The sequence below is a fragment of the Nitrosomonas europaea genome (assembly GCF_900167395.1).
Lineage (GTDB): Bacteria > Pseudomonadota > Gammaproteobacteria > Burkholderiales > Nitrosomonadaceae > Nitrosomonas > Nitrosomonas europaea.
In genome coordinates, this window is record NZ_FUWK01000026.1 from 1 (window position 1) to 42,203 (window position 42,203).

Consider the following 42,203-nt stretch of genomic DNA (forward strand, 5'->3'; position numbering starts at 1 on the left):
GCCACCAGAAGCATGGTAATCATGCCAAATTTGTAAAATTTGGAGTCATACCACAGTGACATGTCATAGCCTCTCGACGAGACTGATGAGGCACTGCTCGTTCCTAACGTAGTTGCCATCTCTTTATCCTCCTATTCACCACATTTTGTTAAAACCAGTGATGAAAACTAAACTTTTCATCACTCACTATCGCAAAGAAACCACAATAACATCATGGTCTCCGCTTGATTTTCGACTCCGTATTTCTCGTTTTGTTCCGGCAAAGCTCCAATACCTCCGCCAGATACATCTGAAAGGCTAGTCACCTTGACCTTTTTAGTCAAGCCCTTTTTTATCCAAACAACCAGCAGCATCAGTAGAATATCAAAAAATCAATCAGTTAAAATAATCAACCCATCCCACAACCATCACAAAAATTACTCACACCACTCAAGAGAAATTAACCATCTCGGGATTATGGATATAGGTTATTATATTTATCTTTAATAACAATTTACTGTTTGGAAGTGGAACCGACAGCTGCCGAAAGAAATTGCAAGACACCATACAAACTAAAACGATGGCAGCGACAAAAAAGACCGGGATTGAAATCAGAATGAAAATAAGTGTGTTCTGAAAGCACGCGAGAAAGGTGAAAGCAGGAGTAACGAGCCGGGTAGTAAATTACCCAAGATCATGTCTACTATTCCAAGTAACTTTAAGCAAGTCCCTTTGATTATCGTACCGCTATAATTGCCATCGGGAGAGATGAATGTCATCCGGAACCGCTGGATTGCTTTACTAAACTGATTACTCTCCTACCTAAAGGAGTAATACTGACCAAAATCAAGGACTGCAGACTTGGGATCCGAGCCAAGGCATTTCTCGTTTAGTTAGATACTTAGAGATACATACCCGGAGTTGGCGAAGTAGCTGCGGTATTCTAGAGGCATCAAAGGATCGTTCAACAGCTTTACGCAGGAGGATCTTGATTTTGGAAAAGGCCTGCTCAATGGGATTGAAGTCAGAAGAATAGGGCGGTAGATAAAAGATTTTTGCGCCTTTGTCCTTGATCGAACGCCGGCGACCTTGTAGCTGCCCAATTGTTGCAGACGACGATATCACCTGACTTGAGGGCAGGACAGAGCTGGGTTCCCACACAAGCCAGGAAAGCTGCGCCGTTCATGAGAGCATCCAGACACTACGGCGCAAGCAGGCCACCAAATCCACATTTTCCAAATTTTCGTCAGTTCTCCTTAAGAATCGCACAAACCACCGGAGTATGGAGACTGTTGATCTGTCTCACATAATCTGGGGCACATAACCGTACCGCATCTGTAACAACAGGAATAATGAGATTAAAGACATGGAATTTGCAATCAAACCCACTTGCGTTGCCTTTTCTCAACCCAGACTCCGGGCTTGAAATCAAAAATGACTCAGCCCTCAACAAGCCTGACAGATTGCTAATATCAGTAAGTATGTCGCACCAATATCGGTTCTGGAGATCCGGCTGTAGTAATGATATTTGCTGTTCGATTAGCAGCCTCCAAGTCATGAAACGGCCCTACGAATATCTTATGCAGTCCATTTGCCTGATTGATATGAGTTTGCTGAGTAATCGAAGGAAACTCTGACTTTAGTTGCATCAGATAAGACTGCGCATTATGTGCCGATCCGAATGCAGCAAGCTGCAAATAAAATTTCCCATTATCCCCACTGGAAGCTACTTTTGGCTCCCCACTCGTCTGTTTCCGTGTCATAGCAGGAGGATCAGCACTGCCGAAACGGCCGGGAATGATACTTTCAACCTCTACCCGAGCACTACCGTTTGCCAGGACACCAAGTTTATAGGCCGCCACATAAGATAGATCAATGAGACGATTTTCCAGAAATGGACCTCTGTCATTGATACGAACGACCGCAGAGTTTCCATTCTGCAAATTTGTAACACGCACATAACTTGGTATAGGCAAGGTCGGGTGAGCCGCAGTCATGGAATACATATCATAAATTTCTCCGGAGGCTGTACGTTTACCATGATAGCGCTTACCGTACCATGAAGCGTGACCACGAGCCTTATAAGGCTTGAGCGCAGTCATGGGTGTGTAGGTTTTACCCAACGCAACATAGGGACGCATCGTAGTAGTTTTCAGGGGTTCGATACGAGGAACTGCATCAGGAACAGAATCAAGGTTTGAAGGAGGATTCTGTTCCGGGCCATCATCAAGATAATACCCCCCTCCCGCTCTGGTATGTGAATGTGTGGATGATTGACCCAATCGCGGAGTGTTGCTGCAGGCAGAAACTATGAGCACCACCATGACAGCAAGAAGAACAAACAGCGTATTTTTATGCGTGATTGCAAAACAGAAATCAAAATTTATTTTCATATTTTTACGTTTTAACAAGTTTTGGATGGGTATGAATGCTCATGAGAATTCCAAATCCCAGCAATATAGTAACCATGGAAGTCCCACCGTAACTGATGAGCGGCAGTGGTATTCCAACAACGGGCAAAATACCACTTACCATACCCATATTGACGAACACGTAAGTGAAAAAAGTTAAGGTAATCGATCCGGCAACCAGCCTTGTAAACCGTGTTGGCGCTCTTGCCGTAATCACCAGGCAACGTCCGATTACTATCAGGTAAAGCGACAGTAACAAACTGTTACCAATCAGCCCGAATTCTTCCGAAAATACTGAAAAGATGAAATCTGTACTGGGTTCGGGCAGAAAGTCAAGCTGGGATTGGGTGCCTTTCAGCCACCCTTTACCTGAGATTCCTCCTGACCCAATAGCAATGCTGGATTGTATCGTATGATAACCGGCACCCAAAGCATCTTGTGAAGGATCAAGCATGGTCATGACCCGTTTACGCTGATAATCGTGCATACCGAAAGTCCAGAGTAAAGGCAGACTCACCGCTACCGCAACTGCCAGACCGACTATAATCCGCCACGATAAGCCCGCCAGAAAAATCACATAAAAACCACTGATCAAGATAAGTAGGGCAGTGCCCAGATCAGGTTGGCGCGCAATCAATAAAACTGGCAACAGTAAAATCAGCACTGCCACAACATAATCACGCCAGCGCAATGTGATGTGAGCCTTGTCGAAATACCACGACATCATGAGTGGTGCTGCAATTTTGAGCAGTTCCGAGGGCTGAATATTAATAAACCCAAGATTCAACCAGCGACGCGCTCCATTCTGCACCTCGCCAAACAACGCTACGGCAACCAGCAGAATGATACCCATTACATAAATTGGAAAAGCGAGCCGCATAATCCTCTGGAGCGGAATATTGGCTACCGTCCACATCACCACAAATGCAACAATCATGTTAATCAGTTGGCTGATTACCCGGGTAAGATTCCCGCCGGTAGCACTATACAGCACGATTAATCCGGTCAGCATGAGCAGAAAAATTCCGGCAAGCAGAAAATTATCGATATAGCGAGTGAAGTAGTACCATATCTTTTTGATATCCAGAGTGATCATATTGTGACCAGAATCCTGAAATTCACAGCTAATCAGCAAAATTTACGGCAATCATGAAATTGCTTTCTCCATTGCCGAAATCGAATCGCTGCGAGAGTGGTATATATTCTTTATCCCGCCTTTTCTGCCGGTTCAGGCATTTTGCCCAGAAAAAAATAATCCAGTACCTTACGTGCAATGGGTGCTGCGGTTGATCCACCTGAACCACCGTTCTCAACCAACACCGTCAGAACGATTTTCGGATCTTCAGCAGGCGCGAAAGCTGTAAACAAGGCATGATCGCGATGCCGCTCATTGATTCTGCTGGCATTGTAACGCTCCCCTTGTTTGATATTGATTACCTGGGAAGTACCGGTTTTGCCAGCAAAAGTGTAGGCTGCATTGGCACCCGCCCGGGAAGCCGTACCACCAGGGCGTGTCACATCTGTTAGCGCCTGTTTGACATAATCCAGGTACTCCTGCTTCAAATTGAGCCGGTACATTTCTTCTACAAAATTATCCTCAACAAGATGTTTGTTGTGATCTACCTGCTGTTTAACGAAATGAGGCTTGTAAGCCCTGCCATCATTGGCCAGCAGCATCATTGCAAAGGTCAGCTGAAATGGAGTGGATAAATTGAATCCCTGACCGATACCCACCGAAATCGTATCGCCCGGCAACCAGTTCTGTTTGAATCGCTTCTTCTTCCATTCCGGCGAAGGCAACAGTCCACGGACTTCTCCAGGAATATCGATACCGATCTCCCTGCCAAAACCAAATTGTCCGATGAAATTATGAATATTGGTAATACCCAGATCATGGGCAAGCATGTAGTAATAGGTATCACATGAAATCACCAGAGATTTACGCAAATCAACCCAGCCATGCCCTCCGGGTTTCCAGTCACGAAAACGGTGCGAGCTACCGGGCAAACTGAAGAAGCCTGGATCATTGAATGCGTAACGAATAGAACGTTTACCCAGCTCCAGTCCGGCCAGTGCCATAAATGGCTTGAAAGTGGAACCGGGAGGGTACACACCGCGCAATGCGCGGTTGTTCAACGGTCTGTCAATGGATTCATTGAGCAAACGCCAGTTGGCATGATCGATGCCATCAACGAACAGATTGGGATCAAAACCCGGTTTGCTGACAAAAGCAAGGATTTCCCCATTGGATGGATCCAGTGCAACCAGAGCACCGCGATAATCCCCAAAGGCCTGTACGGCTGCCTGCTGCAGGCCAATATCGAGAGAAAGTGTAAGATCGTTCCCGGCAACCGGCGCAACTCGGGATAAGGTACGTACAGGGCGGCCAACGGCATCCGTCTCAACCTGTTCAAAACCCGTCTGCCCATGTAAAGCATTTTCATAGCTCTTCTCGATACCAATACGCCCGGTGTGCGTAGAACCACGGTAATTCTTGAGCCGTTTATCAGCTTCAAACTGTTCCAGATCCTTATCATTGATACGGCCAATATAGCCAATCACATGAGAAACCAACTCTCCCCTCGGGTAATGTCTGAGTGGATGTGCCTTGATATCCATTCCGGGAAAACGATATTGATTTTCCGCAAACCGGGCCACTTCGATGTCTGTCAGGCGGGAACGTATGGGCAGACTCTTAAATCGCGTACTTTCCCGCTTCAGCTTGTTGAAGCGCCTGCGATCTTCGGGTGTGATTTCGACTACAGTTGCCAGCTCATCAATAGCTGACTCGAGATTTTTAACCTGATCGGGAACTATTTCCAGAGTGTAGGCCGTGTAATTCTGAGCCAGAATTTCTCCGTTGCGATCAAATATCAGCCCCCGGTTAGGCGTCAGTGGCTGAATAGTAATACGATTTGCTTCTGCAAGTGTCGTATAGTGTTCACCCTGTGATACTTGCAAATAGAAAAAACGGCTAAATAACAAACCGAACAAAATGATGACGATGACTGCACAGATAGCCAGTCTGATACGAAAAAGCCGAATCTCTCGTGTATGGTCACGCAGTTCTACGGTATTGTTCATATTTCATCAGGTTCGATTCGCTGTTTTCGAAAACTCCCCAACAAAAATACGAACAGGGGCCAGCATAGTGCTCCAGTTACACTGCCAAGAAAAAAATACCATTCGGGAATATAAGTACCCGCCAGAATTCCAGTCAGGAATATCATCGCCTGACCGAGTAACAGTATCCATAAAACGGCAGGAATCTGCCGGAAAGCACTGAACAGCCGCAAGCGCCGATGCAAAATCAGGGCAAAAAATGTCATTAGACAATAAGCAATTGCGTGCTGTCCCATAATACTGGTATCGACGACATCCATTACCAGCCCGCACAAGAAAGCAATACCCATACCTGCCTGCTGCGGCTGGTGAATATTCCAGTAAAGCAGTGTCAAAGCCACGAAATCCGGGCGCAAAACCAGTATCACCTTATCAAATGGCATCAGGTTGACTAACACTGCCATTATCAGATTCAGATAAACCAGCGATCTTCTTGCAGGAAGAGAAAATTCCTGGGCAACGTAATCATGTTCCGTGATTCTTGGTTTGCCGGTTTTTCTGGGGCGCATAGGATTCAGGGTTATCTGAAATTTCCGGAGTGGGCACAGAGCCGATCAGGACGAGCACCTGCCTGTGACGATCCACACCCGCTACGGGGACACATATGATACGCGCAAACTTATGTGAACGATCATATTCGATATGAGCCACCCGCCCCACAGGCAGACCAGGCGGGTAAACACCACCGATCCCCGAGGTGGCCAACAAATCACCTTCCCGGATATCTGTATTGATCGATAAAAAACGCAGCTCCAGTTCACTGTTTTTGCCAGCCCCGGAGATCACCGTTCTCAAACCATTACGATCGATCTGCACAGGAACCATGTGATTCTTATCTGTGATCAACGTCACTTCTGATGTCCAGGGAAAAACCCGTGTTACCTGGCCGATCACACCGAGATCGTCGATAACGACCTGCCCCGGTTTGACCCCATTCGAGCTTCCTTTACCCAATGTTATCTTACGACTGAAAGGATCACGCGGTGTATAAAGTATCTCCGCCAGAACTGTCTGAATTTCTGTTTGCCTGGCAGCCCCAAGCAGTGCGCGCAAATGCTCATTCTCACTCGCCAATGCCTGTAACCGGAAGAAATCATGCCGGCTGGTCAGGTATTCACGCCTGAGATGATCAATCTCCTCGATGAGCTTGAAGTCCGAAATATACTGATCCACCTTCTCCTGCAGGGAAAAAGGCAGATACGCCAGTTTCTGCAACGGAGAAATAGCGACCCCAATCACACGCCTTGCTTCAGCAATAAAATCTGATCGGGAATCAGCGATCATTATGAAGACAGATAACAATACAAAGAAAAACATCCGTGTCAGCGGGCTCGGACCTACCTTGAAGAACTGCGGGGGAGTGTGCATGTAGCCTCTCAGCATTTGTTCCTGTACCCAAATCGATAAACTGGGCCTGATGTCTGTAAACAGGATCGCCGACAACCAGGAAGCTTAAATAAATGGCATATAATACATCAGTATACCAAAGCTCCCGAGATACAACGCCACACGGTAACATTGCTGAAAAAGAACTGGAACTCGAAACGATCAACCTGTTTCACCAAACTCACCATTTCGGCAAATCGGTCATCAAGGTTTGCAAAGGAATGTTTTTCAATCTGATACGAGCAGATTGCAGTAGCGGCATCAGATTCGAAGTACCCAATAACTCACGCTATAAAAAACTTTTATCGTAAAAGAAGATAAGCATATCTGTAACCAGGCACGCTTACCTCGAAGAGGTATCAATAGTCTCTGGCAAAAATCCCAACTGAATGATCAATACTCTCCAGAGCGATTCCCGCACCCCGCACAACACAGGTAAGTGGGTCATCGGCAATAATGACGGACAATCCTGTCTCCTCCATCAGCAGACGATCGATATCGTGCAGCAATGCACCGCCCCCCGTCATCACCATCCCCATTTCCGCAATATCGGAACCAAGTTCAGGAGGCGTTTGCTCCAAAGCGGTTTTAACCGCACTGACAATACTGTTCAGCGGTTCAGCCAATGCCTCCAGAATTTCATTACTGGAAATCGTGAAACTGCGCGGAATACCCTCGGCCAGATTACGCCCTTTCACCTCTATTTCACGGACCTCCGAACCTGGATAAGCAGAACCGATTTCTGATTTGATGATTTCTGCCGTGACTTCACCGATCATAATTCCGTAATTACGGCGAATGTAATTGATGATTGCCTCATCGAATCTGTCCCCCCCCACTCGCACCGAATTGGAGTAGACAACCCCGCCCAGTGAAATCACGGCGACTTCGGTCGTACCCCCCCCAATATCGACTACCATACAGCCGGTTGGCGTTTCGACAGGTAAATCAGCCCCCAGCGCAGCAGCCATGGGTTCCTCGATCAATTCGACTTTGCGTGCGCCCGCTCCGTAAGCAGCCTCTCGGATAGCACGCCGCTCCACCTGCGTCGAACCACAGGGCACCGAAATGACAATTCGCGGATTTGCAGAAAACAAACGAGGAGGATGAGCTTTTCTGATGAATTGCTTGAGCATCTGTTCGGTCACGGTAAAGTCAGCAATGACACCGTCCTTCATCGGCCGGATTGCCGTAATGTTTCCCGGGGTCCGGCCCAGCATTTGTTTTGCTGCCAGCCCTACCTGCTGAATCATGCGTTTGCCGCCCAGGCCACCTTCATGACGTATAGCAACTACCGAAGGTTCATTCAGCACGATACCATGGCCACGAACGTAGATCAGTGTATTGGCTGTGCCAAGATCAACCGCCATGTCCGTCGAAAAATAGTTACCCAGAAAATTGTTGTTCAGGAAGTTAAGCATGACGATTCCAGTATGACAGGTCCGGTATGTTTATTGCTCAGCAGGAATTTTGTAAGTCTGGCCTTGGAACAAGCGCCACAGACACATAAAAATATACGTTTGACAGGTGTGCATGATACTCTATTAGCTGTCTTGGTATAAATAGAAAGCTTCAAAATATGACCTTGTCACTGAACGATATCAAACGTGTTGCAAAGCTCGCCCGCATTGAAATCAGCGAAACGGATGCTCAGCAGAATCTGGTCCGATTATCCGGAATATTTGATCTGATCGAACAAATGCGGGCAGTTGATACGCAGGGAATCAAGCCAATGAGCCATTCTCAGGATATGGTGCAAAGGTTACGTGAAGATATTGTCACTGAATCCGATCAGCGTACTCTGTTTCAATCAGTTGCTCCTCAGATCGAGGATGGATACTACCTGGTTCCCAAAGTAATCGAATAACGCAGACTGTAAAATCCGCATTTTTGCCCGTCTATTTCCAATATATTCCACTGCACTGACACATGTTAAATGCCAGCCTCAGGCAGCTTTCCTTGTTGCTCTCAGAAAAGAAAATATCCAGCACCGAACTCACCAGTGAGTTTTTATCCCGCATCAAAGCGCTTAATCCTGATCTGAATGCCTTTATCACTATCGATGAGGAAAAAAGTCTGGATCAGGCCAACGTTGCCGACAAGATGATTGCTGCAGGACGATCGACTCCTCTCACCGGAATACCCATTGCACAAAAAGATATTTTCTGCGCCAGGGGATGGCTGACCACCTGCGGATCAAAAATGCTCTCAAATTTTGTTTCACCCTATGATGCCACCGTGGTGGAACGATTCGATCAGGCAGGCATGGTGAATCTGGGTAAAACCAATATGGATGAGTTCGCCATGGGATCAAGTAACGAGACATCCTATTATGGTCCGGTAAAAAATCCCTGGGACAGATTGGCCGTACCGGGTGGCAGCTCGGGCGGCTCAGCCTGCGCAGTAGCAGCCAGACTGGCGCCAGCGGCAACTGGTTCTGATACGGGGGGCTCCATTCGTCAACCGGCTGCATTATGCGGAATCAGTGGAATCAAACCCACTTATGGCCTGGTTTCCCGCTACGGCATGATCGCATTTGCCTCCAGCCTGGACCAGGGCGGACCCATGGCCAAATCTGCTGAAGACCTGGCCTTGTTGTTGAATACCATGGTCGGATTTGATGAGCGTGATTCAACCAGTCTGCAACGAGCAGAAGAAAACTATACGCAAGATCTGGAAAAACCGGTGAACGGGTTGCGCATCGGTCTGCCGAAGGAATTTTTTGCGGAAGGCATGAGCAGCGATGTTTCCAACGTGATTGAAGCCGCTCTGGCAGAGTATCGCAAACTGGGTGCAACATTTGTCGAGGTTTCCCTGCCGAACAGCAAGCTTGCCGTCCCGGTTTACTATGTGCTCGCACCTGCTGAAGCATCCAGCAATCTGTCGCGTTTCGATGGCGTGCGATATGGCTATCGCACCGCACAATACAGCAGTCTGGAAGATTTATATACCAAAACCCGGGCAGAAGGATTCGGTGAAGAAGTGAAGCGCCGCATTCTCATTGGTACTTATGTATTATCCCACGGCTATTATGACGCCTACTACCTTCAGGCTCAGAAATTACGCCGCCTGATTGCCGAGGATTTCAGGAAAGCTTTTGAACAGTGCGACCTGATCATGGGGCCGACTACACCTACCGTGGCATTCAATATTGGCGAGAAATGCGATGACCCCATCCAGATGTACCTGTCCGACATCTATACCAGTACCGCCAGCCTGGCAGGATTGCCGGGTATGTCGATACCGGCCGGATTCGGCAGTAAAAACAGGCCGGTAGGTTTACATATCATCGGAAACTATTTCAGGGAAGCACAAATGCTGAATGTCGCCCACCGCTACCAGCAGGTAACAAACTGGCACGAACTCACTCCGCCGGAAACCAGTAACTGAGATACGTCCCTGTTTTCTAACAGCAAACGATTAAAAGCAAAAGGATTAGCTGATCATGCAATGGGAAACTGTCATCGGCCTTGAGATACACGCACAGTTATCAACCCGATCCAAAATTTTTTCCGGTGCATCGGTAGCATACGGCGCCGAGCCGAATTCACAAGCCTGTGCCGTGGATATCGCCCTTCCCGGAGTATTGCCGGTATTAAACCGGCAAGCAATCGAATATGCCATCCGGTTTGGCCTGGCAATCGATGCAACTATCAACTCACCCTCTGTTTTCGCACGGAAAAACTACTTTTATCCCGATTTACCCAAAGGCTACCAGATCAGTCAGCTGGAACACCCGATCGTTGAAGGCGGACATGTCGCCATTCAGACAGGAGATCAGGAAAAAACCATACGCCTGACTCGCGCCCATCTGGAAGAAGATGCCGGAAAATCGACGCACGAAGAATTTCACGGGATGACAGGGATCGACCTGAACCGTGCCGGAACAGGGCTGCTGGAAATCGTCTCGGAACCGGATATGCGCAGTAGTGCCGAAGCCGTAGCATACGCAAAAGTGCTGCACTCACTGGTACGCTGGATCGGTATATGCGACGGCAATATGCAGGAAGGATCATTCCGCTGTGATGCCAATGTTTCAGTACGGCCTGCGGGCTCGGAAGCACTCGGAACGCGCTGTGAAATAAAAAACCTCAATTCATTCCGTTTTCTCGAACGAGCCATCGATTACGAAGTGGCAAGACAAATCGACATTCTGGAAAGCGGTGGCAGCATCACCCAGGAAACCCGCCTGTATGACGCGGATCGGGATGAAACCCGCACCATGCGCAGTAAAGAAGATGCGCATGATTACCGCTATTTCCCGGATCCAGATTTACTGCCAGTAATCATTCCCCAGGAATGGATAGATCAGATCAGGGAAAAACTGCCGGAGTTGCCGAAGGACAAGCGTAATCGTTACATTCAGGATTTCGGCCTGCAGACCTATGATGCAAATATACTGACTGCAGCACGTGAGCTCGCAGATTATTTTGAGCAAATGGTCAGCGTTCTTCCCGGGCAAAGCAAACTCTGCGCTAACTGGATCATGGGTGAAGTCAGCGCGAGGTTGAATAAGGAAGGACTCGAAATCGCCCGGAGCCCGATCAGCCCCGAACAACTGGCCGGATTGCTGCTACGCATTACTGACGGCACCATATCAGGAAAAATAGCCAAGGATGTGTTCGACAGCATGTGGCAAAGTAACGGTGACAGCGCAGACACAATCATCGATGCAAAAAACCTCAGACAGATCTCAGATGATAGTGAAATTGAGAAATGGGTTGATGATGTACTTGCCGCGAACCCACAACAGGTGGCCGATTACCGTGCCGGGAAAGAAAAAGCATTCAATTCCCTGGTTGGGCAGGTAATGAAAACTTCAAAAGGGAAGGCCAATCCCGCTCAGGTCAACTCAGTGCTCAAAAAACGCCTGACGGAATAAGGCTTAGACAAACCTGGAAAAACATACGATTCAATTATAAAGAAACTCTGGAAAAGACTTTGGCTTGTACTTTTTAGCCCCTGCAATCCATTGCCAATCCAGACTTGACGATTCAGGCCTGATGGCACTACAGAAGAACCCTGTAAACCGAGCCTGAATCCTCAGCAAGAAGTGTATTACCTGTATTTATTTGGGTAAAGCATTGCACTTATCAATAAATGCCTGCCGTTCGGCTTCATTATTCTTGTAAAAATCCAATGCTCTTTCCATTCCTCTTCCTGCACAATTCTCTGCGCTTACTTCCGGAGGTCCGCTGCAACCGATCAAAGCGGTACTAAGACCCAGAATACAAACGATGTAGTATTTAAAGTTCATTAAAATTTCCTCTATAAAAATTCGCTAAAGCCAGACTGGTTTGTCTACCTTTTGCGATCCTGAATCAGGTACTGAAATCCCAGCCACCTGAAACTGCCAGGCATTCACGGCCAACGGCCACTGGTAAAGCTATTCTACCTGACTTCCTGTAACTTGAGATTGTTTCAGATCTGCTCACGCTGAATGGAGTAAACGCAACAGCCATCGTACAAACGGGGCCCGGAAGCCCCGTTTGTCATCCATTTTATTGTGCGGTGACACTGACTTTTTTGGGTTGAACTGCTTCCCGCTTGGGGATGGTGACAACCAGCACCCCATCTTTGGTAACAGCCGAGATCGCACCCAGGTCGGCAGTATCCGGCAGACTGAAGCGGCGGTAAAAAGAACCATGGGTTCGCTCAACCCGTTTATACCCTTCTTTCTCGGTTCTCGCTTCGGTCTGCTTTTCACCCTTGATCGTGAGCACTCCGTTTTCTGTCGTCACATCGATTGCTTCAGGTTTCACTCCGGGTAAGTCAGCATGCACAATAAACTTATCGCTTTCCTCCTTGATATCGACTGCCGGTGCCCATTCAGCAATTGCTGAAGCTCCCTCGGTCGCCATATCATCCCGAGCCCGCTCCAGTTCCCGTTGTAATTGTGTCAGTAATCCCCATGGTTCATATCGCGTAATTGCCATAATAGCCTCCACATAAATCACAAACATTTACAAAATAGGCTGTCACCCAACACAGTGTGACTCACCCGACCAAAACACTCTGTCTGAATATTTTCAATCATTAAAAAATACCCGCTTCGATGATTGTTCACATTCTATGAATGCTGGCAGTAATATAAGCATGTCTTCGGTATTTTCAAGTCGGACACCCGGTAAAAGATGAACAGTGCCGACCTCTCGGCCGATCCACCCCTTCAGACCCGGATCGAATCCGGTCTTCCCATAAACTGCATCAGCTGGGTGGTCGATAGCGGGCGGCTGAAATAATAGCCCTGTTGCAGATAGCAGTGATGTTTGCGCAAAAATTCCATGTGTTTCTCGGTTTCCACACCTTCTGCAATCACTCCCAGCCCGAGATTATCACCCAGCGCGATGATCGCCCGGGCAATTGCAAAATCAAACTTCTCATCACCGGGGTGGTCCTGTTCGATGCCTTGGATGAAGGACTTATCGATTTTCAGAATATCCAGCGGCAACTCACGCAGCAGGCTCAGTGAAGAATAACCCGTACCAAAATCATCCAGAGCAATGGCAACTCCCAATGCCTTCAAGCGCACCAGTGCTTCTGCTGCACGCGGTAAATCGCTGATAACGGCGCTCTCGGTAATTTCCAGCATCAGCCGCCCGGCCGGCAAACCGGTACGTTCCAGCACACCAGCCACCTTCTGCAGAAAATCCGGATGCAGCAACTGCCGTGAAGCCACATTGACGGAAATATCGACTGCCTGCCCTACCTTTGCCAGATCAGCAGCGATCCTGCAGGAAATCCACAACACCAGATCTCCCAGTTGTCCGATCAATCCGACTCGTTCGGCAAGCGGAATGAAATCACCCGGAGACAACAATCCACGTGTGGGATGGGCCCAGCGTACCAATACTTCATTGTGGACAACTCGCTTTTGCTGAACATCGACAATGGGCTGGAACAGAACATGCAGAGCCTTATCCTGATTCTCGATCGCCAGCCGGAAATCCCTTTCGAATTCGAGCTGCTCACGCGTCCAGGCATTCATCTGCCCCGAAGCATAAAACTGGAAACCATTTCCTCCCTGCCGTTTGACACGCCGCATGGCAGAAACCGCTTCATCCAGAAAAATTTCACTCTTTTCATCCACCTGGTCAGGCTGGGAAGATATCCTGATACCAATGCTCGCCGAGATGAAAACCTCCTGTCCGTTGATCTCAAATCTACGATTGATGGTTTCCTGGACTTTCCTGGCAAACTGCAGTTCCTGGCCTTCCCGCACTGGCCTGTCCACCACCAGCATAAACTCATCCCCGCTCCAGCGGGCAATCAAATCTTCACTGCAAACCAGTTTAAGCAACCGGTCGGCGATCATTTTCAACAAAGCATCTCCGGAGTGATAACCGAAAGCATCGTTGATCTTACTGAAATTATCGACTGACACCAGACAGACAATCAGTGCCGCGCCATGCTGCCGAGCAGAAACAGCCAGTTCACCAAAACGGGAAAGCAGAAAATTCCGGCTGGGCAGCATCGTCAGTACATCGTAATTGGCCTGGCGGGCAATTTGCTGCTTCATCTCCAGCGTATCGGAAATATCCGAAATCGTTACCACGGCACCCGCCGGAATACGCCACCTGTCATACAGCGCCCGATGTGTCACGCGAATGGTACGCCTGTCCCCGGAAGGCAGCGTGAGGACACAATGCTGTATCCGGGAATCCGGACGTGTATCAGCAGATCCAGAGCCATTCACATCTCTATCCTGTTTATCAGGAATCAGACACACCCCGATCAGCTGCTCCAGCGGCTTCCCGATCAGCTGTTCCGATCTCGCACCCAGAATTCGTTCACTCTCCTGATTGAGATAGAGAATGTTGCCCTTTGCATCGACTGTAATCACGCCCTCCTGCACTGAATCGAACACAGCCTGCAGACAGGATCCGGTGATGAATTGCGATTGTATGAACTCATTGATACGTTGCCAACTCTGTAACGGATACACAGCCAGTGTCCCGATCAGGGCTACCCCCGGCGGCAGCCAGATATGAAATACACCGAGCAGCATCGTCACCAGTCCAATACCTGCTGCGAGTGACACCAGAAGCACGAGACTCCTGAATCGCCCCGGTACGATATTGACGACGAGCAATACCGCCAGCACCCATAATACCGTCACCGCGATAGCAACCATTTCGGGAACAGGATAAATCGAACGCCCGTTACGCAGCATGTCAACCACACTGGCGTGCCACTCGACACCGCTCATATAGTTATGCCGGGTAAGTGAAACGGGTGTCAGAAAACCCTGCTGCAAACCAGTGGCCGTCATACCAACGATGATGATTTTTCCCCGCAAGTCATCCAGCAGATCATCATCATTGAGTAATCTGGCATAAGAAATCCGGGGATAAGTACCCGGCGGCCCGGCGAAAGGCACCATGATTTCACGCGAACGCACCCAGCTATTCCCGGTATTCACGATTGTTTTATCTGCCTCGGGCATCCGGCTCAGCAGACGCATACGATTCGGCAGACTGCCTTTATCCGCCAGCGCCAGACCCAGCGCCGGAAATGCAGGAATATCGATACCGGCGTACAGAAAAGTCCTGCGTGCCACGCCGTCCCGATCCAGCTCGACATCCACGTGACCAAGCGTGGCACGACGTTGTAACGATGCAAGCGGCTGGATGAGAGAGAATCTGTCACCGGAAGCATTCTGCGCCGGTGCAACCGGCAACACGACATTACCATGCGTAAAAATTGCCGTCTTGAGACGCTTATCGGCTTCCGGATGATCAACATCGGGTTCAGACAACAACAAATCAAGTGCTACCACATTCGAGCCAATCTGACTCAGGCGATCGATCAACCCGGCATGCAGCTCGCGCGACCAGGGCCATTTACCAATGGTTCGCAGGCTTTCTTCGTCGATTGCCACAATGACGATATCGCTATCCGGCTGAAAAGACTGACGACTGATGATTTCATCATAAACCAGCCAATCGAGACGCTGCAGCCAGCCCGACACCGACAGCAGCCCGACGACTACCAGCAACATTGCGGCACGAAGTTTAGAGGTACCGGTAATACTGCGTATACCCCACCCCGCCATTACATAAACCCTAGAAACGGCAGAAAGAAAGGAAAACGATACGGAATCTCGAATGACTGGACTGGCCCGAATACCCCTTCTTCACCATCGGCTCTGATCGGTTTGATACGCAGGTAATAACGGCCACCACCAGAATTGGGGATGACGACTCTCGGTTCACTGACCAGGACATCACTGATGATGTTATCGAATCCGGAATCACGCGCCATCTGGAACTGGAACTGTTCACCCGTCTCTCCTGCAGGCCAGGCAAATCTGATTTCTTCACGCTCGATCTCGACCGAATCCAGTTCCGGACCCGGTACCGGCACTTTGAAAGATACCGAATCACTGTAAGGCCCCACCCCAATGATCTCGGATTCAGCAGCTATCCGCCACCAGTATTCGCCCGGTGTCAATGGTTCCGACAACATGAAATATCCTTCTGGAGAATCAGATTCATATTTTCTTGATTCTCTGAAATCAGCTGTACGATCTACTTCGATCAGATAACGTTTGATATCCGGCCGGGTAGCCCACTCAAAAACCGGTCGATTATCCCCGACTCTTGCACCCGATTGAGGTGCCATGATGAATGGCGGTTCCGGACGAGCATGTACCCTGATTTTCTTGACACCATCCTTGCCTTCCAGTCCCGACACATCCTGCCCGCGTACCCGCAGCCAGTAATCGCCATCGGCCAGTTCACGACCGCGCAGTGGCAGATTCATCGCGACCAGATCAGTCGAAATCTGCCTGAACTCAGGATCCAGGGCAATCTGCACCCGATACGAACGTGCACCTGCCAGAGGTTTCAGAGAAATGATCAGAGGTACCCTCTCGTACAAATCCGGTGTCGCGGAAAAATCCGGTCCGGGCAATAATTCAACCGGGCTGACGGGTGACTGGTCCGGCCGCGTAACCGTGCCATACCCCTCTCGTACCTGCACATTCCGTCCCTGTGCACTCACCTCCAGCAGCCCCTCCAGAACTTCGCTGCGGGTAGTGCCATCCTGTTTATCCGCCCCTACACGAAAACGGGTACCCCGCACTGAACTCACGGCAGCAGGCGTCCGTATCCTGAATCGGGTGGCAGGCTCCGATCCATGCGGAGCGATATTTACCGTGCGGCCGGACTCCAGCTCGACTTCTGTCATCACCACCCCATCCTGCCCCAGTACCTCGGCCTGTTTCAGGCGGATTTTACTTTCACTTTCCACTCGCAGCCGGGATCGATCCCTGAATTCGAGTGTAACCTGGGAATCCGGCCCGGTACTGATTTCATCCCCGATTGCCACACGCAATTTTTCCGTAACCGGTAAAATCTCAGCACTGGCAGCACGTCTAAGGGTTGCCGTCCCGTAACAATCAACGATCTCAGCATCCCCCGGCCGGCGGGTCGCCCATTCGACCGGAATCCGGATTACCTTGCCTGGCGGAATATGATGCGGATCATGGATGCGGTTGAGCTGCTGCAGACGCGGCACATATTTCATGCTGACCAGATGACGTTCTGCCACGTTCCAGAGATTATCCCCTGAACGAATCGTGTATAGCCAATCCTCGGCTCTGACACCATCGGAACCTATCAGCAGGAAAAGCGCATACACCGGCAGCAACCAGTAAATCGTCTTATCACACACTTGGTAACTCGAACGGATTGATAGACCATCATATTGAAAAAACAGACAAATACCATAATACCTGATACTGGAAAAGAAAATCTGATTATTCAAAATGAATATATGTTTCCACTGGATTGGAAAAAATAAGCCCTTAATAAGCCCTTGCAGGGCCTGCAACAGTAATTTCGCAACGACAGAAAAATTGAGTGAAATCATACGCAACCAGATAAGGCCGGGTTATGATTGACACGGACTGTCCGTCGAGTCCGATATCGAAACCAGTTACATCAAGGTGATACCATGATTTCAAATCCGGTCAATTCTGCAGTTATTGTGTCTGCCACCCCAACTGATGCAATTTCACAAACTCGGCCGGTCAGTGCAGTTACCCCGGTACCGGATGCCACACAATCGGATACACCTGCCTTTATTCTGGGCCAGAAATATAGGGCACAGATCGGTGAACGGCTGACGAACGGCCATTCCCTCGTCAATGTCGCCGGCAGATGGCTGCAAATGCGCATGCCCGCTTCGGCAAACCCTGGAAATATTCTGGAATTAACGTTGATCGAGCAGTCTCCCCGGCTGAAATTCTTGCTGCACAGCGGTACTCAAGGTGGCAATAACCCGACAACACTCAGTCCGGCCGGCAGACTCATCGCACAGTTGCTGAGCCAGCCTGCCCCACCTGCCATGAAAACTGCGAACGAAGCAGCCCCGCTGTTGCCGATACCACCCGCTACCGGTAGAGAAAGAATTCAGTTGCCCGCTCAACTGCAGCAAGCACTGTCAGCCAGCGGGTTATTCTACGAAGCTCATCTGGTGCAATGGCTCAGCGGCAACCGTTCGCTGCAACAACTCCGGCAGGAACCGCAAGGCAAACTGCCCGCACCGGCAACCGTATCCACAACGATTACTGATTCAGCCACGGCTTCACCAGTCGCATCCCAGGCAGTGTCACTGATACAACAGCAACTGCATACCCTGGAAACCGGAACCATCCAGTGGCGGGGAGAAATCTGGCCAGGACAGACCATGGAATGGGATATCACCGAATATCCGGATGATCAGGGGAAAGAACAGGCCGACAATGAAAAAACCGGGAAATCAGGTCGCTGGCAGACCCGGATTCACCTGCAACTGCCAAATCTGGGAAAAATCACTGCCACTATCATGATCGAACCACAGGGTATGCGAATCCGGCTGGATGCCGATTCCGATGAAATTACACGACAGCTCAGGAAAGAACAGATTACGCTGGCAAGCGCCATGCAAACGACCGGGCTGACGATTCGTGCGATGGACATTCAGCAACATGAAGCGACCTGAGCCAACCGGGCAAGAGAATCAGGGCGAACCGACTGATTCACCCGCCCCACCAGAACATACTCCGATTCCCGGAGCAGTAGCACTCGCCTATCACAGCGGCATGACTGCTCCCCAGGTGGTTGCCAAGGGCCGGGGACTGATTGCTGAAGAAATCATTCGCCGCGCTCAGGAAGCCGGCGTGTATGTGCATGAATCGGCAGAACTGGTGGCACTGCTGATGCAGGTCGATCTGGATGATCACATTCCACCGGAACTGTATATCGCCGTAGCAGAGTTGCTGGCCTGGCTCTATCGGCTGGAAAACGATCTGGCGATGCCCGCCGACTCACCCGATCCTTCTCAGTGACAGTGTTACCGGATCACACACTGCCATGCAGCTCGCGGCTAATAGTGCATGTATGGCTTGTAATTCCATTCCCAAATCAAAAATGACACGAAGGGCAGGAGTAATGATGACATCAGATTTTTTAATGTGATCTGTAACGATGTCAGAAGTGTGATTTCGTATCGAATTTTCTGGCCTGTTGTTCGAGCCAGATAATGTAACGTTGTATCAGCGTCCCTGATTTCTCAGACAAATTTACAAATTCACAACCGATGCGCGAGCAGGTGTTGCCATTGGAAAGAATGGCCATACTGATGCTCACGATCCGGACGGTAGTTTCAATCGTGTCGAATTCCGGTAATTCAATCCGGCAGTGCTCCAGCGTCATACCAGCTTCCAGCGGCGCATCGGTATCCGGCCGATCGATCAGCGCCATGCCACCGCGGCTGATATCCAGCAGATTGAGCGTAAGAAAAACTTCCTCATGTTGCCTCAATGGTGGAATGACGCAAGTTGCAGGGTTTGCCACGGGCGTTGCGATCCGATAAAAATTGCGCCGCTGCAGACGTTTCAGCGATGTCGGGAGATCTGCACTGAATGCATTGCGACCCTCAAACCGGATGTGCTGCAGGTTGTTGCAATCGAATTCGATCCTGATGCGGTTATGGCTGGTGACACAACGCAACATCCCGCTCTTGAGTGCCATTTGATTGAGTGTTTCATTGATCCCGTAATCCAGTACCAGTAACTTCTTTTGCAAATCGACAGCCAGAATGGATGAGAGAATCGCAGAGTGGCTGTTGCGGGCGAGATGCAGTGAAATCAGTGATTTTTCCTGCATGATTCCATTGAGGAAAAAACATACTTCAGTCAGAGAATGCACGATGTAGTCGGATTCATTCGTATCCCGCGATACGGATGAAGGCGCTGCCAATTCTGGATTTTTCCGAAGTATGGCCATGATTTCCTCGCTATTTTTTATCGGCCCGACGCTACACTTGCATGTTCATGATCTCCTGATACGCTGTTACCAGTCGGTTGCGTACCTGAATCATGGACTGAAAGGAAACATTCGCCTTCTGCAGAGAAATCATGACATCGTGCAGTTCGACATCCTGATTGCCACCCACGAATTCCCGACTCAGCTGACTGGCAGTCTGCTGAACAGTATTGACCTGATCGACCGCAGACTTGAGCAGTTGGCCGAAATCTGCCTGTGAAACCGTGGAAACGGTTGCAGAAGGTTTACTGCCACCCGCTGCCAGATCCGAAGTGGCCTTGAGCTGCGCCAGAATCTGATCCATGCCTGATGTAACGTTCATATTTCTTTCTCCAGTATCTGGTTACTTCGGAAAACCTGCCGTACGGCTGAATCACTGTGGCGCATCTTCACTCACCCCGCGCCTGTCATGTTGATATGCCTCGGAAAATTCGAACCGCCTGTAACGGTTTTTACCGAAATACTCATTTATAAAATCGATCAACACCGGGCAAGCCGGTATTGCTGCAGTTTGTAACGCAAGGTGCGCTCGGAGATACCGAGTTTCTGCACCGCCAGCTTACGTGAGCCATTCACCGCCGCCAGCGTTTGCAGAATATGATCCCGTTCGAGTGATTTGATATCGCGTAGCGGTGAATCACCTTCCCTCTGTGCTTCTCCCCGGAAGGTATCTCTGGCAGAGGATCCCGGCAGATTCAGGTGTTCAGCCTCGATCGAACCCGTTGCCAGAATCATGGCACGCTGAATCACATTTTCCAGCTCCCGTACATTTCCCGGCCAGGTATACCGTTCCAGACTGCGTATGGCTGATTGCGCCAACACACAGCGCGGCTGGGCAGATCGATCCAGAATACGCTGCGCCAGCGGCACGATATCCTGCGGACGTTCACGCAGCGGCAAAATTTCCAGAGGAAAAACATTGAGGCGATAGTACAAATCTTCCCGAAAGCGGCCTTCCTGCACATACATCGGCATATCCCGATTGGAAGTCGCAATCAGGCGTATATCCAGCTTGACGGGTTTACTCCCGCCTATCCGCTCCACCTCACGTTCCTGCAGGATACGCAGCAGTTTCGCCTGAAGACCGAGCGGCATTTCCGAAATTTCATCCAACAGCAAAGTTCCCCCGTTGGCCCGCTCGAATTTTCCTGCCTGCGCCTGAGATGCCCCGGTAAACGATCCTTTTTCGTATCCGAACAGCGTCGATTCCAGCAGATTTTCAGGGATGGCAGCACAATTGATGGCGACAAACGGTCGAGATGCACGCGGTGAATGGCGATGAATGAATCGGGCCAGTACTTCCTTGCCACTACCGCTCTCGCCCGTCAGCATCACCGTGGCGCTGGTTGCAGCCACCTTCTTCGCAAGAGACAACAATGTCAGGGTGCGAGGGTCTTCAGCAACGATTTCCGATTCATCCTCATCGCTGACGGTCAGCAGATAATGCCTGACATGCGCCAGCAGACTGTGCGGATCAAACGGCTTGAGCAGGTAATCACTGGCGCCGGAACGCATCGCAGCCACGGCCTTGTCCACTTCGCCATAAGCGGTCATCAATACGACCGGAATCCAGGGATGACTCCGCTTGATAGCCTGCAGCAATGTATAACCATCCATCGGGCGCATCTGCACATCACTGATGACCAGCCCTGCCGGATGAGTCCGCAGCAGATCGATCGCCTGCTCGCCACTACTGGCAGCCAGGGTGGTGTATCCGTCCAGCTTGAGCGTTGCGCACAATGCCTCCAGCAGATCCGGATCATCTTCCACTATCAATACAGGCAAATTCCGCATTTCTTATCTGTCCTCATTTTTCGGCTGTTTCAGCCTTACTCCGCAAATCAGGTACATTCTCAAACTCTTTTGCCGTTCTCGGCAGGCTGATCGTAAACCGGGTACCGGTACCGGGTACCGAATCGATCCGGATTTCACCTCGCATCGACTGGATCAGATTATGCACGATCGCCAGCCCCAACCCGGTTCCCTCCGTTCGTGTCGTGAAGAACGGCTCAAACACCCGCTCACGCAGGGTGGGATCGATTCCCGGACCCTCGTCACTGACGATCAGCCTGGCTTCATCTTCCGTTGTTTCACAAGTCAGTGTGACGAGGCTGCCGACAGGAGAAACCTGCACGGCATTATCGAGCAGATTCGCCACGGCATTGCTCAGCGCCGCACGATCCACATTCAGACTGACTCCCCTGCTGTTATCCTGAACAACAAACCGCAGATTACGCTGCTGCATCTGGGGTGCCATCACCCGCTGCATTTTGCGTAGCAGTACAGACAGTTTCACCCGCCCTGCCGGCACCGGTTCACCTTTCACGAACTGCAGCATGTTACGGATCAGATGCTCCAGATGGTGGAGCCGCTCAATCGCTTTAACGGCAAATCTTTTTCTTTCCTGAGGATCGAGTGCTTCACCGCTCAAATGCCCGGCATACAGCAATGCAGTGGATAACGGCGTGCGCAGCTGGTGTGCCAGGCCGGCAGCCATTTCGCCCATTGCCGCAAGCCGCTGGTTACGGCGATTCTGTTCGCGCAGTGCATAGGCTTCTGTCATGTCGTGGAGCAGCAGAATGCACTCCCCGGTCATTTCCGAAACACTGCTCTCGATATACAGTCTGCGCGGACAGAATAGAGCGAGATCTTCCTTTCCCGCATGCCATTCACCGGCCACACCTGTCGGCTGTAAACGCTCCTGTACGATCTGCTGCCACGTCATCCCCAGTAATGGCTCTCCCAGTAAACGAATCGCTGCCGGATTGACCCGGCTGATACTGTTCTGGTGATCCAGCACCACAACACCACCAGGCAGTGCCGTCAGCAATTGCCCGAGCTGCTGCGACAACGCTTCCTTGGCAGCCAGCTCGCGCTGCAGCTCTCCATTGGCCAGCGCCAGTTCTTCCGTCAGGCGGAAAACCTGCTGCTGCAATTCACGATAGATCCCGGAAAGCTGGCTGGATGCCTGACTGAATACGGCAAAGGCCTGCCGGAGCTGTTCATGATCGGCCACCGGTGTAACGCCTACCTCTGTTTTCATGGAGAAAATCTCCCGATTTCGACGCTGCACAGCTTAGCACCACGCACTACGCTGATCATCGATGAAATAACACGAGCAAATGTTCTCTTTTCAGAGATTCAGGCCCAGAGAATATCCCGATAATGCCGGTATTCATCAAACCGCAACACATATTCAAATGACAAACCAGAGCGGGCTCAGATATCCGTCAGGCTTCGTAAATCTCAAAGAACAAGGCAGGAGGTGATCGTTATGGCAACCGTCCAGGAAGAAATCCAGGAAGAAAAAAAGACATTCAGTCAACTGGATAAAATCAAACAACTGCCCACCCAGAAGAAACTGGGTCTGATGGTGGCAGCCGCCGCCGTCATTGCCCTGATCGCCGGTACATGGCTATGGAGCCAGTCGCCGGATTACCGGGTTCTTTATGCCAGCTTGTCGGATCAGGAAGGGGGAGCGATCATCGAGGCCCTGCAGAAGATGAATGTTCCGTACCAGTTCAGCGAAAGTGGCGGCTCGATTCTGATTCCGGCCAGTCAGGTGCATGAAGTCCGCCTGCGTCTGGCAGGGCAAGGGCTGCCCAAAGGCAATCTGTCCGGTTTCGAGATTCTGGAAAACCAGAAATTCGGCTCCAGCCAGTTCCTGGAACAAGTCAATTATCAGCGCGCCCTGGAAGGTGAACTCTCCCGTTCGATTCAATCCCTGTCAGCCGTTCAGGGGGCACGCGTGCACCTGGCGATTGCCAAGCCGAGCGTATTCACCCGGGAGCGTCCGCAACCAAGAGTTTCCGTGCTGCTGAACCTGCATCCCGGACGGATGCTGAGCACCGAACAGGTCAGCGCAATCGTTCATCTGATTTCCAGCAGTATTCCCGATATGCCGGTCAAAAACGTTACCGTTGTCGATCAGCAAGGTAATCTGTTGAGTGGTCAGAAAGACAACCAGGCGGAAACCGGACTCGACCCCGGCCAGCTCAAGTATGTGCAGGATATGGAGCAGAATTTCGTCCGGCGCATCGAGGCCATTCTGACACCCATCACCGGTGAAGATAACGTACATGCACAAGTGACCGCAGATGTCGATTTTTCCCGCATCGAACGTGCCGAAGAAATCTACAAACCCAACAACAATCCGGCAGAAGCAGCTGCAGTTCGCAGCCAGCAACAATCCGAGTCGGTTTCCATTTCCCAGCCGGAAGGAGGAGTACCGGGTGCGCTGTCGAATCGTCCTCCTGCTCCGGCCGAGGCACCGATAGAAGCCAAACAGAGTTCGGAAGCAGCTGCCAAGACGACTCCGACCGATACGCGTAGGGAATCAACGACCAACTATGAAGTGGATAAAACCATTTCACATACCCGCCAGGCAACAGGCCGCATCAACCGGCTTTCAGCGGCAGTGGTCATCAATTACCGGACGAAGCTGGATACTGAAGGCAATCCGGCCAATGAACCGCTTTCCGGTGAAGAGATCGAGAAAATCACCGCCCTGGTGAAACAGACCATCGGTTTCGATGAAACACGCGGCGATACGCTGACGGTTACCAACAGCCAGTTCAACCTGAAGGGAGATTCACTGGAAGAACTGCCACCCTGGAAAGATCCGGATACCGTCCTGCTTGCCAAAGACATTGGCAAGCAACTGCTGATCGCGGCAATCGTACTGTTCTTCCTGCAAAAGATCTTCCGACCGTTTCTCAGGAATTTGCTGCCTCCTCCACCACCGCCACCCGTTCCGGCATTAGCTGTCAAGAATGGATTGGAACACAGCGAAGCCGAGGTGAGTACTGTCAGGGTGGTGACGCTGGAAGAAAATCTGGAAAAAGCCAGATTACTGGCTGTCACTGAACCGGCTATCGTAGCCAACGTTGTAAAAGGATGGGTGTCAGGCAATGAGCGATGAAGGGATTTTTAAAAGTGCAATTTTGTTGATGTCGCTGGGGGAAGAAGAAGCTTCCCGGGTGTTTCGCCATCTCGGCCCCAAGGAAGTTCAGAAACTGAGTGAGGCCATGGCCGCCCTCAACGATATCAAGCAGGAAACCATCGAAAGCGTACTGGAAGAGTTTTGTCATCTTGCGAATGGCAAAACCTCACTGGGACAGGGAGCACTCGACTACCTGCGCACAGTGCTGACCAAAGCACTGGGAGAGGAAAAAGCAGCGGGGCTGATGGATCGCATCAGCCAGGGAGATGACACCAGCGGGATAGAAAGCCTGAAATGGATGGATGCTGCTTCTGCTGCCGAACTGATCAAGAACGAGCATCCGCAGATCATTGCCACTATCCTGGTGCATCTGGAACGCGATCAATCCAGCGCTATCCTGGCACTGTTTACCGAACGACTGAGAAATGATGTTCTGCTGCGTATCGCCACACTGGACAGCGTTCAGCCGACGGCACTGCGCGAACTGAACGGTGTGCTGAGCAAATTGCTGTCGGGCACCGACAGCATCAAGAAGCCGCGCATGGGCGGTATTCGCACTACGGCAGAGATTCTGAATTTCATGCCGACCGCACTGGAAAGCAACATCATCGAGAATTTCAACCAGTATGACGAGGAAATTGCACAGAAAATCATGGATGAAATGTTTGTCTTCGATGATCTGTTGCATGTCGATGACCAGGGCATCCAGCTTCTGCTGAGAGAAATCCAGTCCGATGCACTCATCACCGCACTCAAGGGTGCCAAGGAAGAATTACGCATCAAAATCTTCAAGAACATGTCACAACGTGCTGCCGAAACGCTACGTGAGGATCTCGAAAGCAAAGGGCCCGTTCGTGTTTCCGAGGTAGAAACCGAACAGAAGAAAATCCTCAAGACTTTGCGACAGCTTGCCGATGATGGTCGTATCGCACTGGGTGGAAAAGAAGGAGACGGTTTCATCTGATCGGCGCTGTCCGATCTGGCCACCCGACCATATCATTCCATTCCCAAATCAAAAATGACACGAAGGCGAGCCGCAGACAGTATAAATAATACGGCCAGGCGAAGCCGACAAAGTTAGTTCTGATTTAGAAATGGAATCAAAGCCCGTAATCATCTTTCATCAGGCACCTCGTCAACTCGTATAAGGAAACAACGGATATGGAAGCAGCTTACGTCATTCCAAAGAAAGAACTCTCTTCCTGGCAGAAATGGGAATTTGGCTCGCTCGATCCGCTTAAATCCCGGCAGAAAACTGAATCTCCGGAAAAAACACCCCATACTGCCAGATCAGCAGATCAGCCTGAAAATCAGATAGCAGCCGGGGCAAAAACCACAGCACACGAAGCCATTGTTTTACCCACCGCCGAACAGATCGAGCAAATCTACCAGCAAGCCCGTGAAGAAGGCAAAACGGCGGGTTACCAGGAAGGCATGCAACAGGCAAAACATGCCGCCCTGGTAGAAGTCAAGCATTTGCAATCGCTTACTGGTGCTCTGGAACAGGAATTGAAACAAATCGATCAGACCATGGCACAGGATTTGCTGACACTCGCCATCGATCTGGCCAGAAAAATCACCAGCCATGCGCTGGAAATCAAACCTGAACTGATTCTTCCGGTCGTCGAGGAGGCATTGCGTCAACTGCCCGCTGTCTCGCAGTCGATCCGGCTGACCCTGCATCCCGATGATGCCGCGCGAATACGAGATCATCTGGAAAATCATCCGGCCCACCCCAAGTGGCATATATATGAAGATACACAGATCGAGCCCGGTGGCTGCCGGATCGAATCCGGTGGCTGTGAAGTGGATGCAACGCTGGCTACCCGCTGGCAGCGTACTCTGGCTGTCCTCGGCCAGGAGCAGCCCTGGCTGGTATGACAATACCAGACGGATACCACGACCACGTGGATACCACCGGATCAGTCCACACCCCACTCTGGCGTGATTTCCTCCAGAACTGCCAGCGACTGATCGAGCCTGCGAATTCCTTTCTCGTCAGCGGTACGCTTACCCGTGTTGCCGGGCTAGTAATGGAAGCCGTTGGCCTCAAGCTGGCAGTAGGTACCAGCTGTATCGTTTTTCTCCCGAACGGAAACAGCGTCACGGCAGAAGTAGTTGGTTTCTCCGGAGAACGGCTTTTTCTGATGCCCTCTGGCGATATTTATGGACTGACGCCCGGTGCAAAAGTCGTCCCTACCGAATATACCGGCGCAGTACCCCGCATCGGAACCCTGCAGCATCCGCGACGCCGTGCGGCCGATCGGACAAAACATATCAGTGTCGGCCCGGAGCTGTTGGGGCGCGTTTTGAATGGATCCGGCGATCCACTCGATCGCTATGGCCCGCTCCATTGTGGGCATAGTGTGCCGCTTTACAGCCGTCCGTTCAATCCGCTGGAACGGGCACCGATCGAAAAAACACTGGATGTCGGTGTACGTGCGATCAATACATTGCTGAGTGTGGGGCGTGGCCAGCGCATGGGATTGTTTGCCGGCAGCGGCGTGGGTAAAAGTGTCTTGCTCGGTATGATGGCACGTTATACCAGCGCAGATGTCATTGTTGTCGGCCTGATTGGCGAACGAGGCCGCGAAGTCCAGGAATTCATCGAACATATTCTCGGCCCGGAAGGACTGGCACGCTCGGTTGTCGTTGCCGCACCAGCCGATACTTCACCACTGATGCGTTTGCACGGCGCCGCCTATGCTACTGCCATTGCCGAATATTTCCGGGATGAAGGCAAGCATGTGCTGCTGATCATGGATTCCCTCACCCGCGTTGCCATGGCGCAGCGGGAGATTTCACTCGCCATTGGCGAACCGCCTGCCACCAAGGGCTACCCCCCCTCCGTATTCGCCCGCCTGCCCCAGCTGGTAGAGCGTGCGGGTAACGGCCGGCGGGGAAGCGGATCGATCACTGCCTTCTATACCGTGCTGACCGAGAATGATGATCCCAATGATCCGATTGCCGATAATGCACGCGCCATTCTCGATGGCCATATCGTATTGTCACGGCGCCTGGCCGAGGCGGGTCACTATCCGGCAATCGACATTGAGGCCTCGATCAGCCGCGTGATGGCCAGCCTGGTAACACGTGAACAGCTTGGTCAGGCGCAGCGCTTCAAGGCCCTGTACTCCCGTTATCAGCGCAGCCATGATCTGATCAGCGTGGGGGCATACGCAAGCGGCAGTGATCCGCAACTGGATCGGGCCATCGAGCTTTACCCGGTACTCGAATCATTTCTGCAGCAAGGCATGTTCGAGCAGGAAAGCTATATCGAAAGTATGGAAAAGCTTTCGGCGTTACAACTGTAAAACAGTAAGCGCAAAAGATGGCTACCCCCCATTCACTCAAACTGCTGCTCGACCACGCCCGCAAACAAACGGACGATGCCGCCATCAATCTGGGCAAGCTGAATCTCAAGCAGCAGGAAGCTGAGAAAACCTTACAGCTGTTAGTCGAATATCGCGAAAATTACCAGTCGCAATTCATGGAATCCGCCGGGAGCGGTATCAGTCCGGTTGAATGGCGAAATTTCAAGGCATTCATCTGCAAGCTCGATACTGCCATTCAGTCACAGCAAAGACTCGTCACGATGACGCAACAGCATACGGAAGCAGGAAGCACGCAATATCACGCCCACCGTCAAAAGCTGAAATCCTATGACACCCTGTCGCAGCGCGCCGAGCTTCACCACCAGGCACGCTTACAGAAACAGGAACAGCGTCAGCTGGATGAACATACGGCGCACAACTTCAGCAAACAGCAAAAGAACGCAGATTAGTGGCATGAGAATTGCTTGATACTTGCCATACAACAACAAATCTTCTTCGAGGACTACCATGCCGAATCTGCCCGCCCTTCCAGATATGGGTCTGCCTGTCGTAACCAGCGACCTCACAGCAACCCTTTTACCGGGCGTTGCCAGCCCCATTGTTCCCGGACAGCCAATCGAACAGGCATTTAGCAGCATCCTGATCAGTATGATGAAAAGCGATCAGGCCATTGAAGACGACACCGAAAATCCGGCACCGGTATCAATCGATGCACTCATAGCCGGCATGATAGCTGCGCCGGCCAATCCACCTCAGCTCGTTCCATCTCAGCCCGCACCGGATGCACTGGACACACCGAATGCACCGGACGCACCGGCGGAAGAACTGTTATCCATGCTGGCGACAAGCATGATGCCGAATACCGGCCAGCCAGTGACGGATGAGCCTGTTACCTTCCCCGCAGGCGGACTGGCATCTGCAACGCCGCCAAATCTGCCATCGGACTCTGGCCGACACGCTGCCGATCCACTCCAGACAACCAGCCAGGCTCACGCTGCTCCTCTCCCTGCTGAACTCCCGGCCGGAAATATCAGTACAAGTACCCCGTTTCCCGCTCCTGTGAACAGCTTTAATCAGGCAATCGATGCGGCAAATTTTGCCGATAGCGGCAAATCCTTGCCGCCTTCGATGACATCTGTCCCGGTAACACCTGTAGCCGCACATACCAGCAGCACGCCACTGACTGATATTGCTGCTGATACCACGGCGAATGATGCGCCGGCTATTGCCGCAGAATTTGGCCAGCCGGACTGGCCGGAAGAATTCGGCCGTAAAATCACCTGGCTGGCGACACAGCGGATGCAAGCGGCAGAACTGAAACTGCATCCAGCCCATCTCGGCCCGATAGAAATTTCACTGCAGTTATCCGATGATCAGCGGCTTACGGCACAATTCATTTCACACCACCCCGCAGTCCGTGAAGCCATCGAAGCCAATCTGCCAAGATTGCGTGAGATCATGGCAGAAAACGGAATTACGCTGGCTGATACCTCAGTCAGTGCAGATACACCCGGGCAGCAGGCAGAAAACAGACAAGGCAGTCCCTTCCGCCGCCCGGCAGCCGGTGATCACTCCACCTACGATTCCACCAGTCCGCAGACACCAGCCTTACAGGCAACCAGACGTTCCAGCCTCATCGATACGTTCGCCTGACAAGCTTACCGCTTCTGCTTCACACTCACTCCCTCATGCCCGGCATCGGCAAGGGCCATCTGCTTCATTGATAAGCCCGACAGGTAAAATCCAGGTCCCTTGCCAGAATCAAAAAGTCTTCTTCAGAAATTCCCTAAATGTAACAAGACGCTATGCCGTAAAGAGAAATAACGCCATAAAGGCTAGCGTAATGCCCGTAATACTGAGCATATTTTAGATCTAATGCCCTTATCCGCATTGATACCGAATAGGGACCCAACAAGTTTTGGAGAAAATAATTATGTCGATTATCAGCAGCCTGACCCCAACCCAAATCTCTGCGTTGACAACGACGCAGATAAAAGATCTCACCACAGGAGATATGAAAGCGCTTTCTGACAAGCAGATCAACGCGATGACATCCACTCAGATCGCGGCCATTGAAACGCAAGATCTGGTCATCCTGAGCGGCAAGCAGATCGGGGCTTTTAATCCAAACCAATTTACCTACGGTTTGACCACCACACAAATCCAGGCGATTAATAAGGCGCAGGCCACCGGGCTTACCGCTGCCCAACTAAAAGACATGAATAGCGGCGATCTCTCCAGCCTGAGTGCAGACGCACTGGGCGCATTGTCCGCCAAGCAAATTCAGGGATTGAATTCCACTAACATCGAATCACTTACAACAGCTCAGGCAGCCGTACTCAGCTACCAACAAATAGCAGCTATTAGCATAGATGCCGTCAAGGGATTTGAAACCGAGGATCTGGCTCAAATTAGCACCGCTGCCATCAAAGGTTTGACTGCTGCACAACTCGGTGCCCTGAACAGTGAGCAATTCAGCTCTCTGGATTCCAGCCAGGTGCAAGCCCTTTCCGCCAAACAAATCCAGGCGCTGGGCACGGATGTAATCAAGAATTTAACAACCAGCGACATGAAGGAGTTCTCTGCCACCCAGGTCGCTGCCCTGAGTAGCGCACAACTGAAAGAACTCTCCAGCGGCCAACTTTCAGCCCGAAGTACAGACGCACTGGGTGCATTGTCTGCCAAGCAGATTCAGGGGCTGGATGCAACCAACTTATCCACCGACACTATCAGTGCACTGACCGCCAAACAAATCGCAGCACTGACCACAACTCAATTGAGTGGAATGAACAGCAGCCAGATCGGAGCTATCTCAACGAGTGGCATCGCCAGCCTGACCGCCGCACAAATCAAGGGATTGAGCAGTGCAAACGTGGAAGCGCTAACCTCAGATCAGGCTAAAATCCTGTCTGCCAAACAGCTTGCAGGCCTTGGCACAGATGCCGTCAAGGGATTTGAAACCGCAGATCTGGCTAAAATTGATGCCGCCGCCATCAAAGGTTTGACTGCCGCGCAACTCGGCGCACTGGGCAGTGCACAATTCAACTCTCTGGATTCCAGCCAGGTGCAAGCCCTTTCTGCCAAACAAATCCAGGCGCTGGGCACGGATGTAATCAAGAATTTAACAACCAGCGACATGAAGGAGTTCTCTGCCACCCAGGTCGCAACGCTGACCACAGCTCAGTTAAACGCTATGGATAGCGACCAGATCGGCGCTATCTCAACGAGTGGCATCGCCAGCCTGACCGCCGCACAAATCAAGGGATTGAGCAGTGCAAACGTGGAAGCGCTAACCTCAGATCAGGCTAAAATCCTGTCTGCCAAACAGCTTGCAGGCCTTGGCACAGACGCCGTCAAGGGATTTGAAACCGGTGATCTGGCTCAAATTAGCACCGCCGCCATCAAGGGTTTGACTGCCGCGCAACTCGGCGCGCTGGGCAGTGCACAATTCAACTCTCTGGATTCCAGCCAGGTGCAAGCCCTTTCTGCCAAACAAATCCAGTCACTGGGCACGGATGTAATCAAGAATTTAACAACCAGCGACATGAAGGAGTTCTCTGCCACCCAGGTCGCAACGCTGACCACAGCTCAGTTAAACGCTATGGATAGCGACCAGATCGGCGCTATCTCAACGAGTGGCATCGCCAGCCTGACCGCAGCACAAATCAAGGGATTGAGCAGCGCAAGCGTGGAGGCGCTAACCTCAGATCAGGCTGCAGCCCTGTCCGCCAAACAGCTTGCAGGCCTTAGCACAGATGCCGTCAAGGGATTTGAAACCGGTGACCTGGCTCAAATTAGCACCGCTGCCATCAAAGGTCTGACTATAGGTCAAATCAAAGAATTAAGTACTGATCAAGTAACAGCACTGACATCAGATCAGGTACAAGCCCTTTCTGCCAAACAGATTCAGGCCTTCACCACGGATCAGATTCAACACCTGAATTTTGGCAGCTAAACTGTCGATAGCTACTAATTAACAGCAGATATTTACTAACCACGATATTGGAGCTGATCCGATATCGTGGTTTTTTTATTGGCAGTACAAGCAGCAATAGAACAGGCGTCCGGAACATCCCGGAAATATATCCATTTCTGTCACCAGATTCAGCGGAGTCATGTAGCTTTTAGGATGTCAGAAACTAATGTACTATTTCTTACATAGAGAGATATCCATGAACACACTGCCCGAGACCATCCTGCAACAAGCACGATCTCTCCAAGAGGGAGGTATTCTGTCGCCCAGGGAATTCCTGCACCTGGGAAGCCGGTCGGCGGTAGATCAGGCATTTTCCAGACTGGCCAAGGCCGGTAGACTACTGCGCGTGGCGCGTGGCACCTACGCCATCCCGGTTTCCAGCCGGTTCGGCTCACGCGCTCCCGCTCCCGAGAAAGTCATCAGGGCGCTGGCCGAACAAAGCGGTGAAATCGTCGTACCACATGGCGCCAGCGCGGCCAATGTCCTGGGCCTGACGCAGCAGGTACCCATCCGCGAGGTCTATCTGACCTCCGGACGCACCCGAAAGCTGAAGCTCGGCCGCTCGGAAGTGCTCATCAAGCACGCCCCGCGCTGGATGCTGGCGCTGGGTACACGACCAGCCGGCGCGGCCGTGCGCGCACTGGCCTGGATTGGACCCACACACGCTGGCAAGTCGCTGGCATCGCTGCGCCGTATTCTTCCTCTCCCCGAATGGCAAGCGTTGATCTCAGCGCGAGCAACGCTGCCCGGCTGGATGGCACAAGCCATCGGCGAGGAAGCCGCGCGTGGCTGAATATTTCTTTGACCTGAACAAAAGAGATCAACGCGAAGCGCTGGAATACGGGCGGGCCGAAACCGGCCGCCCCATTCACCTGCTTGAAAAGGATATATGGGTAGTGTGGGCGCTGCGCGCCCTGTTCGTATCACCGTTGTCGGCCGACTTGACATTCAAGGGTGGCACATCACTGTCGAAGGTTTACAAGCTCATCGACCGCTTCTCCGAAGATATCGACCTGACCTGCGACATCCGCAAGCTGATCCCGGACCTGGTCGGCAAAGGCGACGAACTGCCGGCCAGCCGCAGCCAGGCTGGCAAGTGGACGCAGACCGTGCGGCATCGGCTGCCAGACTGGATCATGCAGAACGTGCAGCCAGTGGTTCAAGCGGCCCTGGTCCGCGAGCAACTGAACGCCCGATTGGAACTCGGCGGCTCAGACAACGACAAGCTGTTCCTGCACTACCCCGCTCTGGCGCAAGGCACGGGATACGTAGCGCCTGTCGTCACACTGGAGTTCGGCGGCCGCGCCACTGGCGAGCCGCACCAGGTATTCCCGATTACTTGCGACATCGCCGCACATCTGGCTGACGTGTCGTTCCCCATCGCGTCACCGCTGGTCATGAGCGTCGCGCGTACCTTTTGGGAGAAGGCCACTGCTGCACATGTGTTCTGCGCACAAGGCCGCATTCGCAGCGAACGCTACGCACGGCATTGGCACGACCTGGCCGCGATCGCACGCAGCCCGCATTTCGCAGCCGTAATTGCGGATCGTACGGTGGCAATCGCTGTTGCCCGCCACAAGTCATACTTCTTCATCGAGAAAGATGCAGATGGCCAAGCCATCGACTACATAGCCGCGACCACAGGGCATCTGAAAATCGTCCCCGAGGGCGAGGCCAAAGCCGCACTCGCCAGGGACTATGCGGCCATGCTGGCCGATGAAGTGATGGTGGGCAATGCCTTATCCTTCGATGCATTGTTAAAGGCATGTGCCGACCTCGAAGCCAGGGTGAACAGGGCTGCCTTGTAGCGACAACAGGATCAACAAGGACTGCCTGGGAGAGCTACGCGTGTTTCACGATTGCAGATAGAGAACTTCCGCGGCATCAGGAAAGCGGAGCTTCATTTTTCGGGCCATTGAATCGCCCCGGGGCGATTCAGAAGTGCTCACAAATAACCTGAAATTATCGGGTTAATCAGCACTTTTGCGGGATCACCCAGCTGATAGATTGCAGAGCATAACTGTTACTGCTTTTTATCAGGAGCCAAACGTGCCAACCCATTCCCTATCTGATTACACCAGCTGGATCGAACGCACCTGGCAGGGCCAGGTTTCCTTTACCGAGCTGGTCACTTACGCTGAAACGTTAAATTCACATCCCGCGCTGTGCGCTGCACTCTACCGCACCTGGCTGCAGCGTAATACAGGCGTTTTCAACAGCGTTGCCTGGTTCAATCTCGGCGTTATTCTTTTTGCTGAAAATAACCTGATTGATTCGATTGAAGCTTTCCAGAAGGCACTGGCGCTTAGCCCGGCTTTCCCCCAGGCCCGTATCAATCTCGGACTGGCGCTTGAACGCCAGGGCAATGCAGAAGCCGCCATTGAACAATGGCAGGCAGTTGTTGAGAACGCCATCACGCCGGAAGCTGATCAAAATACCGGGCCAAACCAGGCAGATCAGATAAAAAACCTGACCATGGCGCTCAACAACATCGGGCGCCTGCAGGAAACCCGGCGGCAATATCAGGCAGCCACTCAGGCGCTGGAAAAAAGCCTGCAGCTTGACCCTGATCAGCCGGATGCCATCCACCACCTGATTTTTCAGCGCCAGAAACAATGCCAGTGGCCGGTTTACGCACCAGTGGGCAAGGTCACAGAAGCGGTATTGCATGAACACACCTCGGCGCTTGCCATGCTGAATATCTCGGATGCCCCGGAAGCCCAGCTTACCGCTGCCCTGAACTACAGCCGCCGCAAGATTCCGGCTGATCTGCCTCGGCTATCCCCTGCCAATGGTTACCGCCACGACAAGATTCGAGTTGCCTATTGCTCCAGCGATTTTTGTACTCACCCGGTTGCCATGCTCACGGTTGAACTGTTTGAGCACCACGACAAAAACCGCTTTGAAACCTATGCTTTCTGCTGGTCGCCGGACGATGGTTCAACCTTGCGCCAGCGTATTCTTTCTGCCGTGGATCATTACATTCCCGTGCACGGCAAAAGTGATGACGAAGTTGCCCAACTCATCCGCCAGCACGAGATTGATATTCTCATCGATCTGCAAGGCCAGACTAGCGGCGCTAAAACCCGCATGCTGGCCATGCGCCCGGCACCTATGCAAATCACCTATCTGGGCCTGCCGGCCACTACGGGTTTGCCGGGAATTGATTATGTCATCGCCGACCGCTACCTGATTCCCGAAGAATATGCCCGCTTCTACAGCGAAAAACCGCTCTATATGCCGGATGTCTATCAGGTTAGCGACCGCAAGCGCGAACACAGCCCCGCCCCCACCCGCAAGGATTGCGGCCTGCCCGCGCGCAAGTTTGTGTTCTGTTCCTTCAACAACAACCACAAATACACACTGGAAGTGTTTACCACCTGGATGAACATTCTGCGCCGCGTTCCCAACAGCGTGCTGTGGCTGCTGGCGGACAACCCCTGGGCCAGGGAAAACCTGCAAAAACAGGCCAAAGCACAGGGCATTGACCCGAAACGACTGGTATTTGCCGAACGCACCATGCCAGCCGATTATCTGGCGCGCTATTTGGTTGCTGACCTGTTCCTCGACACTTTCCCCTTCAATGCCGGCACCACCGCTAATGATGCGTTATGGATGGGCCTGCCGGTGCTGACCATGAGTGGACGTTCCTTCGCTTCCCGCATGGCAGGTGCACTGCTGACTGCCGCCGATCTACCTGAACTCATCACTCATGATCTGCAAACTTATGAAGATAAAGCGGTAGCCCTGGCTGCAGATGCCAAAGCGCGCAAAACCATGCGCCAGAAACTGGCGCTGGCCAAAGAAAGCGGCCCGCTGTTCGATTCGCTGCGCTTTACCCGTAATCTGGAACAGCAATACATCGCGCTCGTCAGTGAACTGCAAAACCCGTCTCAGCACATCAATATCAGCGCACAACCTGAACCGACAAAATTGGGAGAGCCGGCACAGCCCAACCCAATCATCGCTACTGTTCAGGAGGCAGAAGCACTGCAAGCCAGGGGAGATACACAAGGCGCTATCCAGCTCTACCGCCAGTGGCTTGAGCACGCCCATTCAGGAGATGAATGGATAGCCCAGTTCAATCTGGGTGTACTGCTGAGAGACGGGGGAGATATCACAGGTGCACAACAAGCCTTTCAGGCTGTGTTGAAGCAAAAACCGGATTTCGTACAGGCAAGAGCGGCGTTAGGGAAATTACCGGCGCCGGTGACAACCGAGAGCCAGAAACACGGGGCAATCATTGGCCCACTACAAACCAACTCTCCAATTAGTACAAAGAGCAAGGAGCAGATAACGCAGATTTTTTCAGAAACGCCTAAGATCAAGTTGCTGGTCGAGGGGTGGAGAGGAATAAACCATTCGTTTGCCTTGGTAAATCAATACCATCTGTACGAGTGGATGCGATCCAGTCAATTACATATTTATCATCGCGATATGCCCTTGCTCTTCTCGCATTGGGAAACGAACAAGAACAGGGGTAATACAGGGCTTCCGGGAACATACAGCCAGCGACTAGCACAAGTTCAGCACTGGAGTGGTCAGACCTATGATGCATGTTTCCGTATCTATTCACCGGTCACATTGGCGCCGGATGACAAACATCCAGTTTCTACATTCCTCGTAACAGAGCTCGGATTGGATGAAACGCAAATTGCTCATTTCAGACCCAATCTCAAGGCCTATTTCAATATGGGAGGAAACATTGTCACTCCATCTCATTGGTCAAAAGAAAGAATTATTGAAGCTGGCATACCAGCTGAGCATATCCATCTTATTTCCCACGGTGTAGCCTCAAATATCTTCCATCCAATGCATTCAGATGAACGTGCCATTCATCGCCAACGCTTGGGATTTGATCGTGAGGCAGTTATTTTCCTCAATGTAGCTGCTCCGATATGGAACAAGGGACTGGATCTCTTGATTCAGGCTTTTGTCCAGTGTTTCCATCAGAATCCTCATACCAGGCTGCTCATCAAAGATCAGCAGGCTGTTTATGGTATCAGCACCAAGGATACAGTTTTACGCGAGATAACACTGCTGGGTGAAAGCAAAAATGAATCCTTGCTGAATGCCATCCGAGTTATTCCGGATCTGAATCTGCTCCAACTCAGAGAGTTATATTGTATCGCCGACTACTATGTTTCGCCGTACCGTGCCGAAGGTTTCAATCTGCCTGTTATTGAAGCTCTTGTGTGCGGCACGCCAGTCATTGTTACAGAAGGCGGCGCCACACAAGATTTTTGCAGCGAAAAAAATGCCTTGTTCATTGAGGCTGTGCCTTACAGAAATGTCAAAATCAACGACAGGCACGTTAATGCTTATCAGGCCCCCATTCTGGACTCACTAATTACTCATCTAAATGTATGCGCACAGGATAAGCCTTTCTCCGAAAGCCAACGTCTGCAGAATGCGGCATCTATTGCCAAGAATTTTACCTGGGCAAAAGCGGCTGACACGATTTCCCGATTGTTCACGCAATCAAATGATTGCAATACCAGCACATCTCAAATAACTGGAGCCTTACATGAAGAACCCCAATACTGTAATTAGCTCTGACTACGGTCCAATCATTATTAACCTGAACGACAATGCAATTGGACGGCAAATCAGCCAATATGGATACTGGGCAACAGATGACATCAATATCATCAATACCTTAGTTAATGTTCAGTTAGATAAATTTGGCCAAATCATGTTCTACGATGTAGGTGCGAATATCGGCACGCATTCACTAGCAATTGCCAAAACTCATCCCGATACAGTTGCTATTCGGGCATTCGAAGCACAGCGGCAAGTATTCAATATGCTGTGCGGCACTATGGCAATCAACGGGCTTTCGAATGTCCATTGCCACCATAATGCCATTAGTGAAAAAATCGGAGATTTTATTGACATCCCCATACCAGACTATAACAGCGCCAACAACTTTGGAAGCTTAGAGCTAATCCCACCAAAAAACTCCGACAACCAAGGCATCATCCATAGCGGAAAAATGGAAAGTGTCAAAACATTATCAATTGATTCATTCAATGAAAAAGTTGATTTTATCAAAATGGATATTGAAGGGATGGAAGACAAGGCGCTCTTGGGAGCAATCAACACAATCGAACATCATCGGCCAATTCTCTTCCTCGAAATCCTGAAAACAGATGTTAATTTTGTTATGACCTTTCTGAGGGAAAGAGGTTATCTCGGATTTCAGAAATCATTTGATCTGATCGCCATACCGATTGAATATCAACTACAAGTCAATGGCACAAATCGGGTTTTCTGAAAATTATTTGTATCTGTTGCCACAGGCCATACTGAAAGTAAGAAATATAATTACAAAGTGGATTAATCAGTTGCAATGACGGGAAATTTATTCTCATTTGTGCCACAACCACCAGCATTTTTATGAGACCACAGACTGTAGAGCCAACAGTAACCCACTAAATACAACCCCTTTTCAAAGCTTAAATGGCAGCACTTACACCTTATTCTCCCTCGTATCTGTTTGATGATCGAGAGCTTGCATCCGAGTTGAATGACAAGCGCAGTTTTAAGCATCTAAACGATAAAAAGGGAGAAGGCTTTGTTTGACGTTAATTACGAAAAACAAGCTCAGGACTATTACAGCAAGGCCCCCATCATAATTTTAGGTAGTGGTGCCTCGGCTACGCATGGAATGCCTGGCATGCGGGGGCTTGCGCAACATCTGACCGACAAAACCGATGTTTCAGGACTGTCTGATGCTGAGATGGAGCCTTGGAGGAGCTTTTGCCGGACACTCACAGATGGTGTGGATTTGGAATCGGCACTCCGCCAGGTAGCCGTATCTGAAGAGCTGACTTGCAGGATCATAAATTCCACTTGGTCACTTATCAACTCTGAAGATGCTGCAATCTTCAAGAATAGCTTGCAAAACAGCTCGATGTTCCCGCTGAGCCGTCTGCTTGAACACATGTTCAAAACAAGCCTAAAAAAAATAAATATTGTCACTACAAATTATGATCGCTTGGCAGAGTATGCATGCGACCAAAGCAGAATTCATCACTACACTGGATTTACTCACGGATTTTTCCGCCAACTGGCCACGCCCGATGAATTAACCTGCTCACGCAGAGTGAATATTTGGAAAGTACATGGATCTCTCGACTGGTTTCAGTCGCCACTAGAAGACACCATCGCAATTTCAGGCGCACAAGAAATTCCTGAAAATTACAGCCCACAGATTGTGACACCTGGCACGCAAAAGTACCAAAAGACGCACCTTGAGCCATTTCGCTCCATCATAAATAACGCCGACATAGCTATTAATGAGGCGGGTTCATACTTGTGCATCGGGTATGGATTCAATGATGAGCATGTTCAGCCAAAACTTATGGCTAAATGCCAGCGACAGGGGGCGCCAGTCACCATTATCACATACGCACTTTCCGATTCGACTAAAAAACTTATTCTTGGCGGCAAAGCACAAAATTATTTAGCGATAGAGCGTGGGGCGACAGATGGCCAGTCTGTTGTCTACTCTTCTCTGAGCAGTTCTTCGTTCACAGTAGAGAAGAACATCTGGAGCCTTGAAGGCTACTTATCACTCATCATGTAGAGAGGGCATATGCCAATATTCAACTTTAGGGATGAAGAAGCGCTCGGGAAGGTTGCTTCCGTTGATACCACGAATGTAATTGTGGATGTGGAGAATGTCGCTCATCTAAAAAGGTTACAGGTTAATCATCTCGCCGTGCTTCAGAGCAGCAGGCCTGGGCAGCACCTCATTGGCCTTATTACGCAGGTGACTAGAAAGCGAGGCATCGAAAATATTTCCGATGATGGAATCGTCGACCAAAATTCAGAATTGAATCTGTGTCGCATTGCCTTAATTGGAACCATGCTAGATCGCGATGGCTCCAAGGAGAATGTTTTTCGTCGAACAATCGAAAGTGTTCCCGAAATAGATGCCAACTGCTTTTCGCTCGAAGGCGAGAACCTCACTGGATTTATGCGCACGCTCTCCAGCGTTTCAGCGGAAGGAAATGCCTTGACGCTAGGGAAGTACACGTTGGATGAGAATGCAGTAGCCTACCTTAATGGTAATAAATTTTTCCAGCGCCATGCCTTTATCGGAGGAAGTACAGGTTCTGGAAAGTCTTGGACAACTGCCAAAATTATTGAGCAAATGTCAGGGCTTTCTACAGCGAATGCCATTGTCTTTGACCTTCATGGCGAATACTCTCCATTGACAGGGCCAGGCATTCAGCACTTCAAGGTTGCAGGGCCGGCAGATGTTGAAGCCAAACGCACCATCTCTGATGATGTGCTTTATCTTCCTTATTGGCTGCTTTCTTATGAGGCGCTAGTTTCCATGTTTGTGGATCGTAGCGATCAGAATGCCCCTAACCAAGCTATGATAATAGCTCGCGAGATCAATCAAGCGAAAAGAAAGTACCTTGAGGACAATGGGCAGCAGGCGTTACTAAAGCACTTTACTGTTGATAGCCCAGTTCCATTCGATCTCGATTTCCTTATGGAGCGATTGAATTCGATTAACGTCGAGATGGTTCCCGGCGCTAAAGCTGGAACCGAAAAGCAAGGCGATTTCTTCGGAAAGCTCGCGCGCATGATTTCCAGGCTTGAGAACAAAATTTCCGATAGGCGTCTCGGATTTATGTTCAACGGTGGCGGAGACATTCTTGACTTCGCTTGGCTTGAGAAGTTTGCCAATGCTGCTCTCGGAAGCACGGGCGAGAACGGCAAGGCAGGTATCAAGATCATCAACTTCTCTGAGGTTCCCTCGGACGTTCTTCCCCTGATAGTCTCCCTTGTTGCACGAGTCACATTTTCGGTGCAGCAGTGGACTCCATCAGAGCTTCGCCATCCCATTGCGCTTCTCTGTGATGAAGCTCACCTCTATATGCCCCAGCGCAACATGGCAGATTCCGCAGACGATATTTCATTGGATATATTCGAGCGCATCGCGAAAGAAGGACGAAAATATGGCGTCAGCTTGGTTGTAATCAGTCAGCGTCCATCCGAAGTAAACAAAACGCTGCTTAGCCAGTGCAGCAATTTTGTATCTATGCGTCTGACTAATGCCGAAGATCAAGGCGTTATCAAACGCCTTCTCCCCGACAGCCTTGGCGGCTTCAGTGACATCCTTCCCACACTCGATACTGGTGAGGCTTTGGTTGTCGGCGATGCCAGCTTATTGCCAAGTCGCATCAGAATCGACGAGCCACAGAACAAGCCGAATAGCGGAACTGTGAACTTCTGGGATGAATGGCAGAAGCCAGTCAAAGACAATCGGCTATTGATTGCCGTCGATAACTGGCGCAAGCAAAACATCCAATAGCGATCTATTTAAATAACCAAAAAACTTTACCATTGTTTTCTGAGTTGGCACTACTTTGACCTGCCCCATCAGAAGTGAATCGCCCCGGGTTTTGAGGAGGCTCCAACTTTTGAGAGAATGGAGCCATGAGCAATCAAACAAAGTTTTCCCCTGAAGTTCGTGAACGATCTGTTCGTCTGGTACAGGAACATCGAGGCGAATATCCATCGCTATGGGCGGCGGTTGAATCAATTGCACCCAAGATTGGCTGTGTGCCCTCCACGTTGCTGGAATGGGTTAAACGTAGCGAAATTAACAATGGCGCACGCGAAGGTCTGACAAGCAGTGAACGTGATCGCCTCAAGGCGTTGGAGCGTGAGAACAGGGAACTGCGCCGAGCCAATGAGATATTGAAAACAGCCAGT

35 protein-coding genes are annotated in these 42,203 nt (G+C 50.9%); 19 read left to right on the top strand and 16 right to left on the bottom strand.

The features are described from left to right. Positions 1-179: 179 nt before the first annotated feature. The 8 genes from B5D58_RS13895 to B5D58_RS08840 form a co-directional block, all read right to left on the bottom strand. Positions 180-353, bottom strand: a complete 174-nt coding sequence (locus tag B5D58_RS13895; protein WP_158297462.1) for a hypothetical protein — start codon at positions 351-353, stop codon at positions 180-182. Between the two features lie 472 nt (positions 354-825). Then, positions 826-1,140 (bottom strand): transposase, encoded by a 315-nt coding sequence (locus tag B5D58_RS14440; RefSeq protein ID WP_074671281.1) that lies wholly within the window; start codon positions 1,138-1,140, stop codon positions 826-828. Between the two features lie 311 nt (positions 1,141-1,451). Continuing rightward, positions 1,452-2,372 carry a septal ring lytic transglycosylase RlpA family protein gene (locus B5D58_RS08810; RefSeq protein ID WP_011112574.1) on the bottom strand — a complete coding sequence of 307 codons (921 nt, stop codon included), beginning with the start codon at positions 2,370-2,372 and terminating at the stop codon, positions 1,452-1,454. A 4-nt stretch (positions 2,373-2,376) separates the two neighbouring features. Further along, complete coding sequence (gene rodA / locus B5D58_RS08815) at positions 2,377-3,486, bottom strand: rod shape-determining protein RodA (protein ID WP_011112575.1); 1,110 nt, start codon at positions 3,484-3,486, stop codon at positions 2,377-2,379. A gap of 110 nt (positions 3,487-3,596) precedes the next feature. Further along, complete coding sequence (gene mrdA / locus B5D58_RS08820; RefSeq protein WP_011112576.1) at positions 3,597-5,474, bottom strand: penicillin-binding protein 2; 1,878 nt, start codon at positions 5,472-5,474, stop codon at positions 3,597-3,599. After that, on the bottom strand, positions 5,471-6,022 hold the full coding sequence (gene mreD, locus B5D58_RS08825) for a rod shape-determining protein MreD (RefSeq protein WP_011112577.1): 552 nt from the start codon (positions 6,020-6,022) through the stop codon (positions 5,471-5,473). Before mreD ends, mrdA begins: the two co-directional genes overlap by 4 nt. Next, positions 5,979-6,881, bottom strand: a complete 903-nt coding sequence (gene mreC, locus B5D58_RS08830) for a rod shape-determining protein MreC (RefSeq protein ID WP_041357268.1) — start codon at positions 6,879-6,881, stop codon at positions 5,979-5,981. Before mreC ends, mreD begins: the two co-directional genes overlap by 44 nt. Before the next feature lie 377 nt (positions 6,882-7,258). Further along, complete coding sequence (locus tag B5D58_RS08840; protein ID WP_011112579.1) at positions 7,259-8,320, bottom strand: rod shape-determining protein; 1,062 nt, start codon at positions 8,318-8,320, stop codon at positions 7,259-7,261. Between the two features lie 158 nt (positions 8,321-8,478). Between B5D58_RS08840 and gatC the strand changes: the two genes are divergently transcribed. The 3 genes from gatC to gatB all read left to right on the top strand — a co-directional run bounded on the left by gatC (position 8,479) and on the right by gatB (position 11,781). Next, the gene (gene gatC / locus B5D58_RS08845) at positions 8,479-8,766 is read left to right on the top strand and encodes an Asp-tRNA(Asn)/Glu-tRNA(Gln) amidotransferase subunit GatC (RefSeq protein ID WP_011112580.1); all 288 of its coding nucleotides are present in this window, start codon (positions 8,479-8,481) and stop codon (positions 8,764-8,766) included. A gap of 62 nt (positions 8,767-8,828) precedes the next feature. Next, positions 8,829-10,289 (top strand): Asp-tRNA(Asn)/Glu-tRNA(Gln) amidotransferase subunit GatA, encoded by a 1,461-nt coding sequence (gene gatA / locus B5D58_RS08850; protein ID WP_011112581.1) that lies wholly within the window; start codon positions 8,829-8,831, stop codon positions 10,287-10,289. A gap of 55 nt (positions 10,290-10,344) precedes the next feature. Continuing rightward, positions 10,345-11,781, top strand: coding sequence for an Asp-tRNA(Asn)/Glu-tRNA(Gln) amidotransferase subunit GatB (gene gatB, locus B5D58_RS08855; RefSeq protein ID WP_011112582.1), 1,437 nt, complete (start codon positions 10,345-10,347; stop codon positions 11,779-11,781). Between the two features lie 186 nt (positions 11,782-11,967). On the opposite strand, the gene trbK is transcribed toward gatB, so the two are convergent. The 4 genes from trbK to B5D58_RS08875 all read right to left on the bottom strand — a co-directional run bounded on the left by trbK (position 11,968) and on the right by B5D58_RS08875 (position 17,576). Then, positions 11,968-12,156 (bottom strand): entry exclusion lipoprotein TrbK, encoded by a 189-nt coding sequence (gene trbK / locus B5D58_RS08860; protein ID WP_074671278.1) that lies wholly within the window; start codon positions 12,154-12,156, stop codon positions 11,968-11,970. Positions 12,157-12,400: 244 nt separating this feature from the next. After that, complete coding sequence (locus tag B5D58_RS08865; protein ID WP_011112583.1) at positions 12,401-12,835, bottom strand: Hsp20/alpha crystallin family protein; 435 nt, start codon at positions 12,833-12,835, stop codon at positions 12,401-12,403. Positions 12,836-13,068: 233 nt separating this feature from the next. Beyond that, positions 13,069-15,954: an EAL domain-containing protein gene (locus B5D58_RS08870; RefSeq protein ID WP_011112584.1), complete on the bottom strand. Its 2,886-nt coding sequence runs from the start codon at positions 15,952-15,954 to the stop codon at positions 13,069-13,071. Continuing rightward, positions 15,954-17,576, bottom strand: a complete 1,623-nt coding sequence (locus B5D58_RS08875) for a FecR family protein (RefSeq protein WP_158297472.1) — start codon at positions 17,574-17,576, stop codon at positions 15,954-15,956. The genes B5D58_RS08870 and B5D58_RS08875 overlap by 1 nt, the downstream gene beginning before the upstream one ends. A 282-nt stretch (positions 17,577-17,858) precedes the next feature. On the opposite strand from B5D58_RS08875, the gene fliK reads away from it, so the two are divergent. Both fliK and B5D58_RS08885 read left to right on the top strand, forming a co-directional pair. Next, on the top strand, positions 17,859-18,887 hold the full coding sequence (gene fliK, locus B5D58_RS08880) for a flagellar hook-length control protein FliK (protein WP_011112586.1): 1,029 nt from the start codon (positions 17,859-17,861) through the stop codon (positions 18,885-18,887). Continuing rightward, positions 18,874-19,233, top strand: coding sequence for an EscU/YscU/HrcU family type III secretion system export apparatus switch protein (locus tag B5D58_RS08885; RefSeq protein ID WP_011112587.1), 360 nt, complete (start codon positions 18,874-18,876; stop codon positions 19,231-19,233). Before fliK ends, B5D58_RS08885 begins: the two co-directional genes overlap by 14 nt. Positions 19,234-19,375: 142 nt before the next feature. Here the strand turns inward: B5D58_RS08885 and B5D58_RS08890 are convergent, their stop codons facing one another. From B5D58_RS08890 to B5D58_RS08905, 4 genes are all read right to left on the bottom strand, one after another. Further along, entirely contained in the window at positions 19,376-20,173 is a 798-nt protein-coding gene (locus B5D58_RS08890; protein WP_011112588.1) for a flagellar brake protein, read from the bottom strand. A 31-nt stretch (positions 20,174-20,204) separates the two neighbouring features. After that, complete coding sequence (gene fliE / locus B5D58_RS08895) at positions 20,205-20,534, bottom strand: flagellar hook-basal body complex protein FliE (protein ID WP_011112589.1); 330 nt, start codon at positions 20,532-20,534, stop codon at positions 20,205-20,207. A gap of 158 nt (positions 20,535-20,692) precedes the next feature. After that, entirely contained in the window at positions 20,693-22,006 is a 1,314-nt protein-coding gene (locus B5D58_RS08900) for a sigma-54-dependent transcriptional regulator (protein ID WP_011112590.1), read from the bottom strand. Positions 22,007-22,019: 13 nt separating this feature from the next. Continuing rightward, a complete protein-coding gene (locus B5D58_RS08905; protein ID WP_011112591.1) occupies positions 22,020-23,255 on the bottom strand; it encodes a sensor histidine kinase in 1,236 nt (411 codons plus the stop codon). A gap of 231 nt (positions 23,256-23,486) precedes the next feature. Between B5D58_RS08905 and fliF the strand changes: the two genes are divergently transcribed. The 14 genes from fliF to B5D58_RS08975 all read left to right on the top strand — a co-directional run. Next, positions 23,487-25,133: a flagellar basal-body MS-ring/collar protein FliF gene (gene fliF, locus B5D58_RS08910; RefSeq protein ID WP_011112592.1), complete on the top strand. Its 1,647-nt coding sequence runs from the start codon at positions 23,487-23,489 to the stop codon at positions 25,131-25,133. Next, entirely contained in the window at positions 25,123-26,118 is a 996-nt protein-coding gene (gene fliG / locus B5D58_RS08915) for a flagellar motor switch protein FliG (RefSeq protein ID WP_011112593.1), read from the top strand. The genes fliF and fliG overlap by 11 nt, the downstream gene beginning before the upstream one ends. Before the next feature lie 197 nt (positions 26,119-26,315). Next, on the top strand, positions 26,316-27,035 hold the full coding sequence (locus tag B5D58_RS08920; RefSeq protein WP_011112594.1) for a flagellar assembly protein FliH: 720 nt from the start codon (positions 26,316-26,318) through the stop codon (positions 27,033-27,035). Then, positions 27,032-28,468, top strand: a complete 1,437-nt coding sequence (gene fliI / locus B5D58_RS08925; RefSeq protein WP_011112595.1) for a flagellar protein export ATPase FliI — start codon at positions 27,032-27,034, stop codon at positions 28,466-28,468. The genes B5D58_RS08920 and fliI overlap by 4 nt, the downstream gene beginning before the upstream one ends. A 17-nt stretch (positions 28,469-28,485) precedes the next feature. After that, positions 28,486-28,938: a flagellar export protein FliJ gene (gene fliJ, locus B5D58_RS08930; protein ID WP_011112596.1), complete on the top strand. Its 453-nt coding sequence runs from the start codon at positions 28,486-28,488 to the stop codon at positions 28,936-28,938. A 58-nt stretch (positions 28,939-28,996) separates the two neighbouring features. Further along, positions 28,997-30,142 carry a flagellar hook-length control protein FliK gene (locus B5D58_RS08935; protein WP_011112597.1) on the top strand — a complete coding sequence of 382 codons (1,146 nt, stop codon included), beginning with the start codon at positions 28,997-28,999 and terminating at the stop codon, positions 30,140-30,142. Positions 30,143-30,503: 361 nt separating this feature from the next. Next, the gene (locus tag B5D58_RS08940; RefSeq protein WP_078737672.1) at positions 30,504-32,444 is read left to right on the top strand and encodes a hypothetical protein; all 1,941 of its coding nucleotides are present in this window, start codon (positions 30,504-30,506) and stop codon (positions 32,442-32,444) included. A 217-nt stretch (positions 32,445-32,661) separates the two neighbouring features. Beyond that, positions 32,662-33,258: a DUF6088 family protein gene (locus B5D58_RS08945; protein WP_041356830.1), complete on the top strand. Its 597-nt coding sequence runs from the start codon at positions 32,662-32,664 to the stop codon at positions 33,256-33,258. Then, positions 33,251-34,273, top strand: coding sequence for a nucleotidyl transferase AbiEii/AbiGii toxin family protein (locus tag B5D58_RS08950; RefSeq protein WP_011112600.1), 1,023 nt, complete (start codon positions 33,251-33,253; stop codon positions 34,271-34,273). The genes B5D58_RS08945 and B5D58_RS08950 overlap by 8 nt, the downstream gene beginning before the upstream one ends. 241 nt (positions 34,274-34,514) lie before the next feature. Then, on the top strand, positions 34,515-38,018 hold the full coding sequence (locus tag B5D58_RS08955) for an O-linked N-acetylglucosamine transferase family protein (protein WP_074671265.1): 3,504 nt from the start codon (positions 34,515-34,517) through the stop codon (positions 38,016-38,018). Then, a complete protein-coding gene (locus tag B5D58_RS08960; RefSeq protein ID WP_011112602.1) occupies positions 37,993-38,742 on the top strand; it encodes an FkbM family methyltransferase in 750 nt (249 codons plus the stop codon). The genes B5D58_RS08955 and B5D58_RS08960 overlap by 26 nt, the downstream gene beginning before the upstream one ends. Before the next feature lie 300 nt (positions 38,743-39,042). Next, on the top strand, positions 39,043-40,056 hold the full coding sequence (locus tag B5D58_RS08965) for an SIR2 family protein (RefSeq protein ID WP_011112603.1): 1,014 nt from the start codon (positions 39,043-39,045) through the stop codon (positions 40,054-40,056). Between the two features lie 9 nt (positions 40,057-40,065). Continuing rightward, entirely contained in the window at positions 40,066-41,799 is a 1,734-nt protein-coding gene (locus B5D58_RS08970; protein ID WP_011112604.1) for an ATP-binding protein, read from the top strand. Positions 41,800-41,924: 125 nt separating this feature from the next. Next, positions 41,925-42,203: transposase (locus B5D58_RS08975; RefSeq protein WP_143779552.1), on the top strand; the 279-nt coding region annotated here is incomplete at its 3' end.

What these genes read in the sequence shown, in the direction of transcription:
- fliK (WP_011112586.1), top strand. Translation starts at nt 17,859, where the DNA reads ATGATTTCAAATCCGGTCAATTCTGCAGTTATTGTGTCTGCCACCCCA.
- mreC (WP_041357268.1), bottom strand. Translation starts at nt 6,881, where the DNA reads ATGCACACTCCCCCGCAGTTCTTCAAGGTAGGTCCGAGCCCGCTGACA.
- B5D58_RS13895 (WP_158297462.1), bottom strand. Translation starts at nt 353, where the DNA reads ATGCTGCTGGTTGTTTGGATAAAAAAGGGCTTGACTAAAAAGGTCAAG.
- B5D58_RS08840 (WP_011112579.1), bottom strand. Translation starts at nt 8,320, where the DNA reads ATGCTTAACTTCCTGAACAACAATTTTCTGGGTAACTATTTTTCGACG.
- B5D58_RS08935 (WP_011112597.1), top strand. Translation starts at nt 28,997, where the DNA reads ATGCCGAATCTGCCCGCCCTTCCAGATATGGGTCTGCCTGTCGTAACC.
- fliF (WP_011112592.1), top strand. Translation starts at nt 23,487, where the DNA reads ATGGCAACCGTCCAGGAAGAAATCCAGGAAGAAAAAAAGACATTCAGT.
- fliE (WP_011112589.1), bottom strand. Translation starts at nt 20,534, where the DNA reads ATGAACGTTACATCAGGCATGGATCAGATTCTGGCGCAGCTCAAGGCC.
- gatA (WP_011112581.1), top strand. Translation starts at nt 8,829, where the DNA reads ATGTTAAATGCCAGCCTCAGGCAGCTTTCCTTGTTGCTCTCAGAAAAG.
- fliI (WP_011112595.1), top strand. Translation starts at nt 27,032, where the DNA reads ATGACAATACCAGACGGATACCACGACCACGTGGATACCACCGGATCA.
- B5D58_RS08970 (WP_011112604.1), top strand. Translation starts at nt 40,066, where the DNA reads ATGCCAATATTCAACTTTAGGGATGAAGAAGCGCTCGGGAAGGTTGCT.
- B5D58_RS08920 (WP_011112594.1), top strand. Translation starts at nt 26,316, where the DNA reads ATGGAAGCAGCTTACGTCATTCCAAAGAAAGAACTCTCTTCCTGGCAG.
- B5D58_RS08885 (WP_011112587.1), top strand. Translation starts at nt 18,874, where the DNA reads ATGAAGCGACCTGAGCCAACCGGGCAAGAGAATCAGGGCGAACCGACT.
- mrdA (WP_011112576.1), bottom strand. Translation starts at nt 5,474, where the DNA reads ATGAACAATACCGTAGAACTGCGTGACCATACACGAGAGATTCGGCTT.
- fliJ (WP_011112596.1), top strand. Translation starts at nt 28,486, where the DNA reads ATGGCTACCCCCCATTCACTCAAACTGCTGCTCGACCACGCCCGCAAA.
- B5D58_RS08810 (WP_011112574.1), bottom strand. Translation starts at nt 2,372, where the DNA reads ATGAAAATAAATTTTGATTTCTGTTTTGCAATCACGCATAAAAATACG.
- B5D58_RS08890 (WP_011112588.1), bottom strand. Translation starts at nt 20,173, where the DNA reads ATGGCCATACTTCGGAAAAATCCAGAATTGGCAGCGCCTTCATCCGTA.
- trbK (WP_074671278.1), bottom strand. Translation starts at nt 12,156, where the DNA reads ATGAACTTTAAATACTACATCGTTTGTATTCTGGGTCTTAGTACCGCT.
- rodA (WP_011112575.1), bottom strand. Translation starts at nt 3,486, where the DNA reads ATGATCACTCTGGATATCAAAAAGATATGGTACTACTTCACTCGCTAT.
- mreD (WP_011112577.1), bottom strand. Translation starts at nt 6,022, where the DNA reads ATGCGCCCCAGAAAAACCGGCAAACCAAGAATCACGGAACATGATTAC.
- B5D58_RS08940 (WP_078737672.1), top strand. Translation starts at nt 30,504, where the DNA reads ATGAAAGCGCTTTCTGACAAGCAGATCAACGCGATGACATCCACTCAG.
- fliG (WP_011112593.1), top strand. Translation starts at nt 25,123, where the DNA reads ATGAGCGATGAAGGGATTTTTAAAAGTGCAATTTTGTTGATGTCGCTG.
- B5D58_RS08900 (WP_011112590.1), bottom strand. Translation starts at nt 22,006, where the DNA reads ATGCGGAATTTGCCTGTATTGATAGTGGAAGATGATCCGGATCTGCTG.
- gatB (WP_011112582.1), top strand. Translation starts at nt 10,345, where the DNA reads ATGCAATGGGAAACTGTCATCGGCCTTGAGATACACGCACAGTTATCA.
- B5D58_RS08945 (WP_041356830.1), top strand. Translation starts at nt 32,662, where the DNA reads ATGAACACACTGCCCGAGACCATCCTGCAACAAGCACGATCTCTCCAA.
- B5D58_RS08905 (WP_011112591.1), bottom strand. Translation starts at nt 23,255, where the DNA reads ATGAAAACAGAGGTAGGCGTTACACCGGTGGCCGATCATGAACAGCTC.
- B5D58_RS08870 (WP_011112584.1), bottom strand. Translation starts at nt 15,954, where the DNA reads ATGGCGGGGTGGGGTATACGCAGTATTACCGGTACCTCTAAACTTCGT.
- B5D58_RS08865 (WP_011112583.1), bottom strand. Translation starts at nt 12,835, where the DNA reads ATGGCAATTACGCGATATGAACCATGGGGATTACTGACACAATTACAA.
- B5D58_RS08960 (WP_011112602.1), top strand. Translation starts at nt 37,993, where the DNA reads ATGAAGAACCCCAATACTGTAATTAGCTCTGACTACGGTCCAATCATT.
- gatC (WP_011112580.1), top strand. Translation starts at nt 8,479, where the DNA reads ATGACCTTGTCACTGAACGATATCAAACGTGTTGCAAAGCTCGCCCGC.